The organism is Soehngenia longivitae, assembly GCF_004684055.1.
Classification (GTDB): domain Bacteria; phylum Bacillota; class Clostridia; order Tissierellales; family Tissierellaceae; genus Soehngenia; species Soehngenia longivitae.
On sequence record NZ_SRIB01000001.1, the window covers coordinates 1 to 57,671 of the forward strand.

The window sequence follows — 57,671 nt, forward strand, 5'->3', positions numbered from 1 at the left end:
CCGCCGTATACGAGAACCGTACGTACGGTGGTGTGGGAGGTCGGAAAATAAAATAATTATTTTCCTCCTACCCGATTATAATATTGTAATTATAAATATTATATAGTATTATAACTATATAATATTTTAAGAGGTGGAAGATGAAAAAGCAATTTATAACAGTATTTATAGTATCGCTAATAGCTTTTGCATCCATATATGCAGTATTAGCAAATACTATTTTTGATGAAGAAGAAGTTGTAGCACAAGATCCAAATAATCCCGTAGATGAAGAGCCAATTGAAAATGATAAAAACGAGTTGATTTTTTTGCTTTTAGGTGTAGATGCAAAAGATCTCGATCATGCTAAAGGGACGAGAACTGATACTATGATGCTTACCAGAGTAAATTTTGATACTGGGAAAATATCATTATTATCAATCCCTAGGGATACTAGAACTATGGTGAATGGAAGATTAGATAAAATAAACGCTGCCCATGCATATGGTGGAGTTGATATGTCAATGGAAGCTGTGAGTGATTTATTGGGAATTGACATCGATTATTATGTACTAGTCGATTATCAAGTTGTAAAAGATGTAGTGGATGCAATAGGCGGAGTAGATGTTGAAGTGCCATTTGACATGAAGTACGATGACCCAACAGCCGATCCACCACTTCATATAAATTTAAAAGCAGGGTTTCAAACTTTAAATGGACAAGAAGCACATGATTTTTTAAGGTTTAGACATAATAACAATTTCACAGTAGGTTATCCTGAGGGTGATGTTGGGAGAATAAAAACTCAGCAGTATTTTATGAAAGAATTAGTAAAACAGACTTTGACTCCTAAAAATATATTAAAAATTCCTGCTCTGATAAAGACATATTATGATAACGTAGAGACTAATATACCACTTAATTATGTATTAAAAGGCGCAGCTATGGTTAATAAAATAGATCCAGATCTTATGGAAACAGCTACCATTCCTGGAGAAGGAGAATATATTGGTGATATAAGTTATTTTATTTATGATGGGGAACAAATGCAAGAGTTGGTAAATAGCATGTTTGGAGATTACATAGTGGAACCAATGGTTCCCTAAATAAATATCAAAGAGGTGTAAGAATGAGAAAAGCCAGAAAAAAAGAGCATGTTGAAAACTACCTAAGGACCTCTTTTAAAGGCGATAACTTATTAAGTGATGTATATTTACCGCATAACGCATTACCAGAATTAAATTTCAACGATATCGACACTTCACTTGTATTCTTAGGAAAGAAAATTGACTATCCAATACTGATAAATGCTATGACAGGCGGTTCTGAATTCAGTGAAGAAATAAATAGAGATTTGTCAAATATTGCAAAAGATTTTAATATTCCTATGGCAGTAGGTTCTGAAACGATAGCCCTAGAAGAGAAAGAGGCTGAAAAATCCTTCAGAGTAGTCAGAGATACAATTGGAGATGAAGGAATAGTAATAGGAAATATTGGTGGACTTTCATCGCCAGAAGATGCGAAAATTGCAATTGATATTTTAAGAGCTGATGCCCTCCAAATACATTTAAATGTAGCGCAAGAGTTAGTCATGGATGAAGGAGATAGGGATTTTAAGGGAGTTTTAAAAAATATTGAGTCAATAGTTAATAGTGTAGAAGTTCCCGTCATAGTTAAAGAAGTAGGATTTGGGATTAGCTATGATGTAGCAAAGAAATTATATGATGTTGGAGTAAGGCACGTTGATGTATCTGGATATGGAGGCACAAACTTTATAGAGATAGAGAATTTAAGGAATCCATCTATGGATTTTACAGAGTTATATTCATGGGGCATACCAACAGCAGCAAGCATTATACAAGTTAGAAAACTGCCAGATGATTTGAGTATAATTGCAAGCGGCGGAATAAGAACAAGCATGGATATTATAAAATCAATTGTCCTTGGTGCGGATATTGCTGGAATAAGTGGTGAAATACTTTCTTATCTAGTTCATGGAGGAATATTAAATGCTAAAGAATATATGGATAATACCATATATAAACTAAAAGTCATTATGTTGTTATTAGGGAAGAAAGATTTAAAAGAATTGAGAGAAGTAGACTATAAATTGACAGGAAAATTAAGAGAAATTATTTAAAGGATTCTTTTGAATCCTTTGAATAATTTAAGGAGGAAATTATGGATTTAAAATTGTATTATATGGATTACTGTCCTTTTTGCGATAAAGTCATAAATTATATCAACAATAACAAACTTGAAATTGAGTTGAAAAATATAAATATAAAAGAAAACTATGATGAACTTATATCAAAAGGTGGCTTAGATCAAGTTCCTATGCTTTTAATTGACGGGAAACCTTTATACGAATCGGAAGAAATAATAAAATTTTTGAAAGGCATTATAGAAAAAGTAATATGACAAATCAAAATAGGTTAATAGGGAAAAAAATATTGCACTTTGATGTGATAGATTCAACAAATGAATACGCTAAAAAGAACTTTTTCAAATTAGAAAATGGAGCAGTTATCTTAAGTGATGAGCAAACTAAAGGTAGAGGGAGAGTCGGAAGAGGTTTTATTTCCAATAGAGGAGGGCTTTTTTTTAGCGTAGTCTTCCACTCTAAATTGGATATATCTAAATTGCCTATATACACACAATTAGCATCTGTGGCTGTTTTTAAAGCATTGGAGGATTTATCTATTAATGCAAAAATAAAATGGCCTAACGATTTGTATATAAATGGATCAAAGGTGTGTGGGATACTTACAGAACTTGTTGGGTCTAAGGATTTTCATGGAATTATAGTAGGAATAGGAATCAATGTAAACAATAAAAAAGATGAATTTATAAAACAAAATATCTGCGCTTCTTCAATTGAAGAAGAAACAGGATTAAAAGTTAACAGAAGTACATTATTAGAAAAAATACTACTTTATATAGATGAAATTTTTCTTGACTATGAAAAAAATAGTGATTTTATAAAATATAAGCCGATTTTAACAGATAATTCTTTAATAATAGGTAAGGAAATAGAGATAACTTTTGGAAATGAAAAAACAATCGCCAAAGCTTTAGACATTGACGAATTTGGAAATCTAATCATTGATTTTAACGGGCAGATAAGTGCTTTAAATGCAGGTGAAGTGCATATCAAAATGTAAATTATACTTTATCTTTTAACCTGTAACCTAAAATTGAGGCTAATATCAATTTTAATATATCACTAGGGATAAACGCAAAAAAACCTATTTTCAATATGTAAATTACAGTTAGACCTTCATCTAAATAGAAATTAAGTATGAAGGCCATATATGGAAGACCTATTAGGTACATTACTAAGCTAGAAATTATACTAGCTTTGATGAAACTTACAAAGGTCTTTTTCTTTTGTGTAAAAAATCCTGATAAAAAAGATGCTGCAATAAAACTTAAAAGAAAGCCAAAACTGGGTTTAAAAATAGTTTGAATTCCACCAGTCATAGATGCAAATAGGGGTAAGCCCATTAGCCCTAAAATTAAATAGACAGCTTGTGATAAAGCTCCTAAAGATGGGCCTAAGAGAAATCCAGACAACATTACAAACAAACTTTGCATAGTTATTGGAACGACTCCTAAAGGGATGCTTATAAAAGCTCCCATAGCTGTCAATGCCGCAAATAAAGCTACTTTTGTGATATCACTTGTTTTTCGGTTCATACTTACCTCACAGTAAACTATTTATACAAATAGCTTACTATGAAGCAAGTAAAAAATCAATGTTCTTGTCCTTTTCGATATTTTTCCATTACTTCAGAGAAAATTTCACCATTGGTTGGAGGAGTGTAAGTAATTGCGTTTGCACCAGCTTCAATAGTTCTCAAAATGCTTTCATCAGTAGGACCTCCAGTTGCTATAATCGGAAATTCCTTTCCTATTTCAGAACGGATCATCTTTACTATTTCATGTGTATTTGCTCCTCCTGATACATTTAAAATCCTCACACCTGCATCTATCTTACTCTTATAATCATCTTTCATTGATACGACAGTGCCTATGATAGGTATGTCAACAACTTCATACATTCTCTTTATCACTTCGGGTTTTGTTGGGGCATTGACCACTACGCCATAAGCTCCTAATAATTCAGCTTGTAATGCTATTTGTACAGATCTTTCTCCTGTAGTAAGCCCACCTCCAACGCCTGCAAATACAGGTACACTTGCGACCTCGAGTATAGAGTGAATGATGGATAATTGAGGTGTAAATGGGTATACAGCTATGATTGAGTCAGCATTTGTATTTTGTATGATAGCTACATCAGTAGAAAACAATAGGGATTTTATTCGAGTTCCAAGTATTTTAATCCCACTTGCTTTATATATGACTTCAGGTACCTTTACTATTTTCTCTCTTAATTTAGTATTTATCTCTGGGACAAATTTATTTTTTTCATTATCCATATTTAACCCTCCAATAATTTATATATGTTTATATTACCCAATCGGGTATAATATTATCAGAATAAATATTAATTTTTAAATGATTGTAGGTGAAACAATGCGAAGAGAAAGAGTTGAATATATGAAAGACTTGCCTTTAAACATAGAGCTTTTAAAGGTGAGTGAATATCCTCTACATTGGCAAGATAGCTTGGAAATACTATTTATGCTAAAGGGAAGCATCATGTTAAATGTTGAAGCTGAGAGATATCCTCTAAAACAAACAGAGATTGAGATAATAAACCCAGATGAAGTATATAGTATGGAAGCAATTGATGAGGACAATTTACTATTGATTTTCCAAATAGATCCAATGTTTTTTGAATCATATTATGAAGATGCAAAAGATATTTTCTATTATACTGATACTACAAATTTAGGTGACCAAGAATCAGAGAAATACTATAGACTTAAGAAGTTACTGGCTATTATATTATACGAAGTTATTTCTAAATTAGACGATTATGAAGATGTAGTGGAAGAAAAGCTTCTTGATGCAATGTATCATCTTCTTAACAATTTTCACTATCTTTTTTATGATGAAGAAAGCTTAAAAGATGATGAAATTCAATTAGAAAGATATCATAGAATAATGAAATATTTAAGCAACAATTACATGAATAAAGTGAGTTTAAAGGACATAGCGAAACAAGAGTTTCTAACTTCTCAGTATCTATCATATAAAATTAAAGAAGTCTTTGGAAAAGGATTCAATGACTATTTAAATCAGATAAGAGTTGAAGAATCGACAAAATTACTTTTGGATACGGATAAGTCAATCAGTGAAATTGCTGAGGATGTAGGGTTTTCGCATGTGAGATACTATAACAAGCACTTTAAAAATCATTATAATATGACACCTCTTCAATACAGAAAAAAATATAAAGTAAGCGATAAAGAACTTGAAAGATCAAAAAGAATAGAAAACATGAATTTATCTGAGGCACTTATTTATTTGGAAAGTTATTTATCTGACTATGAAAGATTTAACTACGACAATAGAATCATAAAACTCGATATAGATTTAAAAAAAGACCCAATAGATACTTTTAATAGACCAGAAATAATAGATATAGGAGATGTTTCGCTGTTACTTGAAGAAGAAAACAGAAAAATACTTAAAGAAATCCAAACTGAAATTGGATTTAAGTATCTAATAGTTGACAATTTATTTTCTGATGACATGGATATCTACAAGGGTAAAGATAAAAGGTTTATAAATTGGACTAGGGTAGAGATCATACTTGATTTTTTAGAAGATATTAAGCTTACCCCAATCATATCAACAAAAGGTGTTCAAAAACACATAGTAGAAGATTTTATAAAAACATTTTCTAATAATTACTCAAAATTAGATGATTGGCTAAACCTAGACTTGAAAGAATTTGAAATAACATATCCCCTAGAAGATATATCTCCAAAGCATGATACGTTATTTATGTCAAATTACATCATTTATAGCTACACAATAGAGAATAAAAGATTAGTGATGAATGTAATAGATGAAATTTCTAAGGATACAGTACTTACAAACGAAACTTTTTTTGGAGGAAAAGGAATATTTACAGCGAATTACTTAAATAAACCCTCATTCTACGCATTTAAGTTTCTTTCACTTTTAGGAGAAGATGTCTTATATAAAGACGATGGTTATATAGTCACAAAATCTGAAAATGGATATCAGATACTTTTATACAATCCTGAAACTATATCGGAAGATGAGATATACAGCGATAAAGAATTCAAGAAATTAAAAGAAAAGAAAATATCATTGAACTTTTTTAACACCGAGCATAATTTTCAAATAACAAAATATGATTTAAACAAAAGCCATGGTTCAGTATATGACAAATGGATCTACTTAGGCAAACCTGAAAGACTCACGAGTGAAAAATGGAGCCTATTAGATAATTATGTACATCCATATGTGAGCTTCTACTTTTCAGAAAAAACCAGTATATTCAATTTAGTTGCTAAAATTAAACCGAATGGATGTGTACTGTTTACACTAAATTATGGACTGAATTAAGAAATTAAATGTACTATGTTAAGATTTTTAAAATTTTAGACAACTTAAAACAACCTAAAATAATCCTAAAAAGAGGACAATCCAGTCAATTACTTAAAATCCCCAAGATGATAAAATATTAATATCAAATGGGGGTTTTAATATGAGCAGTAAAGAATTTGGAGAAGAAAAAATATCAAAATTGTTGATAAAGTTTTCAATTCCAGTAATCATATCAATGCTCGTCAATGAATTATATAACATGGTTGACACATTTTTTGTAGGGAGAGTTGTAGGCGGAGATGGTATAGCAGCAATAATCGCTGTTTTCCCATTTCAAAGAATTATAGTTGCATTGAGCGTAATGATTGCAGTAGGGTCTATGACATCTTTTTCAAGGCACAATGGAGAACGAGATTATAAAAAGGCAAAAGAAGTTTTGAATACAGGTTTTTCAATGATATTTGCAGTAATGATACCTTTAGTACTTCTAGTTCTTATTTTTAAACAAAATATCATTGGAATTATTGGAGCTGGAGAAGCAGTAGAAGCATTAGCTTCTACATATCTAGGAATAATAATATTTGGAGTCGTATTTTTAGGGCTTACAGTTTATATATCACACACTATGATTGCTCTTGGCAACACAAAAGTATCTATAGTGAGTACGAGTTTAGGAGCAATAACCAATGTAATATTAGACTATATATTAGTTGTTGGATATGATTTTGGAGTTGCTGGTGCAGCCTTAGCCACAACAGTATCACAAATAGTGGGGTTTATATATGCTTTTTATAAATTCCAAGAGATGAAAAAAGCAAATGGAATATCATTTAGGTTTAATATCAATTCTAAATATATTTTTCCAATATTACTAGTCGGTATTTCGTCATTTGTAATAGAAGCAGAGGATGGAATACTAATGGGAAATTTAAGCAGTCTTTTGACGAGTGCAATTGGAGATGAAGGACTTGTTATATTAGGGATAGTATCAAAAGTATACATGTTCTTGTTTATTCCTATATTTGGGATAGCTCAGGCAATGCAACCAATTGCAGCATATAATCTAGGAGCGAATAAGCCAAGAAGGCTTAAGAAATTAATGACAAGGACAATAATATTTTCATTTATTGCATCCACAGCACTTTGGATATTATCTTTGATCTTTGCACCAAACATGATTAAGCTATTTATCGAAGACGAAAGAATAATAAAAGATGCAGCTTTTGCATTTAGAATAATGATTTCAGCATTTCCACTACTTAGTGTATATTATGTGTCTATATTTTATTTTCAAGCTATGGGCAAAGCTAAAACATCACTTGCCACAGCAATCTTAAGGCAACTGGTTATCATGCTTCCAATCTCAATATTGTTAGTTAAGGGTTTAAACTTAGGAAGTTTAGGAGTATGGCTTGCATACCCTATATCAGATTTCTTATCCAGTTTAGCTGCTTTCATGCTTATTAGAAATGAAGGAATTGAGTTAAATATACAAATAAGCTCTCAAAAGCAAAATGTGGAAGAGATGGCGTTAATTACAAGAGAATAAATATGATATAATAAAGAGTAGATAATATCTACTCTTTTTTTTGGAGGAAAATGATGAAGAATAAGAAGAATTATTATAAAAAGAAGCAACAACCACCTGGAACGCTTGTTTATACAGGGGATCAATCTGATGATTCACAAGAACTTCATTTGATAACTTACAATAAAGATAAAATAGTACATAAAAAAATAAAAACTATAGATGAATTTATCAATGAAGAGAATTTAGGAATAAAATGGCTAGATGTAATTGGGTTAGCTAATGTTCATTCGATTGAAGAAATAGGGCAAAAGCTTAAAATTCACAGATTGATATTAGAAGATATACTCAATACAAGACAAAGAGCAAAACTCGAAGACTATGATGATTCATTATTCTTAGTAATTAAAAAATTATCTTTATTAGAAGGCATAGAAATAGATGCAAAACAAATATCAATAATTATTAAGGAAAATATGGTTATAACATTTCAAGAATATGACGAAGATGCATTTAAACTCATTAAGAAACGTCTGGAAGAAGGGGCACATGTGAGAGCGCTGGGAGCAGATGATTTAACATATGCTATAGTCGATTCTATAGTAGATGGGTATTTCGATGTTATGGAAATTCTTAGTGAAGAAATTGATAAAACAGAAAATGAACTAATGGATGATCCCAAAAAGGAAATTTTAAACAGAATCTATTCCTTAAAAAGGCAGATAGTATTTTTTAGAAATACGGTTTGGCCAGTAAGAGATATTGCTAATACCTTATCTAGAGGTGAAATAAAGCTTATAGATCAAAAAACATCGTATTACTTTAGAGATGTTTATGATCATTCAATTCAAGTAATTGAATTAATAGAAACTTACAGAGATACTATATCAGGTATGATGGATATATATTTATCAAGTATTAGCTCAAAGACTAATGAAGTAATGAAAATACTCACTATATTTTCAGCTATTTTTATACCTCTAACATTTTTAGCAGGGGTTTACGGTATGAATTTTATCTACTTCCCAGAATTAAAATGGAGATATGGATACTTGGGATTTTGGATAGTTAGTATATTGATCACAGCTGCAATGATTAAATATTTAAAAAGCAAAAAATGGTTATAGATATTGATTTTTAAATTGAATAGTGTTATTCTATTAATGGGTACAGTTTAACTAATTTATAAACTGTAACAATACACATTGGAGGTATTATATGAATAACACTAAAAAATTGGTTTCATATGGAGTGTTGATGGCTTTAACAGTAGTTATGACAATGGTAATTCACATACCTTCTCCTGCTCAAACTGGATATATAAACTTAGGAGATATGGTAATATTTATTGCAGCATTTTTCTTTGGTAAAAAAGCTGGATTTTTAGTAGGGGGAATCGGTTCAGCTATTGCGGATTTATTACTAGGTTATAGTGTATTTGCACCTGTTACATTGATAGCAAAAGGATTGGAAGGATTTATAGCAGGAGCTATTTTCGAAACAGATTTAGGTAAAAAACACCCAATCTTTCCTTCGTCAATAGGTGGACTAATAATGGCACTTGGTTATTTTATTGCTGAAATATTTATGTTTGGATTTAATGCTTCATTGATTAATTTACCAGCAAATATTGTGCAGGGCTTGTTCGGGGCAGTAGCTGCGAGCATGTTGTATAAATTATTAAAAGGCAAGATAAATTTATAAGCTCCTTTCTGGGAGCTTTTTTTATAATGAAACATATTGATAAATTTGATAAAATATAATTAGTAATTGTTCAGGAGGATTAAATGGATAAATTAAACAACACTTTAAATTCAATAAAATTTCTCGACCATGCGGTCATGGACGAAACTAAAAAGCGTTGGGACTCACTAGTTAAGCCAATAGGCAGTCTTGGATTAATGGAAGAAATAACTATTAGATTATCTGGTATTTACAGAACCACAAAATTTGATATAGACAAAAGAGCTGTAGTCGTCATGGCTAGTGACAACGGAATAGTTGAAGAAAATGTTACGTCATCTCCACAAATATTCACTAGAATTTTAGTAGAAAAAATGGCTAAAGGGATCACTGGTGTAAGCGTCATGTCTAAAGCCGCAAATGCTGATGTAATTGTAGTTGATATAGGTATAAATGGAGATGTAAAAGAAGAAAATGTCATAAATAGAAAGATCAGATATGGAACAGATAATTTCACTAAATCCTTTGCTATGACCTATGATGAAGCTATAAAAGCTATAGAGACTGGGATAGAGGTTGCAGATGATTTATTTAACAAAGGATATAAGATATTGGGAACTGGAGAAGTAGGAATTGGCAACACTACAACTTCTGCAGCTGTAATTAAAGCTATTACTGACTTTCCTATAGACGATATAGTTGGTAAAGGTGCAGGCATCACAGATGAGCAGCTTGTGCTTAAGAAAAAAGCAATAATTAAAGCTATTGAGTTACATAAACCAAATAAATATGATGTTATAGATGTTTTGTCAAAAGTAGGAGGACTAGATATAGCTGGCCTTGTGGGCGTGTATTTGTCTGGTGCAAAAAATATGAAACCTACAGTCATGGACGGCTTCATATCACAAGCTGCAGCATTGTGTGCAATAAAACTCGATGGAAGAGTAAAAGACTACATAATACCATCCCATCTATCAAAAGAACCAGGGGCAAAATTTGTGTTCAATGAAATTGGACTTAAACCAATGCTCGACTTATCTATGAGACTTGGAGAAGGAACAGGTTGTCCATTAGCTTTTCAAATAATAGATACCGCAATATACACTTTAAATAATATGGCTACATTTGAAGAAGCAGAGATTGAAAAAGAACTACTAGTTGATATAAGTAAAGACGAGGAGAAATAATATGATAACTCTTGTAACAGGTGGAGCGCGAAGTGGAAAAACCAATTTTGCACAGAAAAGGCTAATGAGTAAAAAAGATGTTGTGTACATAGCGACTGCGAAAGTAGAAGATAGCGAAATGGCTGATAGAGTAAAACATCACAAAGATTCAAGGCCAAGCTCATGGAGAACTTTTGAAGCGTATTATGATTTACAAAATGCTTTAGGCAAAGAAGACAACTATATATTAGATTGTGTTACAAACTTATCATCCAATATAATGTTTGACTTATCTAAAGATGTTGATTTTATTGATGACAAATTGCAACAAGTAATAGAAAAAGAGATAATGAAACAATTAAACGATCTCATTTTGAAGATTCGAGAAGAAAATAAAAATTTGATTTTAGTGACTAACGAGCTTGGAGATTCAATTGTGCCACAACACCACATTTCAAGAGTATTTAGAGATATACAAGGTAGGGTGAATCAGAACTTAGCAAGTATTTCTGACGAGGTGTATATAGTAATTTGTGGAATCGAAGTGAAACTAAAATGATAAATGGGTTGATACTGGCATTTGAATTTTTTTCAAGACTCCCTTTTAAGAAAAACATAGATTTTACGAGAGAAAACATCTCATATAGTGTTTTTTTTATGCCGTTTGTTGGATTGACTATTGGATTTATATCTGCAATATTTTTTAATATAATAGCTCAATTTGACAGATTGATGGCGAGTTTTTTTACTGTAGCAATTATGATGATTTTAACAGGAGGGCTTCACATAGATGGGCTTTCTGATACATTTGATGGATTTCTTTCTAATAGAAACAAAGAAAAGACACTAGAAATAATGAAAGACAGTAGAATTGGGACTTTTGGAACGATTGCTATAATTTTTGTCGTATTGGGTAAAATATTATTGATATATAGAATCACAGAAAATATAAATACTGCAATTATTTTTTCTATGGCTAGTTCAAGACTTGCAACTAGCATAAATATTGCCCACAAAAAATGTGCTAAAAATGATGGATTGGGATTTTTATTTTACAACAGTAAACCCTTAAACAAAGTTATAATCAGCTCAGTATTGTATGTTTTATTCATTTCAATTGAAAACATATATAATATAATACCTCTTGTAGTGACTATAATGTTTAGTTTAGCATTTGCAAAATGGGCTGATAGAAAAATAGGGGGAATTACTGGAGACATAAACGGAGCAACAATTGAATTAGGAGAGATGGCCTCTCTTTTAGTGTATTGGGGGATAGAGCAATGGATATTATTCTAATTAGACATGGGGAATCAGAAGACAATATTAAAAGAGTCTTAAGTACTGACGAAACACCACTTACAAAAAAAGGAGAAATGCAAATAGAAAGGATAAAGCCGTTAGTAGCTGAGCTTGATTTTAAAGATGTATACATCAGCCCATTGAAAAGGACTATTATGACTAGTGAAATCTTAGAAATAAATGGTTCGTTGGAAAACAGAGTTAGAGAAATAGATTTTGGCATATTCAAAGGCTTAGGATATGAAGAATTTATGAAAGTTTACCCTGAAGAAGGGAAAAAATGGGTAAGTGATATTAAAAATTATCAGATACCTAATGGGGAAAGTTTAAAAATGACATATCAAAGAGTTGTTGATTTTTTAGAGGAGATTATAAATATTGGCGAAAACTCTTTGGTGATCACTCACGAAGGGATAATAAAATTAGCATTTTCATGGGTATTTGACAGTGACGAGTATTTTAATAAATTCATGGCATCAAATGGGAGCGTAAACATCATATCGATAGATAAAGATTATAAATTTATTAAAAAACTAAATGCGAGAGGATAGGTATTGCCATGCACAAAATAAATGGTATAATATTCGATTTAGATGGAACATTGTTAGATACGATATATGATATAGCAGATAGTATGAATATTGTTTTAAAAAAATATGGATATCCAATTCATGAATATGAGGAATTCAAAGAATTTTTGGGGAATGGCTTTAGAAATCTTGTAAAAAGAAGTTTACCAAAAGAAGCTGATGAAAGCACAGTGGATAGAGCATTAGAGCTTTTTACGAGTGAATATGAAAAAAATTATATGAATAAGACGAAGCCATTTGAAGGGATTAAATACATATTAAAAGTTTTACAGGACAAAAAGATTAAAATGGCTGTAAATTCAAATAAAAAGGATCTCTTTACAAAAAACTTGGTTGACAAATTTTTTTCAGATATCAATTTTGTGAGTGTTTATGGAGATAGAGAAGGGATAAAAAGAAAACCTGATCCTCAAACTTGTTTAGAGATAGCAAAGACAATGGGATTATCGTCTAACGAGATAATCTACATTGGCGATAGTGAAGTGGATGTAATGACTGCTAAAAATGCAAATATGATGTCTGGGGTTGTTGCATGGGGGTATAGAGATTTAGAACAATTAGAAAAATACGATGTTGATCACATTTTCTATAATCCAAATGATATATTAAAAATAATTGAATGAAAGGGTTGAAAAATGGAAAAGATAAGGTTATACGGATTTAACAATTTAACTAAGAGCTTAAGCTTCAATATTTATGATGTTTGTTATGCAGTTTCAGATGAAGATAAGAAAAAATACATTGAGTATATAGATGAACAGTATAATTCAACCAGGTTAACAAATATATTAACAGAAATTACCAAAATGATAGGAGCAAATATATTAAGTATTGCAAAACAAGATTACCAACCTCAAGGGGCGAGTGTGAACTTTCTCATTACTGAAGAAAAGGTAGATGATTCGCTCATTGACCCTTCTTGCAATAAAGGAGAAATTCATTTAGATTATACAAATGTAATCGCACATTTAGATAAAAGCCACATAAGCGTTCACACTTATCCAGAGTATCACCCGGATAAAGGTATAATGACATTTAGGGTAGACTTGGATGTTTCTACTTGTGGGAAGATATCACCGCTAAAGGCTTTAGACTATTTATTTGATAAATTTGATTCAGATATTGTCATTTGCGATTATCGAATAAGAGGATTTACAAGGGATATTGATGGGCGAAAGCTTTTTAAAGATCATGATATCAATTCTATACAAGATTTTATATCCCAAGAAAACAAAGACAAATACAATATGATAGACATAAATGTATATGAAGAAAATATATTTCACACTAAGATGCTTATAAAAGACTTAATATTGGATAACTATCTATTTGAAAAAAGTGAGAAAGATTTAACTGAGGATGAAAAAGAGGATATACTCTACAAATTAAATATGGAAATGCATGAGATATATTATGGAAAAAATTACTAGGAGGTTTTATAAATGGAACTATGGTTTACAGAGAAATATTCTCAAAACTGTGGCTTGACAATAAATGTGAAGAATGAAATATACAGTGAGAGAACTAAATATCAAGATATAGCATTTTTTGATTCATATGATTTTGGAAGATTTTTTACATTAGATGGGTACATGATGGTGAATGAAAAAGATGAATTTATATACCACGAAATGATAACGCATGTTCCTTTAGCAGTAAACCCTCAAATTAAAAAAGTATTAGTGATTGGCGGTGGTGATGGAGGAACTATAAGAGAGTTAAGTAGATACGAACATATTGAGTTGATACATCATGTAGAAATAGATGAAAGAGTTGTTGAACTGTGCAAACAATATCTTCCACAGACAGCTTGCAAACTTGATGACGAGAGAGTTGAGGCTTTTTACACTGATGGAGTGGAATTTGTTAAGGGAAAGGAAAATTTCTATGATTTAATTTTAGTGGATTCTACTGATCCAATAGGACCTGGAGAGGGTCTTTTTACTAAAGAGTTTTATAGAAATTGCTATAAAGCTTTAAATGAGAATGGAATATTAGTTAATCAGCATGAAAGCCCATATTTCCCCACCAATGCAAAAGAGATGAAAAAAGCTCATGCTAAGCTAAAGGGGATATTTGAAATATGTAAAGTATATCAATTCCATATGCCTACATATGCAAGTGGACACTGGCTTTTTGGATTTGCAAGCAAGAAATTGGATCCTATAAAGGATCATAAAAAAGATGAATGGGAAAAATTCAATATAGAAACGAAATATTACAATTCTTTACTCCACGAAGGAGCTTTTGCTCTTCCAAATTATGTTATAGATTTGTTAGAAGAAGCTAGTGAGGAAGATATGAAATAGCGCCAATTATTTGGTGCTTTTTTTTACTTTGGGGTAAATATCTAAAAAAGGGGGATTTCTATGGAAATAGTAGCTATAGTTGGAAGTTTGAGGAAAGAATCTTATAATTTAAAAATAGCAAAGTTTATAAAAGATAGGTATAAAGATAAATTAAACATTGAAATTCTAATACCTGATTTGCCAATTTTTAATGAAGATATTGAAAAAGATCCACCTGTTGAAGTTATTGATTTCAAAGAAAAAATAAAAAATGCAGAGGGAGTTCTAATTGTAAGTCCAGAATATAATCACTCAATACCTGGAGGGCTTAAAAACGCTCTGGATTGGTGCTCTAGGGGAGATAGAGTGTTGGCAAAAAAACCTGTATTTATAGTTGGAGCATCTAATGGAAATGTAGGAACTGCAAGAAGTCAAATGGACTTAAGAACAGTTCTAAATTCACCTGGATTAAATGCATTTGTCTTACCTTCCAATTTAGTTCTCATACCAAATGTACAGACTCTATTCAATGAAAAAGATGAGTTTGTTGATGAGAGAACTATAAAATATTTAGATAAAGTAGTTGATAATTTTATTGACTGGAGGATGAAAATGAGTTAAGGGGGTTTTAAAATGAGAGTGGGGTTAGTATACACTGATACCAATAAAAGGAATAGTTTGTTTGATCCTCATGGTAATATTCAAACGAATAATACTGTAGCGGCCATAAAATCAGCATTAGAAAATAAAAACCACGAAGTTATAATGATACCTGCTGATATTGACATGTTGATCAAAATTAAAGAAAAAAATTTGGATGTTATTTTTAATGCATGTACTGGGATTAAAAATAAAAAAGAACAAGCCAATGTAGTGGCAATGCTTGAATTACTTGATATACCTTTTGTCGGGAGTGGCTTGTCAAGCCACATATTTGGACTTCACAAAGAAATCAGCAAGGTGCTATTTAGAAAGATGGGGATTCCAACTCCAAATTCTCAGCTATTTTACAGTGATGATACGAAGTTAGATGGGAATTTGAGATTTCCGTTGATAGTTAAACCCGAACATGAAGGCTCGAGCTTAGGAATTGATAATGAAAGTGTCGTATATAATGAAAAAGCTCTTTACGAAAAAATAAAAGAAGTAATAGACAAATTCAATCAACCAGCACTAGTAGAAGAGTACGTAAATGGCAGGGAATTTACTATAGGTATATTAGGAGACAAAGACATTCAAGTGTTTGAAATATTAGAGGTTATATATTCTAAGATGGAAGTTAATTTTATGACTGTAAGCATAAAGGCAAAAGACGCAGCAGGGTATGAATGTCCAGCTAATATTGATAAGGAACTTGAAGTAAAATTAAAAGAATATGCTAAAAGAGCATTTAGAGCATTAGAACTTAGAGATTATGCAAGAGCAGATGTGAGATTAGATAGATATAACAACCCTTATTTTATAGAGATAAATACTCTACCTGGACTTGAGCCTGGATACAGTGATTTTCCTAAAATGGCTGAAAAATCAGGGCTTAAATATGATGACTTAATAGAGAAATTAGTTCTATTAGCATATAACAGGGGAAAGAAGTGATTTTATGCCTATTGAAATATTATATATAATCATTTTACTTGCAGTGATAACTGTAGTATTTATGGGATTAAAAAGACCTATATATGAGGCCATGTTTATTGGGCTTGTTTTACTTACTGTTATCACTGGAAACATTAGAAATTTAGGTAGATATCTGATTGAACCATCCACAAATACGCTATTTTTTGCAATTGTTGAATTTCTAGCACTAGCCTATATTTTCAGCGAAACTAAAGTGATAGAGGACATAGTTAACTTTATACTCTCTATAGTAGGTAGATTTAAAGGTGGAGCTGGGTATGCGAGTTTAATTTCTAGCACATTTATGGCATCTCTGTCAGGTACTGGACCTGGGAATGTTGTGGCAGATGGTGTGTTTACAATACCTGCCATGATAAAATCCAATTTTCCAAGAGAGTTAGCAGCAACTGTTGAGATGTCAGCTAGTTCCCTAGGGCCTATTCTTCCTCCTTCTGGAACAATTCTTTTAGCATTTGGAGTATTAGATGCTCTTTTCCCTGGAGAATTCAATCTTTCAAACTTTTGGATTGCAGTTTGGGGAGTTGGGATTTGGTTTATTCTACAACGATTAGTATTATTGTATTTGTTATGTAGAAAATATAAAGTAGACGCACTAGACAAAGAAGACATTCCAAGTATAAAAGAATCCTTTAAAAAAGGCTGGAAAGCACTAATAATACCAATTTTAATATTTGCACCATTCTTAGTTGATTTTACATTAGGGGAAACCTTCATAACATCAAGGCTAGGTGAAGACGGAGCAAATGCTTTTTCAAATTTAGTTATTATCTTTGCACCTGGAATAGCTGCAATATATACATTTATAATAGCAAGATATGACAAATCAAAGGAAGATATAAAATTAACATCTTTTTTTAGAAACTCAATTCCTCATATAGTTCCTGTCGCCGCAACAATATATTTTGCTTATTCGCTTTCAGCACTATTCACAGAGATAAATTTAGCAGAAAATCTAGGAGCCTATATAGACAACTTTAATATGGGGAGGATTGGGTTAGGAATATTTTTCCCAATATTTACTATGGTTCTTGGCATGTTTCTTCCGGGTTCATCTCAAGTAGCTATATTTGGAAGTATCATTATTGCTAGCTTAGTTAATGTTGGATTAAATCCTCTTTTAGTTGCAGCTATTTTACCTGCAATAACTGGTGGGATGGAAGGTATGACACCTCCATTAGCATTAGCTCTATACCCTGCTGTAGGAATTGCAGAAGCTGACATGAAAAGTTCTATGAAGTTAGCTTTATATTGGGTATTAGGGCACTTAATAGTGGCTATTCTAATACTTTTAAACATTCTCCCTGTGCCATTTTTATAGGAGGTGAAGTAAATGAAAATTAAGATTGGTGAAATTTTAGAAAAAATATTCAGCATAATAATGCTTTTATCTATAATTAGCACGGGGATAATTTTTCTTTTATTTTTAATTAGCATTATCGTAGGAAATGACTTAGGTAATGCTATCGCTCTTTGGATAAAAAATGAATTTATAAATCATATAATAAGGTTAACTGCCATTGCAGTATTGTGTGGTTTAGTGAAGATGTATATTTTAAAGGAACATGAGCTTACAATAAAATAGGCTGCAAAAAGCAGCCTATATGTTCCATTCTCCATTTTCAAAAATTATATATTCTTCTCCGTCTTCAGTTTCTCCAACTATCGACAAATCACTAGTTCCAACCATGAAATCGACATGTATTAACGAATCATTTACTCCGTTTTCATCTAATTCTTTTTCACTCATATTTACACCATTTTCAATATTGGTTGGGTAAGCTTTCCCAAGTGCAAAATGACAGCTTGCATTTTCATCAAACAAAGTGTTTTTGAACAATATGCCTGCTTTTTGGATTGGGGAAGAATATGGAACTAAAGCCACTTCTCCAAGCCTTCTAGCACCTTCGTCCATGTTGAGCATTTCTTCTAATATGGATTTTCCCTCTCTGGCATCAAAGTCTACTACTTTGCCATTTTCAAAGACCAATTTAAAATCTTCAATCAAATTTCCTGAGTAATTAAGTGGTTTTGAACTGTACACAACGCCGTCTACACCATATTTATGGGGCATAGTAAAAACCTCTTCGGTTGGCATGTTAGCAACGAAGTAAACACCTTCGCTATTTTTACCACCACCACCGGCCCAAATATGATTTTTTGGCAAATTGACAGTAAGATCTGTCCCGTTAGATGAAGTATAATGAAGAGTTTTAAATTTCTTTTCGTTTAAATAATTCATTCTTCTTTCAAGAGACTCTAAATGATCTTTCCAAGCAGCAACAGGATCATCTAAATCTACTCTAGTAGCTTTAAAAATAGCATCCCAAAGTTTTTCTACGGCTTCTTTACTTGATAGATCTGGAAACAAGCTCTTAGCCCAATTGAGAGTAGGTATGGAAATAACGCACCATGAATTTATATCATTCATAGTATACTTTCTGAACTCTCTTAGTCCAATACTGGAAGATTTATTAGCCGCAGCTATTTTTTCTGTGTCGATTCCCTTTAGTAAATTTGGATCATCGGCATGGATGCTAATAAAACCGGCACCTTTTTTTGCATAATACTCCATCATATCAGCTCTCCACTTTGGAAATTCCTCAAAAACTTCCATGGGAGCATTTTCGTATTTCAACCTAGTCAGTACATCATCATTCCAATTTACAAAGACTTCAGATGCTTTTTTTGCATAGGCGAATTTCGCTAATTCTCTTACAAATTCAGCGCCTTCCACAGGAGCTGTAATAACAAGTGGCTCGTTTGCTTGAACATTTATGCCGACTTCAACAACTAATTTGGCATAATCAGAAACTTTTTCTTCAAAACTCTTCATTTAATCACCTCGAATTTTTATTATGTTCATATTTTAGCCTATTAATCGTTAAATGTAAATCTAATTAATTCGATTAGTGAATAAAAGTCATAAATTTGGGAAAATATATTAAAAACGGTGATAGAGGTGGTCATATGTCTAGGGTATCCAATGCAATTAATATGGTAAAACTTCTAAATAAAAATGGGTCTATGAAAGTAAAAGAACTGGCTAGAGAATTAGAAGTTAGTGAAAGAATGATAAAAACTTACAAAGAAGACTTAGAAAAATGCGGGTTTTACATATCTTCAAAACGCGGACCAGATGGAGGATATTATTTAGATATGCCACTAGAGCTTTCATTTATTGGGATAACTAGAGAAGAAATGGACACTTTAAAAATGGTAAATGAGCTCATAAAAAGCAAAGACTATCCACATGCAGCAGTATTCGATAAATTCACACAAAAGATATTGAATTTCTCTTCAGGGTCAGGAGAAATTAGATTTTTCTCGAAAAACATTGTGAGACCTAGTTTAGTAAAAGAAAAAGAACTGAAATCATGGGAAATAATAAACAAAGCTATTAATGAAAGGAGAAAACTTGAAATTAAGTATAAACCGTTAGAAAATAAATCAGACTCAGAAAAAACTAGAATAGTGCATCCATATGGGGTATTTGAATATGATTTGGCTGTATATTTTTTTGGTTACTGTGAGCTTAGAAAAGATTTAAGGTATTTTAAACTTTCAAGAATTCAAGAAATATCTATTTTAGAGGAAAAATTCAAAGTAGATAAAACAATAAACATCAATGAGAAATTAAATTCATCATTTGGAATTATAAATGATGAATTAGTAAAATTCAAAGTTGAAATAAGTTATCCTTTTAGTCAGTTAGTAAAGGAGAAAGGTTTTTCAAAAGATTATTCAATAACTGATATAGGTGAAGATAAAATAATTTATGAAGCTGAAATGGCAGGATATAAGGAGATTAAATCTTGGATTTTAAGCATGGGGAAATATGCACGTGTAATAGAACCAATTGATCTCAAAGAAGAAATAAAAAAAGATATAGAATATTTAAACAAAATATATAATTAAGACAATATATTGCCTAAATATATGGTAAAATCTTTACAAGAGGATATGAACGTAAAAAAATAAAGTTTGGGGGTGATAAGATGAATGTCGAAAGGGCGATTGAATTGTCATATCAATTGTATGATGGGAGATTAGAAGAGAATGGAGTTCCATTTATATCCCACCCAATAGACATAGCCCTTAAGATGAGGACTAATGAAGCGAAAATCGCTGCATTATTTCATGATGCATTGGAAGAAGGAAGGCTTTCAATAGACGATTTAGTAAAAAATGGATTTTCAGAACAAACTATTGAAATTTGTAAAGCGCTGTATAAGAAAGATGAAGAGAACTACGAAGAGTATATTAAAAAAGTAAAAACAAACAATGTTGCAAGAAGGATAAAGATTGAAGACATAAAGTACAATATAAAAAAAGGAGAAAAGGTGTTAGGTAGCGAAAAATTTAAACTCTATAGGAAGGTTCTAGAAGAGTTAATTACAGATCAAGAGGTGTAACATGGAATTAAGAATAACTTTTCAATCAGAAAACCATATTATTTTGCCAATTCACTACAATCACATACTTCAAGGATTTATTTATAGTAATATAAGTGATGATTTGGCAGAGTTTTTACATGAAAGAGGTTACATCTTAAATAATAGAAATTTCAAGCTTTTCACATATTCAAATATTTTGACAAAAGGACAAGTAAAAAATTCTAAATTATATTTTGGTAAGAATGTCGAATGGGTTGTAAAATCTCCCATACCAGAATTTATCAACTCATTCGGCACATATATACTGCAAAAGGATGATTTAAATCTTGGGAACAACAAAGTAACTGTCAACCGTACTCAATTAAAAAAGCAGAAGGTAGAAAGTGATGAAATAGAGATTAGCACTATATCACCGATAGTCGCTTATTCAACTTTTTCTAGAGAAAATGGTAGCAAATACACTTGCTACTTTTCACCAAATGAAAACGATTTCTCTAGAATTGTAAAAGAAAATATAGTAAAAAAATATGAAGCTTACTACAATGTTTCACTTAGTGATATGGAGTTTTCAATAACACCTATTTCTAAAATTAACTTAAATATCATTTATTACAAAGATTTCTTGATAAAGGGATATTCTGGGAAATTCAAACTAAGAGGTGACAGAAGGTTACTTGAGTTGGCATTAGAAGCAGGCGTTGGAAGTAAAAATTCACAAGGGTTTGGCTGCGTAGAACAAATATAGAAAGGGGGGAAGGAAGATGAGATTTAGAGTTAAATTCAATCTTCAAAATGAAAGCATACCTAAGGATAAAAATAGGATAATTCTTTCGTTTTTAAAATCTGCTTATAGTAAATATGACATAGATTATTACAAATCACTTTATGAAGAGAATCAAACCAAACAAAAAAGTTTCACATTTAGCACTTATATGCCACAAGCGAAGTTTCTAAGAGATGAAATAATTATCCCTTCATGTTCATTTGATTTAGAATTTTCATCATATGACAATTATGATTCTTTAATGTTTTACAATTCTATAATAGGTATTCTCAACAAAAGTATAGATATTAAAGGGAATTCCATAACAGCTAAAAATATAATTAATTTAAAGGAAAAACCGATATTTGATAATTATGCTACATTCAAAACCATTAGCCCAATTTCAATAAGGGAGCATAACGGAGACAACAAAAAAACGTGGTACCATTTACTTGAAACTGAAAAAGGAAAAGAAGTTTTCCTACATAACATTAAAATTCAAGCATTAGAGCAATTTGGTGATAAAGCAAAATATGATTTAGATGATTTAAAATTATCCGTAATAAAGAGTAAAGAGGTAAGAGTTAAACACTACGATATAGTAATTCCAGCAAATTTAGCTATTCTAAGGATTGAAGCCAAGCAATACTTAGTAGACTATTTTTATAAGGCGGGAATTTGCTCTCAAAGGTCAACTGGATTTGGGATGTTAGATTTAATATAGGAAGGAGGGGGAAAATGGAAGAAAAAATAACACTTCATTTAGAAGATTGGTTGTATAACGCAGGGATTGTAGGCATTTATAATATTTTAACATATTCAGATGATACAATAGTTAAAGGTAAAGACAGTATAACTTTTCATAAAGAAGCTTTAAATGATTTTGAAGAAAAGTATTTTTCTTATTTTATTGATAAATATGAAAAATTGATACCATGGGGGAAGATAGTTGATTTTGAGAATACTATAAAATATTACAAGCAAAATGATTTACATAATTTAGATAAAGAGAACTTAGCAAAATTAAATGATCAAATAGATTATATTAAGAAAACCTTAAAAAGTAATAGTTTTACTAAAATGTATCCATTATTAGAATCGGAAAATGACTTAACAGAGCTAGAAAAAAGACTAACAAAAATAAACGTAAAAAAAATATCAAATGAAAATCATCAGCCAGTACTAGATGCTTTTGAAACCATAGAAATTATAATCAATGAGTTAAAGAAGCTAAAAGCAAAAAAGTATCTAGCAGCAAGAAATACTATATATAATTATATAAACCGTTCTTGGAATGGTGTAGCATTTTTAAACAGAAATGATAAGGAATTAGATCCATATATATCATACAAGAATCATTTTATTGATCCTATATTTGATTATCTGGAAAAAGATAAAACCAAATATGACTATTCATGTGCAACTTGTAATAGCCCTATATCTAACTTAGATAATAGCATGAGCTTTATGAATAACATTGGGTTTGATACTGGAAGAAAAACTTCACATGTTTGGAACTTTTTTTTCGATTTGGGAATATGCCCAATATGTAAATTAGTTTATTCTTGTGTACCTGCAGGTTTTATATTTACTAGCAATAAAGGGATATTTGTGAATGCAAATAATGATATAGAAAACTTAACTTCTATAAATAGAAAAATAGAAGAAGAAATTCTAAAAAACAGTTCAAATTCAACGTATAGTGCATTTATAAAATCGATCAATGAAGAAATGATAAAATCAACTATGTATGAAATCTCAGACATTCAAGTGATTAGACTAGAAAATGATAAATATAAATTTAGCCTCTTGAATTCTAATATTTTAAATCTCATTCATAAAAATAAAGAACAGTTAAATTATCTATTCGGAAAATATTATGTTGAGAATGAAAATAGACATTATTTGCAGGAAGAAGTGACGGGCGCTTTACTAGACAATCAAAATTTATATCTTCTAATTCATAAGCTTTTATCATATAAATTAGGGAAAAACAACAATACAAGTTATTCAAGCAAGGATATTGCAAATGTTTTAGTGATTAATTTTAATTACTTAAGGGGGTTAAGCAGTATGGAGGAATGGAAAAGTGAAATAGTTGATAAGGCAGAATCTCAAGGATATTATCTGAGGGCTGAATATGAGGCAAAATCTAACGAAAACAAAATAACTGGTATATCATACAGACTGTTAAATGCTTTAAAAACTAATAACAAAAATAGTTTTATGGATACAGTATTAAATTGCTATTTATATGTAGGCAAACAAGTACCAAAGATCATTACAGAAATTTTAAAAGATGATGAAGCTTTCAGGACTATTGGATATGCATTTGTGACAGGATTGATTTCTGGGAACCACAATAATAAAAATGATAATAATAAGAATTAAGGAGGAAAAAGATGGAAAACAATTTAAAACCCAAAGGATTATGTTTAACTATAGTATTTGAGGCAGAGAGTGCAAATTATGGAGAATCAATAGGGAATATTTCCGCATTGAAAAAATTATCTAGAGGGAAAGGAGATCAATATACATATATATCTAGACAAGCTATAAGGTATAATATTGTTGAACAACTAGGAGAAGAGCTTGCAGAAGTAATAGCATCTGGTAGCGGAGATAAAAAAGTTATACAATTTCATGAGAATGCGACTATAGATAAATACCCAGAGATAGACTTCTTTGGTTATCTTAAAACAATGAAAGAGACATCTGGTAAAAAACGTTCTGCTAAAGTTAGACTGACAAATGCTATTTCATTAGAACCATTTAGAGGAGATCTAGATTATCTTACTAACAAAGGATTAGCAGATAGGATAAACTCAAATATGAATATTGCTCAAGCTGAAATACATCGATCGTTTTATAGATATACTATCGTGGCAGATTTAGATCAAATAGGGATAGACGCAGTCGATAATATATTTATCGACAATAAAGAAAAATCTAGAAGGGTAAAAAAATTATTAACAACTGTTGAATTTTTATATAGAGACATTAGGGGGAGAAGAGAAGATTTAAAACCATTATTTGTTATAGGTGGTGTTTACGACATTAAAAATCCTATATTTGCTAATACAGTTACCGTACGAAATTTAGAGATACCTACAGGGCCAATTCTAAGTGTTATGAATGACAGGATAAAAAAAGATACTTATTGTGGTATAGTTAAAGATACATTTAAAAATGAAAATCAAATTATAAATGAACTAGGAGCAACTACAACGGCAGAATTCTTTAATATTGTAAGGAGCAAGGTAGATGAGTACTATGAAGGCTGTTAGAATAGTACTCGAACAAGAAACAGCTAATTATAGAAAACCTACTAGTTTTCAACTAAAAGAAAGCTATCCATTGCCACCACCATCAACTGTAATAGGTATGGTGCACAATATATGTGGGTTTGATGAGTATATACCAATGGATGTGAGTATCCAAGGCTCTTACTTCTCAAGACATTTAGATTTATTCACTCGTTATGAGTTTAAAAATGGAATGACATATGATCAAACAAGACATCAACTTAAAGTAGATGAATATGGTGTAGTGGAAGGTCCAGGGTATACTGAATTATTAGTTGATGTAAATCTAATGATCCATATTATACCCAAAGAAGAAGCTTATTTAGATATAATTTTTGAGTCCTTTTTAAACCCAAGGGAATATATATCTCTAGGTAGACGAGAGGATATAGCATCTATAAAAGAAGTAAAAATGGTAAACATAAACAAAGGAAAATTAGAGGAAGATATTGAACTTGATCCTAATATAAAAGCTTATATTAAATGTTCTGACCTTGAAGATAATAGTATTATACTTCAAGGTGGTGCTTCAGGGGTCTCATATAGAGGTACAAAATTCAAATTAAATAAAAATTATCAACTTCAGAATATAAAAAATAAAACAATAAGAAACTGGAGTAAGGTAGATGTCATTTATACATCTCATATTAATATAGTAGAAGATTCTTATGCTTTATTGGATGAGGATGGAAACCCAATTTTTGTTTTATAAGGAGAATAAAATGGAGTTTTTAGCTAAATCAAACCCACAAGAAACAATCCAAGAACACACTGATAATTTAATACGAAACTATTATATTTTAAAGTCAACATATCCTAATCTAGAAATAGATTGGGATATGTTGTATGTAGCATGTTTATATCATGATTTGGGCAAGATAAATCCTAAATTCCAAGAAAAAATAGGTAATAAAGATATTAGATCTAATTTAAAGAACATAGAAGAAGTTCCTCATTCTTTTTTAAGCATCTCATTTTTAGATCCAAATACTTTAATGAAAAAGGGATTAAGCGAAAGAGAGATTAAAGTACTTGCCACAGCGATAGCTTATCATCATGAAAGAGAATATGAATATAATAAGCAAGAATATAAATATCAGTTAGATGAAATACAGCAAATAATTCAGGAATTCCATTATGATAAATTAGAGGATGTAAAAATAAAAAAAATATCTAAGAAATATTTTAATTACGACTATATTTATAAAAGAAATGATAAAACAATGTTTTATAAATATGTATTAATAAAAGGCCTTCTAAATCGAATAGATTATTCAGCAAGTGCACATTTGGATGTAGAATACAAGAATGATTTTTTAATTAATTCTTTAGAAAGAATGATGGATAGTTGGCGAAATCAAAAAAATGCTGATTGGAATAATCTACAAAAATACATGTATAAGCATAGCGATGAAAATGTTATAGTTGTAGCTCAAACTGGTATGGGTAAAACTGAAGCAGGCTTATTGTGGATAGGAGATAATAAAGGGTTTTTCACATTGCCATTAAAAGCAGCAATTAACTCTATTTATAAAAGGATCAAGGACAATATAGTTGTAGAAAATATAGAAGAAAGAGTCGGTTTATTGCATTCTGATACTTATAGCGAGTATATTAAATTAGATGATGACTTAATCGATTTTGAAGAATATTTCAGCAAGACTAAACAATTATGTATGCCACTAACCATATGTACTTTAGATCAATTATTTGACTTTGTTTATAGATATAGAGGCTTTGAACTTAAATTAGCAACTTTAGCATATTCTAAAGTAATTATAGACGAAGTTCAAATGTATTCACCAGAGTTAATAGCATATCTAATTATTGGATTAAAATATATTAAAGAAGTAGGCGGGAAATTTGCAATAATGACAGCAACATTGCCAAGTTTTATAGTAGACTTATTGCGGCAAAAGGAAATAGAGTTTACTTTACCCGAAGAGATTTTTATAGACGAAACATATAATAGACATAGTATGAAAGTTATTGAAAACAATTTGAATCCCGAATTTATTATTAATATGTACACGAACAACAAAGTACTTGTAATAGTTAATACAGTAAGAAAGGCTCAAGAATTATATGATGGTTTACAACCATTTGCTGATAAGGTTGATTTAATACACAGTGCTTTTATTAAAAAAGATAGAAACGAAAAAGAGGAAGCAATACTTAAAATCGGTGATACAAAATCAGATGACTGTGGAATATGGATAGCAACTCAAGTAGTTGAAGCTTCTCTAGATATTGACTTTGATTTATTAATAACAGAATTATCTGATCTGAATGGACTTTTTCAAAGAATGGGAAGATGTTATCGCAAAAGGGAATTAAAAGAAGAAAAATACAATTGTTTTGTATTTGTTGGTGAACCTGAAATAGCTCCAAGTGGAATCGGATATGTTATAGATAAAGAAATATTTAATTTATCTAAAGCCGAAGTTATTAAATATGATGGAGTAATATCTGAAAAAGATAAAATCAGAATGATAAATTCGGTTTATAATCTAAACAAAGTGAAGGATACAACATATTTTAAAAAAATCATTGAAACAATGGAGTATGTTAATAATATTGAAGATTATGAGAAAAGCAAAGCCGAGGTAAAATACAAATTTAGAAATATTTTAACTTGTACTGTTATTCCACAAGTCATATATGAGGAAAACGAGGATTTGATAAAGGAGTCTTTATCCATATTAAATATGAAAATAGATAATAAATTAAGCAAGGCTGAAAAACTAGAACTAAAAAAACAACGAAGTCTAGCTAGAAATAGAATTTTAGACTTAACAGTAAATATTGACTACGATAAATATTCAAAAAATCAAGGTTCTGATAAAAAAGATATTCAACTCTCAAAACACGAGAAAATACCTGTATTCCCTTGTAATTACTCAAAGGAGAAGGGAGTTGAAATTAAAAAATATTAAATACTCAAAAACAAGATAATTTTTCTTAGGATGTGATATTATATCAACAATAACTGGATTAGAAATATACTATTACATTGTATGTAAAATAAAGCTTTGGTACTATACTCATAATTTAAACATGGAGCAAAATAGTGAATTAGTAGAAATTGGTCATTTAATTAATGATAATTCTTATATTTAGAGATGAAAGATGGCTGAATAAACGGTTCTGGGTATACAGGATGATAATACAAATAATATATTTAAAATTTATGTCGATATATGATGATGTAATATTATTTAAGGTATGACAGAAATACAGTTATTTAAAAATCAGACTTTTTATTATAAAGCTAACATATGTATTAATTTTTATCGGTATTTTATTTAAATCGACTAATTAGCTTTGCATAATAAGCTTGTTTAAGTTATTCCAGCAAAACGCATTCAAATAGAACTAAACTAGAATGTAAATTTATTTTACGCATTAGAATTCGGTTTGAATGGTAGATTCAAATAGAACTAAACTAGAATGTAAATAAGGATATGGCCACGAGAGAGGAAATAATTACTATTATTCAAATAGAACTAAACTAGAATGTAAATGAAGGCAAAACTAAATATGATGTTTCAGCTATTGAAATTCAAATAGAACTAAACTAGAATGTAAATCTTGGTAATAGCAGACCAGAGCGAGTTTGAAAGCTAATTCAAATAGAACTAAACTAGAATGTAAATCTGTGATGTGCAAAGAATGCACCTGCGAATAGAGCAATTCAAATAGAACTAAACTAGAATGTAAATTCATAATTTAATGGTGAACCATCAATTCTTCCATACATTCAAATAGAACTAAACTAGAATGTAAATGAGAATACTACAGAGATTACTACAAAGAATACTACAATTCAAATAGAACTAAACTAGAATGTAAATCTTGGTAATAGCAGACCAGAGCGAGTTTGAAAGCTAATTCAAATAGAACTAAACTAGAATGTAAATCTGTGATGTGCAAAGAATGCACCTGCGAATAGAGCAATTCAAATAGAACTAAACTAGAATGTAAATTCATAATTTAATGGTGAACCATCAATTCTTCCATACATTCAAATAGAACTAAACTAGAATGTAAATGAGAATACTACAGAGATTACTACAAAGAATACTACAATTCAAATAGAACTAAACTAGAATGTAAATATATATCAAGAGGTATTGGTACTCTTTGATAGTGATATTCAAATAGAACTAAACTAGAATGTAAATACCATTATATGTGTGATTTTGATAGAAATAATCGCCAATTCAAATAGAACTAAACTAGAATGTAAATATAGGTATTACTGCGATGATAGGAGAAGATAGAAAAATTCAAATAGAACTAAACTAGAATGTAAATGTTGATGATTGGTATGGATTATCACCTATTGAGTCAATTCAAATAGAACTAAACTAGAATGTAAATAAACAAATAATGGAATTATATTCAGCTGGAGTGGAATTCAAATAGAACTAAACTAGAATGTAAATCTGTTAAGCTTCTTCTTCTGACTCTGTTGCTCCTTATTCAAATAGAACTAAACTAGAATGTAAATTTTATCTTTATTAATACAACAGGTAAACCACTAAACATTCAAATAGAACTAAACTAGAATGTAAATATTAATTAGTCTAATAAGATAATAAAATAAATAAATATTCAAATAGAACTAAACTAGAATGTAAATTACTGTATAAACTGAATAAAAAAACGCCTTAACAAGTACATTCAAATAGAACTAAACTAGAATGTAAATCAGGGATAGAAGGGATAAAATTCATAATAGCAGACCATTCAAATAGAACTAAACTAGAATGTAAATCCATATTGGAGAAAAGAAAAAGAATTATGCGTTATTATTCAAATAGAACTAAACTAGAATGTAAATAAAAACTTGTCATCTCTGTATATTTGATTTACAGAAATTCAAATAGAACTAAACTAGAATGTAAATTTAGCAAGAACTTTTTTTTTGAGTCCTCATCTGCAAATTCAAATAGAACTAAACTAGAATGTAAATCCAAAGGAGGAAAGAAAGTTTATGGAAAATAAAATCATTCAAATAGAACTAAACTAGAATGTAAATATATCAATGGCAGTCTTTATGGAATTTGAGTCAACAAATTCAAATAGAACTAAACTAGAATGTAAATATATCAATGGCAGTCTTTATGGAATTTGAGTCAACAAATTCAAATAGAACTAAACTAGAATGTAAATATATCAATGGCAGTCTTTATGGAATTTGAGTCAACAAATTCAAATAGAACTAAACTAGAATGTAAATATATCAATGGCAGTCTTTATGGAATTTGAGTCAACAAATTCAAATAGAACTAAACTAGAATGTAAATATTTAGACGAAATAGAGACTGGCACAGTATTGAGCATTCAAATAGAACTAAACTAGAATGTAAATTAGAAACAGATTCACTTGTTTCAATCAAAGGACAAAATTCAAATAGAACTAAACTAGAATGTAAATACGCTACAACACCTCGTTCCCCGCGCTGTATAGCGCTATTCAAATAGAACTAAACTAGAATGTAAATGCGTTTGTCAAATATGCCTCATATGCATTTATTAAAATTCAAATAGAACTAAACTAGAATGTAAATACATGATGAAACTAGATTTGGTTATACTGTTTCGCTCATTTAAAATAGAACTAAACTAGAATGTAAATATCAATCTCTTTAATAGTGTCATCTAAATCTCTCATATTCAAATAGAACTAAACTAGAATGTAAATCAAGGAACTGGCCTTGGAATTGCCCCAATTGGACATAATTCAAATAGAACTAAACTAGAATGTAAATTAGAAGGGACTGTTGACGATGTTGCTAATGACTTATCATTCAAATAGAACTAAACTAGAATGTAAATGTGGAAGATGTAGATAGACATATTAATCACTTGACAATTCAAATAGAACTAAACTAGAATGTAAATTATGAACAAGAAGAATGTGTATTAGAAAGTTTTAACGATTTAAATAGAACTAAACTAGAATGTAAATGTTCAATTCAATTGGGGATATTCTTTGAATGAAGTAATTCAAATAGAACTATACTAGAATCTAAAAACATCATCTTTTAATAAATATTAGTATATATTTTGTATTTAGCCTACCTATAAGGAATTGAAACTAGCACTGACAATTTTTTCTTGCGTTACTTCATCTAGTATTTAGCCTACCTATAAGGAATTGAAACATGTGATTTCTGATATATTTATACCTTGACTCAAGAAGTATTTAGCCTACCTATAAGGAATTGAAACTAATACAGGCCATGGATATATGACATCTGGAGAATATGTATTTAGCCTACCTATAAGGAATTGAAACCAACTCCTCCTTTTCACCAAAAGTTAATTCGGTAAAGTATTTAGCCTACCTATAAGGAATTGAAACAATAATAACTCTCCTTTCTGCCTTTGATAAAATTCCAGTATTTAGCCTACCTATAAGGAATTGAAACTACAGCCGATGCGTGTAAGTCATCCAGCCAAGTTCGGTATTTAGCCTACCTATAAGGAATTGAAACGTATCAGGATATGAAGGCATCATAGGCTATATTGTTTGTATTTAGCCTACCTATAAGGAATTGAAACAGATATATGCGAATTTAATTAAATTAGGGTTAAAACGTATTTAGCCTACCTATAAGGAATTGAAACGATAAGTGAGATACTTAAAATATAGAAGTGTACATAGTATTTAGCCTACCTATAAGGAATTGAAACAATCAAAAACAACACAGTCAATGCGTGTGAGTCATCCGTATTTAGCCTACCTATAAGGAATTGAAACATAATAGATACCAAGCGATTATATTAATTAATACTAGGTATTTAGCCTACCTATAAGGAATTGAAACCTTTCAAAAACAAGCTCATCTAGTACACTATAGTTAGTATTTAGCCTACCTATAAGGAATTGAAACCCCTGCATGTCTTTCCTTGTGCGTCTTTATAAGTTGGGTATTTAGCCTACCTATAAGGAATTGAAACTGACGCTAGTAGAAAACTATGTCCTAAAAGTATGTCAGTATTTAGCCTACCTATAAGGAATTGAAACTCATGTTTAAAAATTTTATGTCTATAGGTGTTAATTGTATTTAGCCTACCTATAAGGAATTGAAACAACAAGCGATGATGCACCTATACCCCTACATATATAGTATTTAGCCTACCTATAAGGAATTGAAACATTTAAAGATTAGTGCTACTAAAATACCAAAAAGCACGTATTTAGCCTACCTATAAGGAATTGAAACTCTGCATTGAAATCTGCAACTTGTGCATCATTTAAGGGTATTTAGCCTACCTATAAGGAATTGAAACGAAATTGGTTTGGAATGGGTAATCAACCAGATAAATTGTATTTAGCCTACCTATAAGGAATTGAAACAAGTGATATATATATAAATAATATTTTAAGCAGGGCGGTATTTAGCCTACCTATAAGGAATTGAAACTAGTATCATCAGAGTGGGTAAAGGAAAACGATTATAGTATTTAGCCTACCTATAAGGAATTGAAACCATATTCTATTGCTTTTAACCTTACCTCTTTTTTAAGTATTTAGCCTACCTATAAGGAATTGAAACTAGATAAGTATATAAAAGTATTAAACCTAGAAGTAGAGTATTTAGCCTACCTATAAGGAATTGAAACCACACACGGGGGAGATCTTTACAAAGAGGTATGCAGGGTATTTAGCCTACCTATAAGGAATTGAAACCTCTGCCGATGGCAGCAATAGTGTTAGTTTTTAACACAGTATTTAGCCTACCTATAAGGAATTGAAACTAAACAGTAGGATATGATAATCTTAGTATTTCTGCAGTATTTAGCCTACCTATAAGGAATTGAAACACAAATCTTTAACTAATTTTTCTTTTATCATTTTTTAGTATTTAGCCTACCTATAAGGAATTGAAACCATATTCTATTGCTTTTAACCTTACCTCTTTTTTAAGTATTTAGCCTACCTATAAGGAATTGAAACTAGATAAGTATATAAAAGTATTAAACCTAGAAGTAGAGTATTTAGCCTACCTATAAGGAATTGAAACCACACACGGGGGAGATCTTTACAAAGAGGTATGCAGGGTATTTAGCCTACCTATAAGGAATTGAAACCTCTGCCGATGGCAGCAATAGTGTTAGTTTTTAACACAGTATTTAGCCTACCTATAAGGAATTGAAACTAAACAGTAGGATATGATAATCTTAGTATTTCTGCAGTATTTAGCCTACCTATAAGGAATTGAAACACAAATCTTTAACTAATTTTTCTTTTATCATTTTTTAGTATTTAGCCTACCTATAAGGAATTGAAACTCGCTTCTGATCCATTCCCTACTTGTTGATTATTTCGTATTTAGCCTACCTATAAGGAATTGAAACGGAATATGGAGTCAATAGAAATAGAAGAAGATCCAAGTATTTAGCCTACCTATAAGGAATTGAAACAACGTTCTATAGCCAACAAAATCAACTCCACGTATGGTATTTAGCCTACCTATAAGGAATTGAAACTCTAATTTGTATATTCACACTCTCCTAATAAATCTAGTATTTAGCCTACCTATAAGGAATTGAAACTCCACTCAGGTTGATTTGCTAGGTCTTGCATATTATTGTATTTAGCCTACCTATAAGGAATTGAAACTAATTCAATAGCAATAACTACTGAAGGATCTATATAGTATTTAGCCTACCTATAAGGAATTGAAACTGAGGCCAGATAGTCCTGAAAATAGATTAGCTCCGAGTATTTAGCCTACCTATAAGGAATTGAAACATTTGACGGTACCAAGTTTTCAAGGCTCCAAAGCGTGTATTTAGCCTACCTATAAGGAATTGAAACAACTCTGAATCTTCATATCCAATAATAATCCAATAATGTATTTAGCCTACCTATAAGGAATTGAAACTTGCAAAAAGAGTTTAAAGGTGAAGAAATTGAATTTGGTATTTAGCCTACCTATAAGGAATTGAAACGGGACACTGGCAGGTATGGCTTATATGGTAGACAATTGTATTTAGCCTACCTATAAGGAATTGAAACTATTCCATATTTCTACCAGTCAATGATGGATGTTCAGTATTTAGCCTACCTATAAGGAATTGAAACATGAAGTTTTCGGCTATATACGTACCTACTATATAGGTATTTAGCCTACCTATAAGGAATTGAAACGAAAAAAGTTTTGTAAAGCCATTTTTACACCTCCTTGTATTTAGCCTACCTATAAGGAATTGAAACAGATATTAGACTATAATAGGTATTTGGTGAATAAAGGTATTTAGCCTACCTATAAGGAATTGAAACTCCCAATTTCTTGGGTCATCTGGACTCCCATCTTGAGTATTTAGCCTACCTATAAGGAATTGAAACTATAATATAGTAGATTAGCCATTTTTTCAGCATTTTGTATTTAGCCTACCTATAAGGAATTGAAACTTGTATTAGATTCATTAAACACTCCACCAAAATCTTCAGTATTTAGCCTACCTATAAGGAATTGAAACCTATAGTATTAACGCAAGATGGATGTACATATATTTTGTATTTAGCCTACCTATAAGGAATTGAAACTCACTATATCTAATTAACCACATCTAAGTATTTGTTAGTGTATTTAGCCTACCTATAAGGAATTGAAACATTCAAAATTTTTAAATCCTTTTATAAATTTGTCTCTGTATTTAGCCTACCTATAAGGAATTGAAACTCAATAACAATCTACATCTCCTCAACCAAAACTTAGGTATTTAGCCTACCTATAAGGAATTGAAACTGATTATCAATATATCTCAACCTCATTAGCTTCTTTTCGTATTTAGCCTACCTATAAGGAATTGAAACTAAAAGATGATGGATGGGACTATATAGGTGATATATGTATTTAGCCTACCTATAAGGAATTGAAACTCCTGAAGAATATGAAAGGATAGAAAAATTATTCCCGGTATTTAGCCTACCTATAAGGAATTGAAACGAGATTATATCTTTGATTGGGACGCCCTTAAAAAAAGTATTTAGCCTACCTATAAGGAATTGAAACAAGTCTTTTTCATTCTCTATTCTGATAATATAGAATGTATTTAGCCTACCTATAAGGAATTGAAACCGCACTGATTTAGAGTCAACTAGGATGATGATAAGGGGTATTTAGCCTACCTATAAGGAATTGAAACTAATATAGAAGTATATATATTTTTAAAAAAAATAAAGGTATTTAGCCTACCTATAAGGAATTGAAACTCTTTTGACGTAAATTGTTGTAGTCCCTTATCATCAGTATTTAGCCTACCTATAAGGAATTGAAACATTGACCATACAGTGCCAGGAGACATCACCGTGACGGGTATTTAGCCTACCTATAAGGAATTGAAACGTATGATTGTACAGGGGTATATGCTGTTGTATCAGAGTATTTAGCCTACCTATAAGGAATTGAAACATAATTTAAGCCCTGCATCATTGCTGATGCAACGATGTATTTAGCCTACCTATAAGGAATTGAAACAAGGAGGATTTAAAATGAAAAATGTTAAAAGTTTAAGTATTTAGCCTACCTATAAGGAATTGAAACAAGAAGCCGAGGTTAGGGTATATAAGTTGAGTGAGGGTATTTAGCCTACCTATAAGGAATTGAAACAAACATACTCCCATCCAAGTTCGTCAAGAACTTGGAGTATTTAGCCTACCTATAAGGAATTGAAACTGGATCATAATCTATTCTATTTAATGACTACTACATGTATTTAGCCTACCTATAAGGAATTGAAACTTGTCATGTGTTGTAATGTATGACGTTGCCTTTCCAGTATTTAGCCTACCTATAAGGAATTGAAACTATTGAAAATGGTTATTCAGTAATTGAAATATATTAGTATTTAGCCTACCTATAAGGAATTGAAACCTAAAATAATATCGCCTCTTTTTACTTTCATAAGGTATTTAGCCTACCTATAAGGAATTGAAACTGCTGTAACGTGTATGAAAAATGAGGTGTGTGGATAGTATTTAGCCTACCTATAAGGAATTGAAACAATTTTTATCACCTTGCTGGTAAATTCTAAAATAATGTATTTAGCCTACCTATAAGGAATTGAAACTCCATTCCATACGCTTTTTAGAATTTGTACCCCAGTGTATTTAGCCTACCTATAAGGAATTGAAACCTGTTATTTGTGAATTGTCTACATATATAAAATTATTGTATTTAGCCTACCTATAAGGAATTGAAACAATCCAGAATATGATGCAGAAGATGAACAAGAGAGAGTATTTAGCCTACCTATAAGGAATTGAAACGTAGCAGACGCAGGGCCAGTTATTGCGGCAGGTATAGTATTTAGCCTACCTATAAGGAATTGAAACTTTTAGAAGCATGGTTATTCGCTATTTCAATATGGTAGTATTTAGCCTACCTATAAGGAATTGAAACTAGACATTTTTACGTCATCAGCAAGTGCAGGTCTTTGTATTTAGCCTACCTATAAGGAATTGAAACAGAAACTCCTCAAGTTGGTCAACATTAAAGAAGTTGAGTATTTAGCCTACCTATAAGGAATTGAAACTCAAAATCATAACTATAATGGTTGGTTGGTTGCTCTAGTATTTAGCCTACCTATAAGGAATTGAAACTAGGGTTGTGCCATTGGAGCTTGAGAGAATTACCTAGTATTTAGCCTACCTATAAGGAATTGAAACAAATATGCTCCAAAATTGAAATATGATTATTTATTCGTATTTAGCCTACCTATAAGGAATTGAAACCTTTATCTGATGTACATTCCACCCATTTATCATAGGTATTTAGCCTACCTATAAGGAATTGAAACACGATTTTATATGTGAGTCATATAATAAGTCGCCTAGTATTTAGCCTACCTATAAGGAATTGAAACTGCTCAAATAAAAGATATTATATTTGAGCTAGGTGTATTTAGCCTACCTATAAGGAATTGAAACACTTCATTCAATTCCTTTTTTGTTCTCGAAATAATGGTATTTAGCCTACCTATAAGGAATTGAAACGTATCTATTATTAATAGCATTACACTAGTGCCTTTTGTATTTAGCCTACCTATAAGGAATTGAAACGTAGTTGGGGATGAGAGTAATAGGGTATTGGAAGTTAGTATTTAGCCTACCTATAAGGAATTGAAACGGTAAAATAAGCATTGACCAAATTGATGAAGATTTAGTATTTAGCCTACCTATAAGGAATTGAAACTAAAAAAAGGAGGTGTTCAAAATAATTACACTATTTTTATTCTTTATTCTTGTTCTTTTGGTCGCAATCGTTTAATTAGCGAAGAAGAGCTAAAAAAACAAGAAAAATCTTTTTACATAATTCCAAGAGGAAATGAAAACTAAGTTGAAGATTATGGAATAACAACAGCAAATATATTGTGTGATAATTTTTGTTTATAAACAGATCAGCACTCAACGAAAGGAAAACTTCCATGGCTAGTATTTCAAAAAGAAAATAGGTAATTAAATACCTAAGGAGTTAATAAAAATAATACTGATAGTTATGATTATCTTTATGCGGTATGATTTACATAAAATATATACATTTAATTGAATGATGTAATTAACATATAAATACATTGAATTATTTCTCTTAACACATATTTGTAAAATCTCATTATCTATGTTTATACAAATTTGGGTAAATATATAAAAAAATAAATGTATGTTAGGGAGTGGTTTGATGTGGAATGATTTTAAGAAGTTTATAAGCAGAGGGAATGTATTAGATTTAGCAGTTGGAGTTATTTTAGGCGGTGCTATTGGGAAAATTGTTTCATCTCTTGTTAATGATATTATAATGCCTCTTATTGGAGTTGTCTTAGGGAAAATTGATCTGACTTCCCTTAAATATGTAATTAATCCTGCTTCGGGAGAAACTCCTGAACTTGCAATTTATTATGGAATGTTTATACAAAATATAATAGATTTTTTAATCATATCATTTGCTATATTTATAATGATTAGGACGATTGACAAGTTTAAGAAAAAAGAAAAAAAGGCGGCACCAGCACCACTTCCTAGTGAAGAAATAATATTGCTTAGAGAAATAAGAGATTCATTAAAGAATAAAGATGCCAGCAAATAGCTGGCATCTTTTGTGATATAATTGACTTAATTAATACAAGAGGTGAATAACATGGATATAGTAGAGATAGCTAAAATAATTAATAGCATATTTAGTCTATTTATTATTTTTGAAACTCAAAAAATATTATATATTTCAGATGAATTAAAAGAGTTAACTAAATATAATTTTAAAGAATTCGATGATTTACATTCTATTTCTGAAAACTCATATTTTACTATCTCTAATAATACATATTATTTAAGAAAATACGTCATCGATAAATATGATTTGTTTATATTTGAACCAATAGGAAATTTTACCGATACTTTGACAAAATCAATATGTTTAGAAGAAATCGTTGAAAATTTATATGACGGTGTGTTGCTTTCTGATAGAGATGGCAAAGTTGTCATATACAATAAAGCCATGGAAGAATTGGAGAGAAAACCAAAGAATAAAATGATCGGCAAATATATTTGGGACGCATACGGGTATAGCGACAAAACTAAATCTGAGCATATGCAAGTTTTAGAGAGTGGGAAACCTATCATTAATAAATACAAAGCACATGCCATATATAATGGAAAACCTGTTTATAAATCTTATTCCACTTATCCAATTATAGTAAACAATGAAACGATAGGAGTTTATTCTATAAGCAAAGATGAGACAAAATTACAAAATTTATTGAGTGAAATTGTTGAATTGAAGAGGAATTATTTCAGTGAAGATAATAAGGATAGAGATTTTTTTAATAATGGTACGAGGTTTACATTCTCAGATATAATTGGATCTTCTGAAATTATGAAAAACCTAATAAAAGAAGCTGAAGCACTTTCATGGCTTGACAACAGCATTCTTATAGTTGGGGATACAGGGACTGGGAAAGAAGTTTTTGCTCAAAGTATTCACAACTTTGGAAAGAGAAGAGCATATCCATTTATAGGAATAAATTGCTCAGCAATTCCTGAAAATTTACTTGAGACTATTTTATTTGGGTCTGTTAAGGGAGCATATACTGGAGCAGTTGATTCCTCAGGACTTTTTGAGGAAGCAGGGGAAGGGACACTTTTCTTAGATGAATTAAATACAATGCCATTAAACATGCAAGCTAAATTGCTCAGAGCACTTCAAGAAAAAAGCGCACGAAGAGTAGGAGGCAAAGAAAACTATCCTTTAAAATGCAGAATAATCAGTGCAATGAATGAGGATCCTTATGAGTTAATTGAAAGCGGTAGATTAAGACAAGACCTTTTTTATAGAATATCTGGATATAATCTTTATATCCCGCCATTAATCAAAAGGGGGGATGATATATTTGAGATATCTGAATACTATATAAAAAAATACAATAGAACTATGAATAAAAACGTAACTGGGATTGAGGATTCACTTAAAACAATAATGAAGAAATACTCTTGGCCTGGCAATATAAGAGAGCTGGAACATTTTATTGAAAATATCATGGTGAGAACAATTGACAATGAGAAAAATTTAAAATTAGAAAACTTACCAGATTATTTGAAAGATATTATATTTGAGAGTCAAAAAGTGGATAATAATTCAATAAATGATTTGGATAGTTTACTAAATCAATATGAGAAGAAAATAATTTTTGAAGCTTTAGAAAAAAACAGATGGAATGTAACAAAGACTTCTAAGCATCTAAACATTACAAGGCAAAGCCTTATTTATAGGATGAGAAAACACAACATAAAAAGGTAGTGTTTGAAAAAGAAACAAATTGTAGCTTATTTATACTGCATAGTTTAGAAAATGTTTCATTTTAAAACATAAATTTATATTTTCTTTTTTTAAAATACTTTTAAAGCCTAAAATACCGATAGTTTGTCATGGTATGAAATTTGCATTAATAAATATCAAAGAATACTAGGAGGATTGAAATGGGGAAATTAATTGAATGTGTTCCAAATTTTAGTGAGGGAAGAGACAAAGAAAAATTAGAGAAGATTTTAGATGAAATAAGGGCAATAGAGGGTGTAAAACTATTAGATTACTCAATGGATAAAGATCACAATAGAAGTGTAGTCACATTTATAGGAGAACCTGAAAAGGTTATTGAGGCTGCTTTTAGAGCTACTAAAAAGGCCAGTGAGCTTATAGATATGAGAACTCATAAAGGTGAGCATCCTAGGATGGGTGCGACCGATGTAATTCCTTTGATACCAATTTCAGATGTTACTATGGAAGAGTGTGTTGAACTTTCAAAAAAACTTGCTGAAAGGATAGGAAAGGAGCTTTCAATTTCGGTGTACCTATATGAAAAATCAGCATCTGCTCCTCATAGAGAAAATTTGGCAGATGTTAGAAAAGGACAGTATGAAGGTATGAAAGAAAAATTAAAGTTAGAAGAATGGACACCTGATTTTGGACCAAAAGAGCTTAATGAAAAAGCAGGTGTAACTGCTGTTGGAGCAAGAATGCCTTTAGTAGCTTTTAACATCAATTTAGGAACAAATAACCTAGATATTGCTAAAAAAATAGCTAAAGCTATCAGGGCAAAGACAGGGGGATTTACTTACTGTAAAGCTTTAGGTATAGAAATTGCTGAAAGAAATATTGTTCAAGTGTCAATAAACATGGTTGATTATACTAAAACTCCACTTTTTAGAGTATTTGATACTGTGGAAAGAGAAGCAAATAGATATGGTGTAAATGTGATTGGCAGTGAAATAATAGGGCTAGTTCCAATGGATGCTTTGGTTGATGTAGCTGATTATCATTTGAAATTGGAAAATTTCGATAAGACACAAATACTCGAAAAGAGAATGTCTGAATAGAGAGGATGGTTAAATGAAAGCAACTCTTGTTATTGAAAATATAACAAATTTAGCTACTATGAGTGGTAGCGATGGACCAAGAAAAAATAAAGCTCAAAAAGATATAGGACTAATTAAAAATGGAGTTATTGCAATATCTAAAGATAAAATAATTTATGTGGGTGAAGGGAAACTTCCAGAGAGTATCCCTACTGATGAAGGCACTGTTTTTATTGATGCAACTGGGAAATTAGTTACTCCTGGGCTTATTGATCCTCATACTCATCTGGTACATGGAGGGAGTAGAGAAAACGAATTTTCAATGAAATTGGAAGGAAAGTCATATCTTGAAATTTTATCAAGTGGTGGGGGGATACATTCTACCGCAAAAGCCACAAAAGAAGCTACTTTCGAAGAACTTTATGACAAAGCATACAAAAGTTTAAACATAATGCTTGAATTTGGTGTAACTACAGTAGAAGCAAAATCAGGATATGGAATTGGTGATTTTGAAACAGAGCTAAAGCAAATTGAAGTAGCTAGAAAATTGGATGAAACACATCCTATAGATGTGGTGCCAACTTTTATGGGTGCTCATGCAGTGCCACCAGAATATAAGGAGAGAAGTGACATTTTTGTAGATAAAATTGTCAATGAGATGATCCCATATATTGCTCAAAATAAACTAGCCGAGTTTTGCGATGTTTTTTGTGAAGAAGGAGTTTTTACTATAGAGCAGTCTAGAAAAATACTTTTAAGCGCTAAATCACATGGTTTGATTCCTAAAATACACGCTGATGAAATCGTTTCTATTGGCGGAGCTGAACTAGCTAGTGAAATTGAATGCATTTCGGCAGAGCATTTAATTAGTGCGAGTAAAAATGGCATAAAGAAAATGGGAGAGAAAAACGTGATTGCCGTACTTCTTCCCGGTACTAGTTTCAATCTTCAAGAGGGTAAAGTTGCTGACGCAAGATATATGATAGATAATGATGTAGCGGTTGCTATAGCTACGGATTACAATCCTGGGAGTTGCCCTAGCGAAAACTTACAGCTTATGATGTCTTTCGCTTCTATAACTTTGAAAATGACACCAGAGGAAGTATTAACTGCATCAACTATAAATGCTGCTTGCGCAATCAAAAGAGAGAGTTCTATAGGGTCAATAGAAGTTGGTAAAATTGCAGATATTGCTATATTTGATGTGCCTAATATAGCATATATGGTATATCATTTTGGAGTAAATCACACAGATTCAGTCATAAAAAAAGGTAAGATTGTATACAAGAAAAATGGGAGGGCTTTGAATGTACGATAATAAAGTAATTGGAGAATCAATGCAAATTAAGCTGGATAGTTATTTACCTGATTATCCTAAATTTGATGAATCAATACGTAGAGCACCAAAGAGAGAATTTACACTAACTAAGAGAGAAACAGAGATAGCTCTAAAAAATGCATTAAGATATGTACCGGAAGAATTGCATGAAAAATTAGCTCCTGAATTTTTAGATGAATTATTAACTAGAGGTAGAATATATGGCTATAGATTTAGGCCAGAAGGTAGAATTTATGGGAAACCAATTGATGAATACAAAGGTAAATGCATAGAAGGCAAAGCATTTCAAGTGATGATAGACAACAATCTAGATTTTGAAGTGGCACTGTATCCTTATGAACTCGTAACATATGGAGAGACAGGACAAGTTTTTCAAAACTGGATGCAATATAGGTTGACAAAGAAATACCTTGAAGAATTAACTGATGAGCAAACTTTGGTAATTGAATCAGGACACCCTTTAGGATTATTTCGTTCTTCAAAAGAGTCGCCTAGAGTAATTATCACAAATGCACTCATGGTGGGAATGTTTGATGACCAAAAACATTGGATTAAAGCTCAAGCTATGGGAGTTGCAAATTACGGGCAAATGACTGCGGGAGGATGGATGTATATAGGTCCGCAAGGGATTGTACATGGTACATTTAACACAATTCTAAATGCTGGCAGGATGAAGTTAGGAATACCTGATGAAGGAGATTTGAGAGGGCATATATTTGTTAGCTCAGGCCTTGGTGGAATGAGTGGTGCTCAAGGGAAAGCTGCCAAAATTGCCAATGGTGTAGGAGTTATTGCAGAAGTTGATTATTCAAGGATTGAAACCAGATTAAAACAAGGCTGGATTGATGAATGCTATGATGATTTAAAAGTAGTTTTTGATAAAGCTTATGAATATGCTGGTAAAAAAGAAGCAAGGGCAATAGCATATCATGGAAATATAGTCGATTTATTAGAATACGCCGTTGACAACAATATCCATATTGAACTATTATCGGATCAAACATCTTGCCATGCTGCTTACGATGGAGGGTATTGTCCACAAGGGTTGACATTTGAGCAAAGAACTAAAATGTTAAACGAAGATAAAGAGAATTTTATAAAAGAAGTAGATAAGTCTTTAAGAAGGCACTTTGAGTTGATAAAAACATTAGTAGATAGAGGGACGTATTTCTTTGATTATGGGAATAGCTTTATGAAAGCTGTTTATGATTCTGGAGTTAAAGAAATATCTAAAAATGGAATAGATGATTCTGAAGGGTTTATATTCCCATCTTATGTTGAAGATATCATGGGTCCAATGTTATTTGACTATGGGTATGGACCATTTAGATGGGTTTGCTTAAGTGGAAAACACGAAGACTTAATTAAGACCGACAAAGCTGCAATGGAATGTATAAATCCAAATAGGAGATATCAAGATAGAGATAACTACAATTGGATTAGAGATGCTGAGAAAAACAACCTTGTAGTTGGCACTCAAGCTCGTATTCTTTATCAAGATGAAGTTGGGAGGACACAAATTGCTCTAAAATTCAACGAAATGGTTAGAAAAGGCGAAGTTGGTCCAATTATGATGGGCAGAGATCATCACGATGTCTCTGGCACAGATTCTCCATTTAGAGAAACTGCCAACATCAAGGATGGAAGCAATATCATGGCTGATATGGCAACTCAATGCTTTGCTGGTAATATTGCAAGAGGTATGAGCTTAGTAACTTTGCACAACGGTGGTGGAGTAGGCATAGGTAAAGCTATAAATGGTGGGTTTGGTATGGTGCTTGATGGTTCTGAACGCGTTGACAAAATTTTAAGAAGAGCAATGCCATGGGATGTAATGAATGGTGTTGCAAGAAGAGCATGGGCAAGAAATGAAAATTCAATCGAAACAGCGATAGAATATAATTATAGAAACAGTAGCACAGACCATATAACTCTTCCCTTTGTAGCAGATGATGATTTGGTAAAAGAATTGGTAGACAAATATTATAAATAATTAAATATGCTCAGGCTTTATGCCTGGGCAATTATAAAACCAATACTTCATTTGATTTTTTAGTTAACTATTTAAAAAGCTTCCATTTGGGTAATATAAAAATGGAAGTTTTTTATTTTACATACTCTTAACATTCACTATATTGTTTCTTAATAGATAAGACGTATTATATAAGTGAACAATAAAGAAAATGATTGATAGGAGGATTTACAGTGAAAAGATCTAAATTTAGTTTTATATTAGTTTTAATGTTGGCATTGTCAGTATTTTTAGTAGCTTGTTCGTCGGGTAATGAAGCACCAGCTACAGAAGAGCCAGTCACAGAAGAGCCAGTCACAGAAGAGCCACAAAACTTGAGTGGTCCATTGACTTTATCAGGGTCTACTTCAGTAGAAAAAGTAGGATTAGCATTGATTGAAGAATTTATGGCTTTGAACCCAGATGTAGTAGGAACTTATGAAGCAATAGGCTCATCTGGCGGAGTTAAGAATGCAGCAGATGGAGTTACTCAAATCGGTACAGCATCAAGAGAGATAAAAGATGAAGAAAAAGCTTGGGGCATAGAAGAGTTGACAATCGCATATGATGGAATCGCAGTAATAGTTAACCCAGCAAATACAGTTGAAGATTTAACAATAGATCAAATTACTAAGATATACACTGGTGAAATAACAAATTGGAAAGACTTAGGCGGAAATGATGAAGAAATAGTTGTTGTTTCTAGAGAAGACGGATCAGGAACAAGAGGAGCTTTTGAAGAAATATTAGGTATTGAAGGTAAACTAACACAAAACGCTTTGATAGCTGAAGGTAATGGAAATGTTCAATCAACTGTTGCAGGAAATCCTAAAGCAATTGGTTATGTATCTTTCTCTTCCCTTGATAATACAATAAAACCATTAAAAGTTGAAGGCGTAGAACCAATATCAGAAGATGTAATTAATGGAACTTACAAAATTTCAAGACCTTTCATATTTGTCTATAAAGAAGAAAATTTAACAGAACCAGCGAAAGCTTTTCTAGACTTTGTCATGAGTGAAGAAGGACAAAATATAGTTGAAGAAAATGGAGCTATAAGAGTAAAATAAGCACAAAATAAGTAAAGCTAAAGTTAAGCTTTAGCTTTACTTAAATACATAAGGAGACTCTATATGGAAAATAATATGAAACTGGATAAGAAAAATGAATTAAAAGAGAAATTAGCTCATTATTTATTTTTGTTTAATGCTACAGTGGCAATTATCAGTGTTGCGGCGATAGCATTTTTTGTGTTTTATAGAGGATTGCAACCATTTATACCTGGTAATGCTGAAGGAAACTACAGTTTAATTGATTTTTTATCAGGGCTAGAGTGGAGGCCTTCAATAGGTAAGTTTGGAATTTTGTATATGATAGTCGGTTCACTTCTTGCAACTTTTGGAGCAATTATACTTGGTGTTCCTGTTGGTATACTCACTGCAGTTTTTATAGCTGAACTTGCTCCAAAATGGGCAAAAACGATCATCAAACCAGCAGTAGAAATGCTGGCAGGAATACCTTCTGTACTATATGGATTATTTGGACTTGGAGTTATAGTGCCATGGATCATGCAAATTTCTCCTCAAGCACAAGGACAGTCATTACTTGCAGTAATCTTTGTACTTATGATAATGATCTTGCCAACAGTAATAACTATAACAGAAAGTGCTATAAATTCTGTACCTGATGCGTATAGAGAAGGATCATATGGATTAGGAGCCACTAAACTTTATACCATATTTAAAGTAGTATTACCTGCTGCAAGGTCGGGGATACTTGCAGGTGTAGTGCTTGGGATTGGTAGAGCAATAGGCGAGACTATGGCGGTTATGCTTGTTGCTGGAAATCCAATTGCAGGCCTGCCAAATAGCATTTTTTCACCAATAAGACCACTTACCACAAATATTGCGATGGAGATGAGTTATGCTTTTGGGCTACATCAAGAAATGCTTTTTGCTACAGGAGTTGTGCTATTTGTATTTATTATTTTAATAAACCTAATATTAAGCAGGGTTACTAGAGGAAGTGTATTAAAATGAAAATGAAAAAGAAAATAAATCCAAAAGAAGGTTTTATATATGGACTTATTGGAGTCGCTACTCTATTTACTATCGGGATTCTAGTTTTTATTTTAGGTTTTATTTTTTCTAAAGGACTTCCTCATGTGAATCTATATTTTCTTACAAGTCAATTTGACTCGACATCTGCTTATGTTGATGTAAAGTTAAGTGAGGGCTCGCAAAATCCTTTAGGGTTAATACTAGAAGAAACCACTATAAAAGAAAAAGGTTCAAATGAGAAGAAAGTAATTGCTATTAAAGAAATAGAAAAAACTTCTTTAGGGGAAGACGCAATAAACAATCAAGGTCAACCGCTAGCGCTTAGCGAAAAGGACATCATAAACAGGGTAAATGGCATAAACGTAGAAGGGAAAAGCGTTGAAGAAGTCAATCAAATATTAAATAGTATAAATAAGGATACAGTTACAATGAGAATTACTAAACAGGGCGGCGGGATATTCCCCATGATTATAACTACGCTTATGATGATAGGGCTATCATTATTGTTTTCGGTTCCAATTGGGGTATTTGCGGCAATCTATTTAGTTGAATACGCAAAACCAGGAAAATTTGTCAACCTTGTGAGATTTGCGACTGAAAGTTTGGCAGGTATACCGTCTATAATATATGGTTTATTTGGTATGATTTTATTTGTTTTGACACTCAATCTCGGATATTCATTACTTGCAGGAGCATTGACATTAAGTATTATTTTATTGCCAGTTATGATTAGGCAAACTGAGGAGTCTTTAAAAGCTGTACCTGATTCTTATAGGGAAGCTTCTTATGGTTTGGGTGCTAATAAGATATACACGATTACAAAAGTTGTATTACCTACAGCGGTTCCTGGTATTGTTGTTGCGATAATTTTAAGTATAGGCCGTATAATAGGAGAATCTGCAGCGCTATTGTTAACTGCAGGGACTGCAGCGAAAATTCCAGGGTCATTACTTGAGTCAGGGTCAACATTAACTGTAAAAGCTTATACAGTTGCTAAAGAAGAAGCAAATATAGAATTGGCTAGTGCAATAGGGAGTGTTATAATAATAATTATAATAATACTCAATGCTCTTTCGAAATTAATATCAAAAAAATTTAGTAAGATTTAGAGGAGAACAATATGGAAAATAAATTTAGCATAAAAAACCTCGATATGTATTATGGAGATTTTCAAGCACTTAAGAATATCAATATGGAAATCAAACCAAAAGAGATTACTTCTCTCATAGGACCTTCAGGATGTGGAAAATCAACTTTTTTAAGGACATTAAACAGAATGAATGACTTAATTGAAGGGGTAAGAGTTGAAGGAGAAGTTTTACTAGATGGGGAAGATATATATAAAGAAATAGATGTAACTAAACTAAGAACTAGAATAGGGATGGTTTTTCAAAAGCCAAATCCATTTCCTATGTCAGTATATGACAATGTTGCATATGGACCTAGAGCTCATGGAATAAAAAAGAAGTCTGAACTAGATGAAATAGTTGAGAGAAGTTTAAAAAGAGCTGCTATTTGGGATGAAGTGAAAGACAGGATTAAACGAAATGCATTATCATTATCTGGAGGGCAACAACAGAGAATTTGCATAGCCAGAGCTTTAGCTGTTGAACCAGAAGTATTGCTAATGGATGAGCCTACATCAGCCCTTGATCCTATTTCCACATTAAAAGTTGAGGATCTTGCTGAAGAACTAAAGAAAGAGATAACAATAATTATTGTTACTCACAACATGCAACAGGCAGCTAGGATTTCTGATAAAACAGCTTTTTTCTTGAATGGTGAACTCATTGAATTTGACGAGACTGATTTTATATTTAGCACTCCAAGGGATAAACGAACAGAAGATTATATAACAGGAAGATTTGGTTAAAAAACAACACTTTTTAGTGTTGCTTTTTTTCATTTTATGCTATAGTAAAATAAACGAATAAATTAAAATTTGGAGATGATTCTATGAAACTGCACAATCACATGGAAGATTTAGTATTGTCATATGTAGATAAGCTTTCACCTCAATTTGACTCAGTTTGTAAATGCGAGAAATGTAGACTAGATATCGCTGCGTTAGCTTTAAATAATTTACCAGGCATGTATTCAGTTACTGAAATTGGCGAAGTTTACTCTAAGATTAAAGAAATGGAAGCCCAATATGTTGCAGATGTTATAAAAGAGGTAACTAGAGCCATAGAAATCGTCTCAATTAAACCAATACATGAAAATAAATGAGTGCATGCACTCATTTATTTTATTAATTTTGATATAAATTTAAAATCATCAGTACCTGCTTTTTCTATTAAATCAAAGAGCAAAGTTTCTGTATTTGTTATAACAGCTCCTAAATCATTCATCATGAATAGTGCATTTTCGTAGTTTTCTTCAGTTCTAGATCCTACTGCATCTTTAACTACAAAAACATTGTATTCATTTTCTATTAAATCTCTAACAGTTTGGTAAACACAGACATGAGTTTCCATCCCCGTAATGATTATATCCTTAACATTTAGCATTTTTAGTTTTTCATTTACTTCTTCAGTATAAGCACTAAAAACAATCTTTTCTATAGGGTCATTTTCTTTTAACAAATTTTTTAATTCAGGTAGAGTTCTACCTAACCCTTTTGGATATTGTTCTGTATAAAGTATTGGGATACTCAATTTATTAAAGCTTTCAATCAATATTTTTTGATTTTTAACTATTTTCTCTGAATTAAATATTGCTGGAGCTAGTTTTTCTTGTATATCGATCATTAACATGAGTGAATTATCTTTTTGTATTCTATATTTTTTCATAAAAATCTCCTTTCTATTCACCGAAAATTAATTTATGCAAAGGATGCCTCTTTATTGAAACTGCTTTTTCAGGGCACAATTCATGGCAGCAGAAGCATCTAATGCAATTTTTAGTATTTATAGTTGCTTTTTTATCTTTTATGGTAATGACTTTTTTAGGGCAATTTGCACTACATATACCGCACCCTATACATTTTTCTCTAACAACATAGGGGTAAGGTCTGAATTTATCGAGTACATAATTCTCAGCAAACTTAGGGATTTTCCCCGAAATGAAGTTTACATGAGTTGATTCTGGAAGCTTAAAGGGTTTGACATCTAACTCTTTCAAATCTAAACCAACTATTTTGATAGAATTGATGTCGTATAAATTTCTTTTTAAAGATTCTACAACCGTTGGAGCATTTTTTATGCCAACTAAGTCACTAGCAATAAAATCTAGTTCGTAAGGATTAACACCCGCAAACAGCAACCCCAATTTTCTAATATCTCCAGCAGAAGGGCCATTCCCTTCCATTGCATGAATACCGTCAATTACAGATACAACTGGTTTTATATAGTCACAAATATCTATTAACAAATTGGCAAAGTCTATAGTATCATTCATTTTTAGGTGATAATCTGCTTTATTTACACCTGGTACAGTTCCAAATAAGTTCTTTACAGCTCCAGTATAAGTCATCATTGTATGAGTTTTGAGTTTTGCACAAGACACTAAATAATCAGCTTCGGCAAAAGCTTTTACTAACTTTAAAGTATTTATGACTTTTCCATTTTCAACCCTTACATCGATTGTTTCAGTATTGTAATTGAGTTTGCAGCCTGTTCTTTCGCTTACTCCGACTAAACCAGCTTGAGTATAAAAGTTTTTTAATATATGGGGATTAAAAGGTCCACCAGGACTATCACCAATAGTTACATCGTGTCCTTTTTTTTGGAAAAACCTCACCACTCCTTCTACTACAAAAGGATGTGTAGTTACTGCATCTTCTGGCTTGTTTTTCTTTAGCAAATTTGTCTTTACTAGCACATTACCTGCCTTTAAATTTTGAATTTCAGGTATGCTACTTAACATACTATCAACTATTTTTATCACATCATCGTAAACATAATCATCACATTTATTAACGTAAACTTTACTCATATTATTCCACCTCATAAAGATATTATACATAAAATCAGGGTAAATAGAAATAAAAGATTGAAGGTGATTATTGTGAGCAATGTAAAATTGTGGACTAGGCAAGATGAAAGAAGCTTAGAAGAGCTTCAAAAAAATAAAATTTTTATAAACAAAGAGGAATACATAAGGAAACAATACGAAGATATAGCTGATTACTTTATTGAACTATACAAATGGTTTGTGAAAGAAGCTGCGAAAAAAGTTCCAAAACCAGATTATGTATCAATGCCGATTTGGTGTTCAATAAGTAAAGAAAACATGTATAGACCAATTGAAGGGAGTATCTGTTATGAACTTGAAGTGCCAGAAGAGGAAGTCATTTACTTTGATGGGCAAAAATGGGATTATGTGTTAAATCATTTGTACATACCAAAAGATGAGAAAGATCATGAAAACTATCTCAATGAATTGCGACTTAAAGGTTTTAAAAATGAATTTGAATTTTTTGTGGGATCTAAAGCACATTTTTATCCAGAAGAAAGGAATAAGATCATAAGTAGCTGGACAAGGATATTTGACATAGAGGAATGGAATATCTTTAGAGTTCAAGCGAATATATGGCAGATTAAAGAAGAATATGTTAAGGAAATTTATTACCCAAGATAATCAAGAGTTTTCTGATATAATATATGTATTAAGATATCGGAGAATTAGTTATGCAAAAACATATAAAATTATCAGTTAGAAATTTAATAGAAACCACTTTGAGATCTGGTGACATAGACAACAGATTTATGTCTACATCTAGAGCTTTAGAAGGTACACTTGCACATCAGAAAATTCAAAGTAACTATAAAGAAAAGGATCTAAAAGAAGTGGCTCTTTCTATAAGCATAGATTACAAAGGATTTATCTTTGATATAGATGGCAGAGCTGATGGGATAATATTTGAAGATGATGAGAAAATAATAGATGAAATTAAAACAACTACAAGAAATTTAGAAAACATTGAAGAAGAGATAAATATTTTACACTCTGCACAAGCACTTTGTTATGCTTTCATTTATCAGAGAAAGGAAAATTTAGATAAGATTTCAATTAACATAACATATTTTAACATAGATACAGAAACAACAAAAAAGATAAGAAGAGATTACAGTAAACAAGAAGTTGAGAAGTTTTTCTATTCTTTATTAGATAAATATATCATCTTTGCACAAATGGTTGAAGATTGGAAGAAAAAAAGAGATGTATCGATCAATGAAATTGAGTTCCCTTTTAATAATTACCGAAGAGGACAAAGGGAATTAGCAGTGGGAGTATATACTGCGATAAAAGAAGAAAAGAGATTGTTTGTAAAAGCACCAACAGGCATAGGAAAGACAATGTCAACTATCTTTCCGAGTTTAATAGCATTAGAGAAATTTGAATTAGAAAAGATTTTTTATTTAACGGCAAAGACACTAACACAAGAAGCACCAGCAAATTCAGTTAAAATGCTCATGAGAAATGGATTATCTTTAAAAACTTGTATACTGACATCTAAAGAAAAGATTTGCTTAAATGAAGAAGTCAAATGCAACCCCATAGACTGCCCGTATGCCAAAGGACATTACGATAGAGTAAATGAAGCAATTATTGATATATTTAACAATGAAGATTTTTTCTGTTATGAAAAGATCATTGAGTATTCAAAGAAATATAATGTGTGCCCTTTTGAGTATCAATTAGATATAAGCCTTTATTCAGATTTGATAATCTGTGATTACAATTACGCATTTGACCCGCAGGTTTATTTGAAGAGATTTTTCGAATTTAACAATGGTCAGAACATATTCTTAATTGATGAAGCACACAATTTAATAGACAGAGCTAGAGAAATGTATTCTGCTTCATTAAATACAGGTTTGTTAAAAGAAACTTTAAACGTATTAAAAAACAATGGAACAAAAAAGACTAAAGACTTAGAAAAAGTCATAGAAAAGATAGAATCTAAAGCAAATGAAGCTTTATCAAATGAGGTGTTTTATCAAACAGAAGAAGTTGATGATATATACTGGCCAATTAGTAAAACTTTAGCTTTATTAGAAAAGTTTTTGATAGAAAATAAAGACACAGATGGGTATGATGCGTGTTTAGATACGTATTTTACTTTAAACTCTTTTTTGAAAATATCTGAGTTTTTTGGAGATAATTATGTAGTAAAATTTGGTCGGGGAAATAATGATTATACCCTTACTCTTTACTGTTTAGATGCCTCAAAATTTATAAAGAATATAACAAGTGAAAACAAAGCAAACATATATTTTTCAGCAACTTTAACTCCAATAAATTATTTCAAAGATTTGCTCGGCTCGGATAAAGATGATTATCACATGATTTTAAAATCTCCCTTTCAAAAAGAAAATTTGTTAATCTTAGTAAACAACAGTATATCAACTCGCTATAAAGATCGGTTAGAGACATTTACTTTTGTAACAGATATTATATACGATTTTATAAATGCTAAAAAAGGAAATTACATAATTTTCTTTCCGTCATATGCGTATTTAAATATTGTATTTGAAGACTTTAAATCAAAAAACCCTTATTTATTAATTAAAAAAGAAGAACCCGGTTTAACAAAGTCAGAAAGAGAAGAATTTTTAAATGACTTTACCCTAAATGATCAGATGATTTCATTTTGTGTACTTGGAGGTAGTTTTTCAGAAGGAATAGATTTAGTTGGGGAAAAGCTAATAGGTGCAGTTATAGTAGGGGTGGGCATGCCTCAAATTTCTCTTGAAAGAAATATAATTAAAAATTATTTTGAAGAACTATATAACAAAGGATTTGACTACGCATACACTTTTCCAGGCATGAATAAAGTTATGCAGGCAGTTGGAAGGGTAATAAGGGCTGAAGATGACAAAGGGGCAGTGCTATTGATAGATGATAGATACTTAACTAATAAATACATAAGCTTTATGCCTGACGAATGGTCTAATTATAAGAAGATTAAAAACAATAATGATATGCTTTCGATATTAAATAAGTTTTGGAGAAGTGTTGACAAAGAAAAATCTATATGATAATTTATTATTAGCACTCAACTACTAAGAGTGCTAATATTATGGAGGGGGCAAGGGTATGGAGAAAAAAGAATTTCAAGCAGAATCAAAGCAGTTGTTAGATTTAATGATAAATTCTATATACACACATAAAGAGATATTTTTAAGAGAACTAATATCCAATGCATCAGATGCTATAGACAAAATATATTACAAGGCAATAACAGATAAGAGCATATCCTTCAATAAAGATGACTACTACATTCAGATTTCTTTTGATAAAGAAAATAGAACATTAAGTGTTAAAGATACTGGAATAGGTATGACTAAAGAAGAGTTAGAAAATAACTTAGGAGTCATAGCTAGAAGTGGGTCTTTGCAATTCAAGAAAGAAAATGAAATAAAAGATGGATATGATATAATTGGACAATTTGGAGTAGGATTTTACTCCAGCTTTATGGTGGCTGACAAAGTAACCGTTATTACAAGACCATTTGGATCTGATAAAGCATGGGAATGGGAGTCAGAAGGAATTGAAGGGTACACTATAGAAGAAACCACTAAAGATGAATATGGCACAGAAGTAATACTTAAGATAAAAGAAAACACTGAAGATGAGAACTATGATGATTACTTAGACGAATACAATCTGATGAATTTAGTAAAGAAATATTCGGACTTCATAAGATACCCAATCAAAATGGAAGTTTCTGAATACAAGAAAAAAGAAGATTCAGATGAGTATGAAACAGTAAAAGTTGAGAAAACAATAAATAGCATGGTTCCAATTTGGAGAAGAAATAAAAATGAATTAACAGATGAAGATTATATAAATTTTTATCAAGAGAAGAGATTTGGGTTTGATAAACCATTAAAGTGGATACACCTTAGCATTGACGGGGCAGTGAGATATAACGCAATACTCTATATTCCAAGCACAGTACCATATGATTATTATTCAAGAGAATATGAAAAAGGGCTGGAACTTTACTCTAGTGGAGTAATGATCATGGAGAAATGCAAAGAATTGCTTCCAGATTATTTTAGCTTTGTCAAGGGTGTAGTTGATTCTGAAGACCTTTCGCTTAACATATCTCGTGAAATGCTTCAACACGATAGGCAATTAAGACTTATGGCTAAGAAAATTGAGGAAAAAATAAGAGAAGAATTACTCAATATGTTAAAAGAAGACAGAGAAAAATATGAAGAATTCTTCAAGAACTTTGGGAAACAGCTAAAATATGGAATTTACCAAGAATTTGGCATGAACAAAGATAAATTAGAAGATCTCTTGTTGTTCTACTCATCAAGTGAAAAGAAACTAGTCACTTTAGATGAATACACATCGAGAATTAAAGAAGGGCAAGAGTATATCTATTACGCATCTGGAGATAACTATGATTTAATAGATAAATTACCACAAACAGAAATAATAAAAGATAACGGATATGAAATCCTATATTTAATAGATGAAGTGGATGAATTTGCATTAAAAGTAATGAGGGACTATAAAGGTAAAGAGTTTAAATCAGTATCTAGCGAAGACTTAGGTATTGAAGAAGAAAAAGTTGAAGAAGGAAAAGAAACAGAAAGCAAAGAAATATTTGAAAAGATGAAAGAATTACTCCAAGGAAAAGTTTCAAAGGTTAGGTTATCAAAGAGATTAAAAAATCACCCTGTATGCTTAGCGAGCGAAGGAGAAATCTCTATCGAAATGGAAAAAGTTTTAAAACAAATGCCTGAAGGTAGCATGATAAAAGCAGAAAAAATACTTGAGATAAACCCTAATCATCAAATTTATGAAAAACTAAAAAATGCATACGAACATGATGAAGAGAAATTTAAACTCTACACTAATCTCTTATACGATCAAGCAAGACTTATAGAAGGGTTGCCAATAGAAGATCCTATAGAATTTGCAAATAACATATCTAAACTTATGTAAAATATTTTTAAATAAACGAGAAATTGATATAATATAAAAGAAGCTTAATTAAGCTTCTTTTATATTATTAGGAGGTCATTATGGGAAGAAAAGAGAAAATAGTTGAAATAGAAATTCAAAAGGTGCTTTACCCTAATATATCAATAGGAGAGTATGAAGGCAAAAAAGTAAAATTAAAAGGCGGGATTGAAGGACAAAAAGTAAAAGCTAAAGTAGTCAGAAGAAGAAAAGATCATGATGAAGCTAAGATATTAGAAGTACTTGATAAATCACCATTAGAAAAAATAGAAGGGTGCCCTCATAAGGATCTATGTGGAGGATGTACATATCAAAGCCTTACTTATGATGATGAATTAGAATTAAAAAATAGACAAATCAGAGACTTGTTTGAAAAGGAAAATATTCAATTAGATGATTTTGAAATATTACCATCACCGAGAGTGACTGAGTATAGAAATAAGATGGAGTATACTTTTGGAGACGAAGGGAAAGATACATCTCTTTCTTTAGGACTTCACATTAAAGGAAGGATATTTGAAGTTGTAAATACAGATTATTGCAATATTGTTGATAAAGATTTTACAAAAATAAGAGATTGTGTGCGCAAATATTTTTTAGATTTAAATTATCCTTATTATAATACGAGATCACATGAAGGATTTTTAAGGCACTTAGTCATTAGAAAAGCATTGTCAACAGGTGAAATATTAGTAAATCTAGTCACTACAAGTACTATGGATTTTATAAAAGAGGATTTTATAAAATTATTGCTATCAATAGAATTATCAGGTAACATAGTTGGCATAATTCACACCGTAAATGATGGATTAGCAGATGTAGTAAAAGCTGATAAAATAGAGATATTATATGGAAAAGATTATATAACAGAAAATATTATGGGGCTTAATTTTAAGATATCTCCATTTTCTTTCTTTCAAACAAACACATTTGGAGCTGAAAAACTTTATGAGACAGCTATGAATTTTGTTGAAAACATCGAAGGAAAGACCATATTTGACTTATATTCAGGAACTGGAACAATAGCACAAATAATGGCAAAAAAAGCAAAGAAAGTTATAGGTATCGAAATTGTCGAAGAAGCTGTAAAAATGGCAAAAGAAAATGCTGAATTTAATAATTTCACTAACGTTGAATTTATAGCCGGAGATGTGTTAGAAAAAATAGAAAATATAAACATAAAACCGTACTTAGTAGTATTAGATCCTCCAAGAGACGGTATTCACCCTAAAGCAATAGGAAAGATTATAGAATACAAACCTAAAGAATTTTTATATATCTCATGCAATCCAGTAACACTTGTGAGGGATATTAAAATATTCAATGAAAATGGGTATAAGTTAGAAAAAGTAAAATGTGTAGATATGTTTCCTAGAACAAATCATGTGGAGACAGTGGTATTGATGTCAAGGGTTGAGAAATAAGAGTATTCAAAATACTGACAAATAAAGGGTTTCAAAGAGTGAAGGATTTCTGCCTGATGTATGATGGTGCCTTTTAATCTTAGAAATCCTTATTTTTATTTATTGAGGAAACTGGTCGACTGTAAAAAAATGCGTGGGGTCGAGTTGACAGATTAGATAAATTCGTAGGGTTGAGGAGATAGGATAGATGTATATGCTCTAAATAAGATTCAAGAAGTAATTACTTTTTAAGCGAAAAATAGGTATTTCATTAGTACTTATTTTGTGATATAACTAAAAGAAAAAGTAGTTGTAGATATGGATAATGAAGATAAAGTAAAAAAGCAATCTATGGATTTTTATAATATGTCAGATTTCTTAAGAGAGCAGTCCTCAAAATTAATAACAAAATTATCTGATGAAGATAAGGGCATCTTTTGTTTTGGAAAATGGTAAACCCATAGTTATTCTTATATTAAATGAACGCTATGAAAGACTTTTAAAATTAGGTGTTGATATAACAGAATATTAGAGATGAGAGAGATTAAATGGATGGCTGTGAAAAAATCATAATTGTATTCTATGTTATGGGAGGCATGTAATAAATTAAGAGGTGGCGTATAACCTTAAAGGTATAAAGACTATGTGCTTTTTTTATTATTTTTTTAAATATGTACCAGATAGATATAAGGGACAACGATTTGCTGAATTTACATTAAATGAAGGTGTTTCTTTTGATGACTTAATCGCTGCAAAAGGAAAGCCTAATGTCGGCGAAGGAGTAGACAAAATTATTCAAAAGTTCCTAGAATATAACCGTCTTTAAGTATCGCTTCTTGATGTAAGTTTTAATAACCCTAAAGAACTAGGGCTCTGTAAAGAATTAGTTGATAAAGTATCTGGACTTATAGCTATTTTCCAAAACCTAGATATT

General features: G+C 31.0%; 49 protein-coding genes and 1 CRISPR repeat array. Of the genes, 44 read left to right on the forward strand and 5 right to left on the reverse strand.

The window, feature by feature from the left end; translation table 11 throughout:
- The first annotated feature begins 140 nt into the window (after nucleotides 1-140).
- Genes E4100_RS00005 through E4100_RS00020 form a run of 4 tightly spaced genes read left to right on the forward strand, consistent with a single transcriptional unit; the run spans nucleotide 141 to nucleotide 3,143 of the window.
- Complete coding sequence (locus E4100_RS00005) at nucleotides 141-1,085, forward strand: LCP family protein (RefSeq protein WP_135269720.1); 945 nt, start codon at nucleotides 141-143, stop codon at nucleotides 1,083-1,085.
- Between the two features lie 23 nt (nucleotides 1,086-1,108).
- Nucleotides 1,109-2,119, forward strand: coding sequence for a type 2 isopentenyl-diphosphate Delta-isomerase (fni, locus tag E4100_RS00010; protein ID WP_135269721.1), 1,011 nt, complete (start codon nucleotides 1,109-1,111; stop codon nucleotides 2,117-2,119).
- 41 nt (nucleotides 2,120-2,160) lie between these two features.
- Nucleotides 2,161-2,400 carry a glutaredoxin family protein gene (locus tag E4100_RS00015; protein ID WP_135269722.1) on the forward strand — a complete coding sequence of 80 codons (240 nt, stop codon included), beginning with the start codon at nucleotides 2,161-2,163 and terminating at the stop codon, nucleotides 2,398-2,400.
- Nucleotides 2,397-3,143 (forward strand): biotin--[acetyl-CoA-carboxylase] ligase, encoded by a 747-nt coding sequence (locus tag E4100_RS00020; protein ID WP_135269723.1) that lies wholly within the window; start codon nucleotides 2,397-2,399, stop codon nucleotides 3,141-3,143. Before E4100_RS00015 ends, E4100_RS00020 begins: the two co-directional genes overlap by 4 nt.
- A gap of 1 nt (nucleotide 3,144) precedes the next feature.
- Here E4100_RS00020 and E4100_RS00025 read toward each other — a convergent pair whose 3' ends face one another.
- Together E4100_RS00025 and E4100_RS00030 are read right to left on the reverse strand one after the other, a co-directional pair.
- Nucleotides 3,145-3,678, reverse strand: coding sequence for a biotin transporter BioY (locus E4100_RS00025; protein WP_135269724.1), 534 nt, complete (start codon nucleotides 3,676-3,678; stop codon nucleotides 3,145-3,147).
- 56 nt (nucleotides 3,679-3,734) lie between these two features.
- Complete coding sequence (locus tag E4100_RS00030) at nucleotides 3,735-4,421, reverse strand: hydrolase (RefSeq protein WP_135269725.1); 687 nt, start codon at nucleotides 4,419-4,421, stop codon at nucleotides 3,735-3,737.
- A gap of 97 nt (nucleotides 4,422-4,518) precedes the next feature.
- On the opposite strand from E4100_RS00030, the gene E4100_RS00035 reads away from it, so the two are divergent.
- The 15 genes from E4100_RS00035 (at nucleotide 4,519) to E4100_RS00105 (ending at nucleotide 18,248) form a co-directional block, all read left to right on the forward strand.
- Nucleotides 4,519-6,489, forward strand: a complete 1,971-nt coding sequence (locus E4100_RS00035) for a helix-turn-helix domain-containing protein (RefSeq protein WP_167792027.1) — start codon at nucleotides 4,519-4,521, stop codon at nucleotides 6,487-6,489.
- Nucleotides 6,490-6,631: 142 nt separating this feature from the next.
- Nucleotides 6,632-8,020, forward strand: a complete 1,389-nt coding sequence (locus tag E4100_RS00040; protein WP_135269727.1) for an MATE family efflux transporter — start codon at nucleotides 6,632-6,634, stop codon at nucleotides 8,018-8,020.
- 53 nt (nucleotides 8,021-8,073) lie between these two features.
- Nucleotides 8,074-9,126 (forward strand): magnesium/cobalt transporter CorA, encoded by a 1,053-nt coding sequence (gene corA / locus E4100_RS00045; RefSeq protein WP_167792028.1) that lies wholly within the window; start codon nucleotides 8,074-8,076, stop codon nucleotides 9,124-9,126.
- Between the two features lie 91 nt (nucleotides 9,127-9,217).
- Complete coding sequence (locus tag E4100_RS00050; RefSeq protein ID WP_135269729.1) at nucleotides 9,218-9,703, forward strand: ECF transporter S component; 486 nt, start codon at nucleotides 9,218-9,220, stop codon at nucleotides 9,701-9,703.
- An 83-nt stretch (nucleotides 9,704-9,786) separates the two neighbouring features.
- Entirely contained in the window at nucleotides 9,787-10,869 is a 1,083-nt protein-coding gene (cobT, locus tag E4100_RS00055) for a nicotinate-nucleotide--dimethylbenzimidazole phosphoribosyltransferase (protein ID WP_135269730.1), read from the forward strand.
- Nucleotide 10,870: 1 nt separating this feature from the next.
- Nucleotides 10,871-11,407 carry a bifunctional adenosylcobinamide kinase/adenosylcobinamide-phosphate guanylyltransferase gene (gene cobU, locus E4100_RS00060; RefSeq protein WP_135269731.1) on the forward strand — a complete coding sequence of 179 codons (537 nt, stop codon included), beginning with the start codon at nucleotides 10,871-10,873 and terminating at the stop codon, nucleotides 11,405-11,407.
- A complete protein-coding gene (cobS, locus tag E4100_RS00065; RefSeq protein WP_135269732.1) occupies nucleotides 11,404-12,147 on the forward strand; it encodes an adenosylcobinamide-GDP ribazoletransferase in 744 nt (247 codons plus the stop codon). The genes cobU and cobS overlap by 4 nt, the downstream gene beginning before the upstream one ends.
- On the forward strand, nucleotides 12,132-12,701 hold the full coding sequence (locus E4100_RS00070) for a histidine phosphatase family protein (RefSeq protein ID WP_135269733.1): 570 nt from the start codon (nucleotides 12,132-12,134) through the stop codon (nucleotides 12,699-12,701). Before cobS ends, E4100_RS00070 begins: the two co-directional genes overlap by 16 nt.
- An 8-nt stretch (nucleotides 12,702-12,709) precedes the next feature.
- Nucleotides 12,710-13,363 (forward strand): HAD family hydrolase, encoded by a 654-nt coding sequence (locus tag E4100_RS00075; RefSeq protein ID WP_135269734.1) that lies wholly within the window; start codon nucleotides 12,710-12,712, stop codon nucleotides 13,361-13,363.
- Nucleotides 13,364-13,375: 12 nt separating this feature from the next.
- On the forward strand, nucleotides 13,376-14,170 hold the full coding sequence (gene speD / locus E4100_RS00080) for an adenosylmethionine decarboxylase (protein WP_135269735.1): 795 nt from the start codon (nucleotides 13,376-13,378) through the stop codon (nucleotides 14,168-14,170).
- Nucleotides 14,171-14,182: 12 nt separating this feature from the next.
- The gene (gene speE / locus E4100_RS00085; RefSeq protein WP_135269736.1) at nucleotides 14,183-15,049 is read left to right on the forward strand and encodes a polyamine aminopropyltransferase; all 867 of its coding nucleotides are present in this window, start codon (nucleotides 14,183-14,185) and stop codon (nucleotides 15,047-15,049) included.
- A gap of 60 nt (nucleotides 15,050-15,109) precedes the next feature.
- Entirely contained in the window at nucleotides 15,110-15,649 is a 540-nt protein-coding gene (locus E4100_RS00090) for an NADPH-dependent FMN reductase (protein WP_135269737.1), read from the forward strand.
- Between the two features lie 12 nt (nucleotides 15,650-15,661).
- On the forward strand, nucleotides 15,662-16,624 hold the full coding sequence (locus tag E4100_RS00095) for a D-alanine--D-alanine ligase family protein (protein WP_135269738.1): 963 nt from the start codon (nucleotides 15,662-15,664) through the stop codon (nucleotides 16,622-16,624).
- A gap of 4 nt (nucleotides 16,625-16,628) precedes the next feature.
- Nucleotides 16,629-17,984, forward strand: a complete 1,356-nt coding sequence (locus E4100_RS00100) for a TRAP transporter large permease subunit (protein WP_135269739.1) — start codon at nucleotides 16,629-16,631, stop codon at nucleotides 17,982-17,984.
- A gap of 12 nt (nucleotides 17,985-17,996) precedes the next feature.
- Nucleotides 17,997-18,248 carry a hypothetical protein gene (locus tag E4100_RS00105; RefSeq protein ID WP_135269740.1) on the forward strand — a complete coding sequence of 84 codons (252 nt, stop codon included), beginning with the start codon at nucleotides 17,997-17,999 and terminating at the stop codon, nucleotides 18,246-18,248.
- Nucleotides 18,249-18,263: 15 nt separating this feature from the next.
- On the opposite strand, the gene E4100_RS00110 is transcribed toward E4100_RS00105, so the two are convergent.
- A complete protein-coding gene (locus E4100_RS00110) occupies nucleotides 18,264-19,499 on the reverse strand; it encodes an aminopeptidase (RefSeq protein WP_135269741.1) in 1,236 nt (411 codons plus the stop codon).
- 134 nt (nucleotides 19,500-19,633) lie between these two features.
- Between E4100_RS00110 and E4100_RS00115 the strand changes: the two genes are divergently transcribed.
- The 19 genes from E4100_RS00115 (at nucleotide 19,634) to E4100_RS00205 (ending at nucleotide 48,635) form a co-directional block, all read left to right on the forward strand.
- The gene (locus tag E4100_RS00115) at nucleotides 19,634-20,581 is read left to right on the forward strand and encodes a helix-turn-helix transcriptional regulator (protein ID WP_135269742.1); all 948 of its coding nucleotides are present in this window, start codon (nucleotides 19,634-19,636) and stop codon (nucleotides 20,579-20,581) included.
- A gap of 80 nt (nucleotides 20,582-20,661) precedes the next feature.
- Nucleotides 20,662-21,078 (forward strand): HD domain-containing protein, encoded by a 417-nt coding sequence (locus E4100_RS00120; RefSeq protein ID WP_135269743.1) that lies wholly within the window; start codon nucleotides 20,662-20,664, stop codon nucleotides 21,076-21,078.
- Between the two features lies 1 nt (nucleotide 21,079).
- Entirely contained in the window at nucleotides 21,080-21,805 is a 726-nt protein-coding gene (gene cas6, locus E4100_RS00125) for a CRISPR-associated endoribonuclease Cas6 (RefSeq protein WP_135269744.1), read from the forward strand.
- A gap of 16 nt (nucleotides 21,806-21,821) precedes the next feature.
- Complete coding sequence (gene cas6, locus E4100_RS00130; RefSeq protein WP_135269745.1) at nucleotides 21,822-22,547, forward strand: CRISPR-associated endoribonuclease Cas6; 726 nt, start codon at nucleotides 21,822-21,824, stop codon at nucleotides 22,545-22,547.
- A gap of 14 nt (nucleotides 22,548-22,561) precedes the next feature.
- The gene (cas8a1, locus tag E4100_RS00135; protein ID WP_135269746.1) at nucleotides 22,562-24,214 is read left to right on the forward strand and encodes a type I-B CRISPR-associated protein Cas8b1/Cst1; all 1,653 of its coding nucleotides are present in this window, start codon (nucleotides 22,562-22,564) and stop codon (nucleotides 24,212-24,214) included.
- An 11-nt stretch (nucleotides 24,215-24,225) separates the two neighbouring features.
- The gene (gene cas7i / locus E4100_RS00140) at nucleotides 24,226-25,110 is read left to right on the forward strand and encodes a type I-B CRISPR-associated protein Cas7/Cst2/DevR (protein ID WP_135269747.1); all 885 of its coding nucleotides are present in this window, start codon (nucleotides 24,226-24,228) and stop codon (nucleotides 25,108-25,110) included.
- The gene (gene cas5b, locus E4100_RS00145) at nucleotides 25,088-25,840 is read left to right on the forward strand and encodes a type I-B CRISPR-associated protein Cas5b (protein WP_245196327.1); all 753 of its coding nucleotides are present in this window, start codon (nucleotides 25,088-25,090) and stop codon (nucleotides 25,838-25,840) included. Before cas7i ends, cas5b begins: the two co-directional genes overlap by 23 nt.
- 10 nt (nucleotides 25,841-25,850) lie before the next feature.
- Nucleotides 25,851-28,064 (forward strand): CRISPR-associated helicase Cas3', encoded by a 2,214-nt coding sequence (gene cas3, locus E4100_RS00150; protein WP_135269748.1) that lies wholly within the window; start codon nucleotides 25,851-25,853, stop codon nucleotides 28,062-28,064.
- 64 nt (nucleotides 28,065-28,128) lie between these two features.
- Complete coding sequence (locus E4100_RS09565) at nucleotides 28,129-28,248, forward strand: Dna2/Cas4 domain-containing protein (RefSeq protein WP_425596605.1); 120 nt, start codon at nucleotides 28,129-28,131, stop codon at nucleotides 28,246-28,248.
- A gap of 2,957 nt (nucleotides 28,249-31,205) precedes the next feature.
- A CRISPR array of direct repeats spans nucleotides 31,206-37,346; the repeat unit is 30 nt; unit sequence GTATTTAGCCTACCTATAAGGAATTGAAAC.
- 483 nt (nucleotides 37,347-37,829) lie between these two features.
- A complete protein-coding gene (gene mscL, locus E4100_RS00160) occupies nucleotides 37,830-38,234 on the forward strand; it encodes a large-conductance mechanosensitive channel protein MscL (RefSeq protein WP_135269749.1) in 405 nt (134 codons plus the stop codon).
- A 51-nt stretch (nucleotides 38,235-38,285) separates the two neighbouring features.
- Nucleotides 38,286-39,941, forward strand: a complete 1,656-nt coding sequence (locus E4100_RS00165) for a sigma-54 interaction domain-containing protein (RefSeq protein WP_135269750.1) — start codon at nucleotides 38,286-38,288, stop codon at nucleotides 39,939-39,941.
- Nucleotides 39,942-40,120: 179 nt separating this feature from the next.
- The gene (gene ftcD / locus E4100_RS00170; RefSeq protein WP_135269751.1) at nucleotides 40,121-41,017 is read left to right on the forward strand and encodes a glutamate formimidoyltransferase; all 897 of its coding nucleotides are present in this window, start codon (nucleotides 40,121-40,123) and stop codon (nucleotides 41,015-41,017) included.
- 13 nt (nucleotides 41,018-41,030) lie between these two features.
- A complete protein-coding gene (hutI, locus tag E4100_RS00175; RefSeq protein ID WP_135269752.1) occupies nucleotides 41,031-42,314 on the forward strand; it encodes an imidazolonepropionase in 1,284 nt (427 codons plus the stop codon).
- Nucleotides 42,304-44,328: a urocanate hydratase gene (gene hutU / locus E4100_RS00180; protein WP_135269753.1), complete on the forward strand. Its 2,025-nt coding sequence runs from the start codon at nucleotides 42,304-42,306 to the stop codon at nucleotides 44,326-44,328. Before hutI ends, hutU begins: the two co-directional genes overlap by 11 nt.
- Nucleotides 44,329-44,540: 212 nt before the next feature.
- Nucleotides 44,541-45,416: a phosphate ABC transporter substrate-binding protein gene (locus E4100_RS00185; RefSeq protein WP_209315183.1), complete on the forward strand. Its 876-nt coding sequence runs from the start codon at nucleotides 44,541-44,543 to the stop codon at nucleotides 45,414-45,416.
- 63 nt (nucleotides 45,417-45,479) lie between these two features.
- Nucleotides 45,480-46,385 carry a phosphate ABC transporter permease subunit PstC gene (gene pstC / locus E4100_RS00190; protein WP_167792029.1) on the forward strand — a complete coding sequence of 302 codons (906 nt, stop codon included), beginning with the start codon at nucleotides 45,480-45,482 and terminating at the stop codon, nucleotides 46,383-46,385.
- The gene (pstA, locus tag E4100_RS00195) at nucleotides 46,382-47,515 is read left to right on the forward strand and encodes a phosphate ABC transporter permease PstA (RefSeq protein ID WP_209315184.1); all 1,134 of its coding nucleotides are present in this window, start codon (nucleotides 46,382-46,384) and stop codon (nucleotides 47,513-47,515) included. Before pstC ends, pstA begins: the two co-directional genes overlap by 4 nt.
- An 11-nt stretch (nucleotides 47,516-47,526) precedes the next feature.
- Nucleotides 47,527-48,279: a phosphate ABC transporter ATP-binding protein PstB gene (gene pstB / locus E4100_RS00200; RefSeq protein ID WP_135269754.1), complete on the forward strand. Its 753-nt coding sequence runs from the start codon at nucleotides 47,527-47,529 to the stop codon at nucleotides 48,277-48,279.
- An 83-nt stretch (nucleotides 48,280-48,362) separates the two neighbouring features.
- Nucleotides 48,363-48,635, forward strand: a complete 273-nt coding sequence (locus E4100_RS00205; RefSeq protein WP_135269755.1) for a late competence development ComFB family protein — start codon at nucleotides 48,363-48,365, stop codon at nucleotides 48,633-48,635.
- 14 nt (nucleotides 48,636-48,649) lie between these two features.
- Here E4100_RS00205 and E4100_RS00210 read toward each other — a convergent pair whose 3' ends face one another.
- Together E4100_RS00210 and E4100_RS00215 are read right to left on the reverse strand one after the other, a co-directional pair.
- Entirely contained in the window at nucleotides 48,650-49,198 is a 549-nt protein-coding gene (locus tag E4100_RS00210; RefSeq protein ID WP_135269756.1) for an isochorismatase family protein, read from the reverse strand.
- Between the two features lie 13 nt (nucleotides 49,199-49,211).
- On the reverse strand, nucleotides 49,212-50,342 hold the full coding sequence (locus tag E4100_RS00215) for a DUF362 domain-containing protein (RefSeq protein WP_167792030.1): 1,131 nt from the start codon (nucleotides 50,340-50,342) through the stop codon (nucleotides 49,212-49,214).
- Between the two features lie 72 nt (nucleotides 50,343-50,414).
- Between E4100_RS00215 and E4100_RS00220 the strand changes: the two genes are divergently transcribed.
- The 6 genes from E4100_RS00220 (at nucleotide 50,415) to E4100_RS09325 (ending at nucleotide 57,563) form a co-directional block, all read left to right on the forward strand.
- Nucleotides 50,415-50,987 carry a DUF3841 domain-containing protein gene (locus E4100_RS00220; RefSeq protein WP_135269758.1) on the forward strand — a complete coding sequence of 191 codons (573 nt, stop codon included), beginning with the start codon at nucleotides 50,415-50,417 and terminating at the stop codon, nucleotides 50,985-50,987.
- A gap of 50 nt (nucleotides 50,988-51,037) precedes the next feature.
- Nucleotides 51,038-53,392, forward strand: a complete 2,355-nt coding sequence (locus E4100_RS00225) for an ATP-dependent DNA helicase (RefSeq protein WP_135269759.1) — start codon at nucleotides 51,038-51,040, stop codon at nucleotides 53,390-53,392.
- A 58-nt stretch (nucleotides 53,393-53,450) separates the two neighbouring features.
- Nucleotides 53,451-55,316 (forward strand): molecular chaperone HtpG, encoded by a 1,866-nt coding sequence (htpG, locus tag E4100_RS00230; protein ID WP_135269760.1) that lies wholly within the window; start codon nucleotides 53,451-53,453, stop codon nucleotides 55,314-55,316.
- Between the two features lie 80 nt (nucleotides 55,317-55,396).
- Nucleotides 55,397-56,758, forward strand: coding sequence for a 23S rRNA (uracil(1939)-C(5))-methyltransferase RlmD (gene rlmD / locus E4100_RS00235; RefSeq protein WP_135269761.1), 1,362 nt, complete (start codon nucleotides 55,397-55,399; stop codon nucleotides 56,756-56,758).
- A gap of 297 nt (nucleotides 56,759-57,055) precedes the next feature.
- Nucleotides 57,056-57,193 (forward strand): hypothetical protein, encoded by a 138-nt coding sequence (locus E4100_RS09320; RefSeq protein ID WP_209315185.1) that lies wholly within the window; start codon nucleotides 57,056-57,058, stop codon nucleotides 57,191-57,193.
- A 187-nt stretch (nucleotides 57,194-57,380) separates the two neighbouring features.
- The gene (locus tag E4100_RS09325; protein WP_209315186.1) at nucleotides 57,381-57,563 is read left to right on the forward strand and encodes a hypothetical protein; all 183 of its coding nucleotides are present in this window, start codon (nucleotides 57,381-57,383) and stop codon (nucleotides 57,561-57,563) included.
- Nucleotides 57,564-57,671: the final 108 nt, after the last annotated feature.

Bases quoted from the DNA above. Each gene is read 5' to 3' on its own strand.
- E4100_RS00120 (WP_135269743.1), top strand. From the start codon at position 20,662: ATGAATGTCGAAAGGGCGATTGAATTGTCATATCAATTGTATGATGGG.
- E4100_RS00105 (WP_135269740.1), top strand. From the start codon at position 17,997: ATGAAAATTAAGATTGGTGAAATTTTAGAAAAAATATTCAGCATAATA.
- fni (WP_135269721.1), top strand. From the start codon at position 1,109: ATGAGAAAAGCCAGAAAAAAAGAGCATGTTGAAAACTACCTAAGGACC.
- cas6 (WP_135269744.1), top strand. From the start codon at position 21,080: ATGGAATTAAGAATAACTTTTCAATCAGAAAACCATATTATTTTGCCA.
- hutU (WP_135269753.1), top strand. From the start codon at position 42,304: ATGTACGATAATAAAGTAATTGGAGAATCAATGCAAATTAAGCTGGAT.
- E4100_RS00110 (WP_135269741.1), bottom strand. From the start codon at position 19,499: ATGAAGAGTTTTGAAGAAAAAGTTTCTGATTATGCCAAATTAGTTGTT.
- E4100_RS00040 (WP_135269727.1), top strand. From the start codon at position 6,632: ATGAGCAGTAAAGAATTTGGAGAAGAAAAAATATCAAAATTGTTGATA.
- corA (WP_167792028.1), top strand. From the start codon at position 8,074: ATGAAGAATAAGAAGAATTATTATAAAAAGAAGCAACAACCACCTGGA.
- mscL (WP_135269749.1), top strand. From the start codon at position 37,830: ATGTGGAATGATTTTAAGAAGTTTATAAGCAGAGGGAATGTATTAGAT.
- E4100_RS00215 (WP_167792030.1), bottom strand. From the start codon at position 50,342: ATGAGTAAAGTTTACGTTAATAAATGTGATGATTATGTTTACGATGAT.
- E4100_RS00005 (WP_135269720.1), top strand. From the start codon at position 141: ATGAAAAAGCAATTTATAACAGTATTTATAGTATCGCTAATAGCTTTT.
- E4100_RS00225 (WP_135269759.1), top strand. From the start codon at position 51,038: ATGCAAAAACATATAAAATTATCAGTTAGAAATTTAATAGAAACCACT.
- E4100_RS00050 (WP_135269729.1), top strand. From the start codon at position 9,218: ATGAATAACACTAAAAAATTGGTTTCATATGGAGTGTTGATGGCTTTA.
- E4100_RS00100 (WP_135269739.1), top strand. From the start codon at position 16,629: ATGCCTATTGAAATATTATATATAATCATTTTACTTGCAGTGATAACT.
- E4100_RS00090 (WP_135269737.1), top strand. From the start codon at position 15,110: ATGGAAATAGTAGCTATAGTTGGAAGTTTGAGGAAAGAATCTTATAAT.
- E4100_RS00020 (WP_135269723.1), top strand. From the start codon at position 2,397: ATGACAAATCAAAATAGGTTAATAGGGAAAAAAATATTGCACTTTGAT.
- rlmD (WP_135269761.1), top strand. From the start codon at position 55,397: ATGGGAAGAAAAGAGAAAATAGTTGAAATAGAAATTCAAAAGGTGCTT.
- E4100_RS00035 (WP_167792027.1), top strand. From the start codon at position 4,519: ATGCGAAGAGAAAGAGTTGAATATATGAAAGACTTGCCTTTAAACATA.
- cobS (WP_135269732.1), top strand. From the start codon at position 11,404: ATGATAAATGGGTTGATACTGGCATTTGAATTTTTTTCAAGACTCCCT.
- cas6 (WP_135269745.1), top strand. From the start codon at position 21,822: ATGAGATTTAGAGTTAAATTCAATCTTCAAAATGAAAGCATACCTAAG.
- E4100_RS00210 (WP_135269756.1), bottom strand. From the start codon at position 49,198: ATGAAAAAATATAGAATACAAAAAGATAATTCACTCATGTTAATGATC.
- E4100_RS00205 (WP_135269755.1), top strand. From the start codon at position 48,363: ATGAAACTGCACAATCACATGGAAGATTTAGTATTGTCATATGTAGAT.
- cobT (WP_135269730.1), top strand. From the start codon at position 9,787: ATGGATAAATTAAACAACACTTTAAATTCAATAAAATTTCTCGACCAT.
- E4100_RS00015 (WP_135269722.1), top strand. From the start codon at position 2,161: ATGGATTTAAAATTGTATTATATGGATTACTGTCCTTTTTGCGATAAA.
- cas8a1 (WP_135269746.1), top strand. From the start codon at position 22,562: ATGGAAGAAAAAATAACACTTCATTTAGAAGATTGGTTGTATAACGCA.
- htpG (WP_135269760.1), top strand. From the start codon at position 53,451: ATGGAGAAAAAAGAATTTCAAGCAGAATCAAAGCAGTTGTTAGATTTA.
- E4100_RS00025 (WP_135269724.1), bottom strand. From the start codon at position 3,678: ATGAACCGAAAAACAAGTGATATCACAAAAGTAGCTTTATTTGCGGCA.
- pstB (WP_135269754.1), top strand. From the start codon at position 47,527: ATGGAAAATAAATTTAGCATAAAAAACCTCGATATGTATTATGGAGAT.
- E4100_RS09325 (WP_209315186.1), top strand. From the start codon at position 57,381: ATGTGCTTTTTTTATTATTTTTTTAAATATGTACCAGATAGATATAAG.
- cas3 (WP_135269748.1), top strand. From the start codon at position 25,851: ATGGAGTTTTTAGCTAAATCAAACCCACAAGAAACAATCCAAGAACAC.
- E4100_RS00095 (WP_135269738.1), top strand. From the start codon at position 15,662: ATGAGAGTGGGGTTAGTATACACTGATACCAATAAAAGGAATAGTTTG.
- E4100_RS00030 (WP_135269725.1), bottom strand. From the start codon at position 4,421: ATGGATAATGAAAAAAATAAATTTGTCCCAGAGATAAATACTAAATTA.
- hutI (WP_135269752.1), top strand. From the start codon at position 41,031: ATGAAAGCAACTCTTGTTATTGAAAATATAACAAATTTAGCTACTATG.
- cas5b (WP_245196327.1), top strand. From the start codon at position 25,088: ATGAGTACTATGAAGGCTGTTAGAATAGTACTCGAACAAGAAACAGCT.
- speD (WP_135269735.1), top strand. From the start codon at position 13,376: ATGGAAAAGATAAGGTTATACGGATTTAACAATTTAACTAAGAGCTTA.
- cobU (WP_135269731.1), top strand. From the start codon at position 10,871: ATGATAACTCTTGTAACAGGTGGAGCGCGAAGTGGAAAAACCAATTTT.
- ftcD (WP_135269751.1), top strand. From the start codon at position 40,121: ATGGGGAAATTAATTGAATGTGTTCCAAATTTTAGTGAGGGAAGAGAC.
- cas7i (WP_135269747.1), top strand. From the start codon at position 24,226: ATGGAAAACAATTTAAAACCCAAAGGATTATGTTTAACTATAGTATTT.
- E4100_RS00115 (WP_135269742.1), top strand. From the start codon at position 19,634: ATGTCTAGGGTATCCAATGCAATTAATATGGTAAAACTTCTAAATAAA.
- E4100_RS00070 (WP_135269733.1), top strand. From the start codon at position 12,132: ATGGATATTATTCTAATTAGACATGGGGAATCAGAAGACAATATTAAA.
- E4100_RS00165 (WP_135269750.1), top strand. From the start codon at position 38,286: ATGGATATAGTAGAGATAGCTAAAATAATTAATAGCATATTTAGTCTA.
- E4100_RS00075 (WP_135269734.1), top strand. From the start codon at position 12,710: ATGCACAAAATAAATGGTATAATATTCGATTTAGATGGAACATTGTTA.
- E4100_RS09320 (WP_209315185.1), top strand. From the start codon at position 57,056: ATGGATAATGAAGATAAAGTAAAAAAGCAATCTATGGATTTTTATAAT.
- speE (WP_135269736.1), top strand. From the start codon at position 14,183: ATGGAACTATGGTTTACAGAGAAATATTCTCAAAACTGTGGCTTGACA.
- pstA (WP_209315184.1), top strand. From the start codon at position 46,382: ATGAAAATGAAAAAGAAAATAAATCCAAAAGAAGGTTTTATATATGGA.
- pstC (WP_167792029.1), top strand. From the start codon at position 45,480: ATGGAAAATAATATGAAACTGGATAAGAAAAATGAATTAAAAGAGAAA.